Raw genomic sequence first — 57,159 nt, forward strand, 5'->3', positions numbered from 1 at the left:
CTGGCGCGCGAATTCCGTCGTGAATTCGGCAATACCCGCGATTACCGGCACCTTGCCGCCCGCCGCGTCGCGCGCGGCTTCGATCACGGCAATCTTCTCGTGCGTCGCGAGCGACGTGTTCTCGCCGACCGTGCCGCACACCACGAGGCCCGACACGCCGTCCTTGACGAGATTGCTCACCACCCGGTGCGTGGCCTCGATATCGACCGAGAAGTCCGCCTTGAACTGGGTGCTGACTGCGGGAAATACGCCGCTCCACTGGATAGCGCTCACTGTGACTCACTCCTTGAATGCGTACCGGCATGGCCGGATACCGGTTGAATGTGAGTCGAGTATCGCTGTCCAATTCCGGCGAGGCTTGCGAGCTTTCGCGACTCAGAGAGACGAAATCTGCATAGTCGCGCGCGCACCAGGGGAGAACCCTTAATGCGCGGTGCCGGCCGTGCTCGCGGGCGGTTGCAGCAGGGCGCGATATTGACTCGGCGTCATGCCGACGGTGGCCTTGAATTGGCGCGTGAATGCGCTGTGATCGGTATAGCCGCATTGCGTGGCGATATCGGTAATGCTCGAATCGCTGGCGAGCAACACGGAAGCCGCGTCCAGGCGCACTTTCAACAGCATTTGCCGTGGCGTGAGATGAAATATCTTGTGAAAGTAACGTTCGATCTGTGCAACCGACATGTCGATCAGCGTGGCAAGGTCGGTCAGTTTGAGCGGCTGCGCGTAATTGTCCTGAATGTATTTCGCGGCAATGGCGAGACGTTGATAAGCGGGATGCGTGCCCTCGGCGGCTTGCAGGTCGCGTGAAATGCCGGCCACGCCCAATACGCGCTTTTTCGCGTCGTGCAGCGGCACTTTCGACGTGAGACACCAGCCCGGCTGGCGCCCCGGATAAAGATGCAATTCCAATTGATCGATCAGGCTGCTGTCGAGCTGCACGACGGCTTGATCCTGCGCCGTGTAAATCTGGCCGAAGCGAGAGGGAAAGACTTGTTCGGCGGTCTTGCCGTGCAGCGCGCGCTTGTCCTTGAAGCCGCAGCGCGCGGCCAGCGTTGTGTTGGCGATCACGTAGCGCGCCTCGTGATCCTTCACGAAGAACACCACGTCGGGCATGGCGTCGAACAGCGGTTCGAGCAGCGCGAAATGCGCCACCATCTGCGCGAACGTGGCGTTTTCGAAGGCGGGCAGAAGCAGTTCGGGCATCGCGGGCGCACGTAATGATTCGATGGAATGCGTCTCGCGCGCGCCGTCGTGACGACTGCGAAGGTGCGGGAAGGGCGCGCGAGCCGGCAAACCGCTATTGTGCCGGTTCGCGCGGCCGCGCGCATCCGCGATCAAAATCAGCGGGGCGTGTGTGCCGAGTGCAACAATGTGCCGATACGAGCGGGCGAAAACGGCGGCCGTTGGGTGTTTTGCGCCCAGCCGAAGCAGAATGCCGCCGCTTCGCCGCAAATTTTCCCCTGGCACGGTCCCATGCCGCAGCGCGTTTGCAACTTCGCTTCGCGCCAGGACGGGTAGCGTGCAACGTCGCGAAAGGGGACGTCCTCGCATCGGCAAAAAATCGTGTCCGGCTGCGCGAGCGTGCGCAATGCGGGCGAGAGCGCGAATGCCTCGTGCAAGCGCGCGGCGAACCGGCGATAACGCTCCCGCTCGCCGAACAAGGCGCGCGCCGCTTCGTGGTTGCCGAGCGCGGCCCAGGCAGCAACGCGGCCTTCGACCGCGGCGAGTTCCATGCCGCCCACGCCCGTGCATTCGCCGGCCGCGTAGATCGCATCGCACGATGTTTGCTGCCATTCGTTCACCGCCAGCGCCTGCGCGCCCGCGCTGGTTTCCACTTCGCAGCCGAGCGCCGCGCCGATTTGCGTATTAGGCACGAGTCCATAGGCGCATGCGAGCCGATCGCAGTCCACGAGCCTGATCGTGTCGCTGTGTTGAATGCGCACTTGCGTGACGCCGGTTTCGCCAATCGCCTCGGTCACGTAGGCATCGCACCAGTATGGCGTTGCGCGCAAATCGAAACGCATGCGCAGCGCCTGCGCGAGTTTCGCGGGCGTATGCACCAGCCCGGCCGCAAAGCGCCGAACGGCCCGCGCCGGCGCCTGCTCGACAATGGCGACGATCTTCGCGCCATGCGCGCGCGCCGTGATCGCGGCGGCGAACAACAGCGGCCCGCTGCCTGCGATCACGATGCGTTCGCCGCTTACGGGCGTGCCGCTTTTGACGAGCGCCTGAAGCCCGCCCGCGCCCGTCACGCCCGCCAGGGTCCAGCCGGGAAACGGCAGAAAGCGCTCGCGCGCGCCCGAGGCGACGATGAGCTTTTCATAGCCGATGACGAGCGCGCTTTCCGCGCTTTGCGCGAGCAAGCGGCGCTCGGGTAGCGCTTGCACGATGCGCGTGCCGTTGAGCATCGTCACGTTGCGCCGTGTGCCGATTGCGTCGATCAACTCGCGCGCGCGGCCTGTTGCGTGATGCAGCGGCCCTTGACGCCAGATTTGGCCGCCAGGCAGCGCATTATCATCGACGATACCCACGCGCACGCCCGCTTCGGCCGCAACATGCGCGGCATGCAAACCCGCCGGTCCCGCGCCAATAATCAGGACATCGAAATTCATGATGCTGCGTTTCCGGTAATCACGCTCATGCCTTCGGCGCACACCGTCTGACACGCGAGCCGATGCGCCACGCCGTCGATAACGACGCGGCATTCCTGGCAAATGCCCATGCCGCACAACGGCCCGCGCGGCGCACCGCTTACCGAGCGCCGTGCCGTCGCGGCGTGCCGGTTCTCGCGCGCCTGAACGGCGATGGCGGCGGCAACCGACGAGCCCGGCGCCACGCTCACGCGATAGCCGTCCACCGTCAACGTGATGGCGTCAGGCATGAGCGGTGCCTTCATCGGTGAAGCGCGCGGGTAAGTACGGCGTGGCGTCGATGGCGGCAGAGCGGCCGAGCATTTGCGCGGCAATGAGCTTCGCCGTGCCGAGCGCGGTGGTCACGCCAAGGCCCTCGTGTCCCATCGCGAGCCACATCGACGGATGGCCGTGGTCTTGCGCGAAGTGCGCGGCGGGGCCGATCAGCGGCATGCCGTCGAGCGTGGCGGGACGAAAGCCGGTCCACGCGCGAATGGCATTGAGCGCGGGTAATTGCGGCATAAAATGCGCGGCGCGTTGCAGCATGCGCGCGAGAATGGCGGGTTCGACGGCGGGGTCGGTGCTGTCGAGTTGACGCGACGAGCCGATCAACACTTGCCCCGTCGGGCGCGGTTGCACGTTGAACGCGACCGAGGTGCCGCTCGTGTTGTGCGCGCTTTTGATGTAGCCGAGTTCGAGTATTTGATGGCGAATCGTGCCGGGATAACGGTCGGTGATGAGCAAGTGTCCTTTCTTCGCTTGCAGCGGCAAGCGCGGCATCAGCTCGGCCGCCTGCAAGCCGTTCGCCATCAGCACCGCGCCCGTGGCCACGATTTCGCCGCCGGCCAGATGCACGCCCGCGTGATCGACGTGCGTGGCGTGCGTGTTCGTGCGGCATCTTATGGGGCGCTTCATGCGGTCATGCGTGGGTTGCGCGAGCAGCCACGCAGCGACGGTAGGCGCATAGGCAACGGCGTCGTCGTGGACGATCATGCCGCCGACCAGATCGTCGCGCAAGCCGGGCTCCGCTTCGCGCAACTGCCGCGCGTCGAGCATCGAACACGCCACGCCCGCGCCTTGCAGCGCTCTTTGCCGCTCGTGCGCGAGCGTCAGTTCTTCCTCGTCGGCGGCGATCCACAGCGTGCCGCAGCGCACGAACGCGTGACTCGCGTCGAGACGCGGCGCGAGTTCAAGCCAGAGCGAGCGCGACCACGCGCTCAGCGCGAATTCGGCCGGTGTGTCGTCCATCACGACGATATGGCCCATGCCCGCGGCGGTCACGCCGCCGCCCGCGCCCGCGCGCTCGATCACCATGACGTCGAGTCCCTGCGCGGCCAGCTCGTGCGCGCACGCGGCGCCCACGATGCCCGCGCCGATCACCACGACGTCGGGATGCCCAGCGGCTACTTCGCTCACGTGCGAATGCCCCACGCGAACGGATCGCCGTCGGAAAAAATCAATCTGGATTCCGAACTAATATGCGCCGTGCCGCGAATGCTCGGGTGAACCTGGCCCGCGCCGAGCGCGGCGTCGGTTTCATAGCTCGCTTCGAATACGCTGCCGATAATGCTTTCCTGGCGCCAGATGGCGTTCGGCGCGAGATGATCGTCGGCGGCGAGGCAGGCGATTTTCGCGCTCGTGCCCGTGCCGCATGGCGAGCGATCGTAGGCTTTGCCGGGGCACAGCACGAAATTGCGGCTGTCGGCGTCGGTGCGAGGCGAGTCGGCGAACAGTTCGATGTGGTCGATCAGCGCGCCTTGCGCGCCTGTGATGCCGTTCGCTTCGAGCGCGGCGCGCATGGCCCAGGTGGCTTCGGTGAGCGCTTCGACATTGCCGGCTTCGAGCGCGAGGCCGTGGTCGGCGACGAGAAAGAACCAGTTGCCGCCCCACGCGATGTCGCCATGCACGCGTCCGTAGCCGGGCACGTCGAGAGGCACGCGGGTGCGATAGCGATACGCGGGCACGTTGCGCACGGTCACGCTGCCGTCGTCGTGCAGTTGCGCTTCCACATTGCCCACCGGCGTTTCGATGCGATGCACGCCGGGCGCGATGCGGCCCAGATGCGCGAGCGACACGACGAGCCCGATCGTGCCGTGCCCGCACATGCCGAGAAATCCCACGTTGTTGAAGAAGATCACGCCCGCCGAACACGAGGGATCGTGCGGCTCGCAGAGCAATGCGCCGACCATGACGTCCGAGCCGCGCGGCTCGTTGACGATGCCCGCGCGCAAGTCGTCGAAGTCGCGCCGGAAGATCGCAAGCCGCTCGGCGAGCGGACCGTGCCCAAGCTCGGGGCCGCCGGCGATGACGAGACGGGTCGGCTCGCCGCCGGTATGAGAGTCGATGACGGTGACGGTTTTCATGCCGACCATCGTAGGTCGCGACTATTCGACCGTCTTGCTCGATCGGCCCGCGCGCGATGACGATTTCGGCATAGTGCGCGACGCTTGCGGCGGCGCGCTCAGGGTGTTCCCTGGCGTTGGGCAAGCGCCAGGGTTGCCGTCGGCGATCACCGGCGATCAATGACGCCCGCGCCCCTTTTCCAGCGTGATCGTTTCGAACAACTCGTAGTTGCCGGTCGGCGTTTGGTCGGCGCCGGGTGCGTGATAGTAGTTCATCGTGATGGTCGTCTTGCCGCCGCGCGTGCCCGGATCGACGTCGAACACCGCGATGCCGTAACCCGTGCCCGTATCGCGTTGCGCGGACCAGATCGCGTCTTCGAGCGCATCGGCCGCCGGACGCACGAAGGTGCCGGCGGTCGTCCCCGGCACCGGCCGGTTGGGCTTCGTGAATATCTGCGCTTGCGGGTTGCCGTTGCCGGCGTCCACGCCGTACACGTCGAGCGGCGCGCTCGTGCCGCCGCCGCCAAGAATCAAATGGATCGTGCCGTGGCGGGTGTCGAACGTGTTGCCATGACCTTGCGCGTGCGTGACCGGGCGCGGTTGCAAGGTGTCGACGGGCGCGCCCGTTTTCGCATCCACGCCTGCATGATGATTGCAGCCGCGTACCGGGTAGCTGCGCTCGTAATCGTGGTCGTGACCGCACAGGACGAGATCGACGCCGTAGCGGTCGAACAGCGGCAGCCACGCTTCGCGAATGCCCTTGTCCGAGCCGTTGCCCGTTTTCGACGAACTGAGCGCGTCCTGATGCATCTGCACGATGATCCAGTCGATGTCGTCGTCGCTCGCCGCGCCCTGCAAGGTGTGTTCGAGCCAGCGCGTTTGCTCGCCGTTGCTGTAGCCGCGCACGTAGAACGAGGAACCCGGCGCGATGGGCGCATTGCCCGTGCTCGCGGCCGGCACGAGCGGCGCCGGACCGGCCACGAATGCGGCGGCGTCTTGATAGATTACGTCGTCGGCATCGAGCGAAACGAACAATACGTTGCTCACGCGAAAGCGATACCAGCGGCCAGAAAAGCGCGTGCCGTTATCGGGCAGCGTATAACGCGCGAGATACGAATTCAGCCCTTGCGCGCCGTTGTAAAACTCGATTTCGTGATTGCCGGGGCACGGCATCCACGGACGATTCGCCGCCGACACTTGCGCGTTGTTCGCGAAGTCGCGCCACACTTCGGTTTGATGCGCGGGGTTCAGATTCGCGTAGCAGAGGTCGCCGTTGAGCAAATGAAAGAGCGGCTGAAAGCGCTCGACGGCTTCCACGGCGAAGCGGCTTTGCGGCGACGAAAGCACCCAGCCGGTGTTCGGCGTGGCGAGGTCGCCGTAGCTCGTGAAGCGAAACGGTACGCGCCCGCGCGGCGCCGTTGCGAAGGTGGACGCGAACGGGCCGCTGGCCTTGCTGTCGTTATCGGCGGTGACTTCGTAGCGGTACGTCGTGGCCGCATGCAGATTGCGCAGGCGCGCGTGGTACGAAAACACGACCACGCCGGTAAGTCCGTCGGTGTAAGTGCGCTGTATGGCATGCGCCGTTTCGCGCGCGCCGCGATCGGCACTGTAAATCACGCGCGGATTGGACGCCGCCGCGAGCGAGGCCCACGAAACGATCACCTCGCTCGTCGGGTCTTCGCCCCATGTGAGATGGATTTGCTCGGGCGTGCCGTCGGGTGCGGGGGCATCGGCTTTCGCGGTGCCGGAGAATGCGCCGGCCGCGCCCGCAAAACCGGAGGCGCCCGCGAGCTTCAGAAAGCCACGCCGCGATACGCCCGCGGCGGAGTCGGCGGAAAGCGTCTCGGGGATATCTTTTTTCGTCATCGTTTCGTCTCGCGAGAGGAAGGACGAAGCGTGCGCGAGCCGCATTGAATACCGACGCGCGCGGGCGCAAGCATCGCATGGGAGATAGGCGCCACGATGGCGCGCTTGCATGACCCTGCGATGACATTGCAAACGACTGACGTAGCGAAATCGTATCGAATTGAAACGAAAGCGGGCTGCGTCATTTGACGCGACCCGTGACGCGATCGCGCCAATGAACGTTTTGTTCAGGAATCCGATGGAAAGTCGAACCGGTAGCGGGCGGAGCCGGGAATGCGAAAAAGGGCGGCGGCAGAGGCCGTTCAATGAAACGTCGTTTAACTTTTACGACGCCGCAATTTCACGAAAAAGCGGCCGCGTATTGCGGCCGCCATCGACGGAATTACGCCTTACTGGCGCGTGAAAAATTGCTCGCGCTAATCGACGATTTTTTTCGTGACCACCACGCCGATGACAAGGAAAACAATACACAACACCACGAAGATGAAGAACAGCGTCTTGGCGATGGCGGCGGCGCCCGCGGCAATACCGGTGAAGCCGAACAAGGCCGCGACCACGGCGATCACGGCGAACAACAGGGCCATTTTTAGCATGATGAATTTCCTCTTCGCTGGCCGGCGCAAGGCGGCGCCGGCTTTGGGATTGACGTCGAGAGGAAGTAGCAAGCGATGTGCCCGGCATGTGGGCGGGCGGCGCGCGAGCCGCCATAACCGCCGCGCATAAAACAAAAGCGGCCCGGCGCGGAGGAGAGACGCCGGGCCGAACGCGCGCGCCGCACAGGGGAGCGCGGCGCCGCTGAAGCGGTGATCGCGATCGCGTGGGCGATCAGAGGTGGCAAACGCCGTCGATATACGCCTTTCGCCAGCGCACGATCTTCACTTCGGCGAAAAGATCGGCGTGCGTGTATGGGTCTTGCGCGATGAATTGCTCGGCTTCCCCGCGCGTTTCCACATCGACGATATAAACGCCGCCGCCCGCGTTGCTGCCGTCGTCGTTGAGCTTCGCGCCGCAGGCCAGCAGCAGCGCCTTGTGTTGGGCGAGAAACGCGAGATGCACGTCGCGTTCGCGAATGCGCACGTGAGCATGATCGGGTTTGTCGAAGGTTTCGATGAGAAAGGGCATCGCGGTTCCAGTCAGTTTGCGGCAATGGCGGACGGATGCTGCGCCAGCGGCGTCACGCTGATCTTCATGAACGGAAAGAGCGGCAATGCCGAAAGCAGCGCGTGCAATTCATCGTTCGACTCCACATCGAACACGCTGTAATTCGCGTACTCGCCCGCCACGCGCCACAGGTGCCGCCATTTGCCTTCGTGTTGCAGCTTTTGCGAGAACGCCTTTTCCTCGGCTTTCAGCGCGTCGGCGTGGGCGGTGTCGGTGCCGTGAGGAATTTGCACTTGCATGTGTACGAGATACAGCATGAATACGCTCCGTTAAAACGCAATGAGTGAATTTCAGCCCCAGGCGAGAATCGCCACGGAATACACAATGCCGATCCAGAACATCATGATGACCGTGTAGCCCATGATGTCCTTGAGCTTGAGTTTGGAAAGCGCGAGCGCGGGCAGAATCCAGAACGGCTGCACAAGATCGTTCCATGCGTTGCCGAGCATCACGGCCGTGGACGTATGGCCCACGTTTGCGCCAATGGCCTTTGCGGCTTCGATCATGAACGGGCCTTGAATCACCCAGTGGCCGCCGCCCGAAGGCGCGAAGAAGTTGATGACGAACGAGCTGATCAAACCCCAGAACGGCAGCGTGCCCGGCGTGGCGATCTTCGTGAAGGCTTCGGAAAACGTCGTGACCAGACCCGAGGACGCCATGATCGCCATGATGCCCGCATAGAACGGATATTGAAGAATGATGCCGCTGATGGTGCGAATGCCTTCGTTCAATTTCTCGACATAACGAATGGGCGTGCCGAGCAAAAGAATGCCGAGAAACAGAATAAAGAAGTTGATGAGATTCAGGTCGATCGAGCCGCCTTGAACGAAGTGCAAAGCCACATAACCCATGCCGATCAAACCAATCACATAACTGAGAATGCGGCTGTTATTGAGGCGATTCGCGAGCGTATTGCCTTCGTCGAGATCGACATTGAGCGCCGATGCCTTCGGGCGTTCTTCGAAGTTGCGGTCGATTTCCTTTACCGGCTGGCCCGCCTTGGGATGCAGCCACGCATTGAGCAGCGGCAGCGTGACGATCGTCACGAGACTCGTGATCAGCATCGTCGGCGAGAAGATGGTTTCGGAAAGCGGAATCACGCCCATTTGCGCTTCGAGCGGGTGTCCCTTGGTGGAAATCAGCACGGGAATGCTGGCCGAAAGCCCGAGCCCATAGAGCGTGAAGCCGCTATAGGCCGAAGCGATGATCAGCGGGTAATGCACGCCCTTCACGCGCAGTGCAAGCTTGCGCGCGACGATGCCGCCCACCACGAGCCCGAAGCCCCAATTGAGCCAACTGCCCACGCCGCCCACGAGCGTCGCGACGATCACGGCCATGCGCGGGTCGTTGACGCGCGCGACGAGCCGGTCGAGAAAGCGGTCGGTGAGCGGCGCGGTGGCGAGCACGTAACCCATTGCGAGAATCACCGCCATCTGCGTGGTAAAGGCAAGCAGCGCCCAGAAGCCCTTGCCCCAACTCGTGGTGAGCGCGGTAACAGCCTGGCCTTGCACGAACACGGCGAGCACCATCGTGAGCAAGGTGAGGCCGATCGCGAACACGAAGGGATCGGGCAAATACCGGCGCATCAGCTCGGTAAAGAAAGCGGTGACTTTCTGCATGACTGTGTCTCTCTAAATCGTAATCGTAGTAGTTCTAAATAAGGTCTCGGTCGCGCAGGGCGCTATGAGTCGTCGCGGATAAAACGCTTGCGGTGGCGCGCGAGTTGCATGAGTTGGCGGTCGCGCCAGCTCACGCGCGCGTCCCACTGGTCGAGCGGCAAGGCGGTGCGTCGCGCGGCTTCCACCTGTGCGACGAGTTCCGGTGTCCACGGGTCGTGCTGGCCGCGCTCGGCGCCCATGCGTTCGTACGACGGCCCCATTTTTTGCGCATGCGAGCCGATGCCGCCGCGCGTGTTGAGGTCGACGGTTTCGAACGGGCCGATCACGGACCAGCGCGGGCCGAGTCCTTCGCGCATCACCGTGTCGATGTCTTCGACCGTGGCCACGCCGTCGCGCACGAGGCAATACGCTTCGCGCAGCACGGCGCCTTGCAGGCGGTTGAAGATGAAGCCTTCCACTTCATGCTTCACGCGCACCGGTTTGAGGCCCGCTTCGCCATAGAGCGCGATGGCGCGCACGGTGGCCGTTTCGGCCGTGAACGGCGCGGGCACGATCTCGATCACCGGCACGAGATAGGGCGGATTGCCGGGGTGCGCGACCAGGCAGCGCGCGCGGCCGGGCAAGCTTTCGTCGATGAATTTCGATGCCGCGAGAAACGACGAGGCACTTGCGAGAATCGCTTCGCGAGGCGCGAGCCGATCGAGTTGCGCGAACAATTCGCGCTTGAGTTCCGCGCGTTCGGGCGCGCATTCCTGCACGAGATCGGCGTTTGCCGCGGCGGCTTCGAGCGTATCGACGACGGCCACGCGCGCGGCGATCTCGCTCGCGTTTTCGTCGAGCAGGTCGAAGCGCGCGAGATCGGCGAGACGTTGCGCGATTTCGCCAGGCGCGGCCGCACGGCGCGCGCCTTCGGGATCGTAAAGACGCACGCGCCAGCCCGCGCGCGCGAAGCAGATCGCGAATGCGACGCCGATGCTGCCCGAGCCCACAATGCCCGCATGACGTCCGGAATGCGGCAAAGGTGTTGCCATCGTCAGACTCCGGCCACGCCGACGGTCATGCCGCCGCACACATAGAGCACCTGGCCCGTGACGAAGCCGCTGCGCGCGTCGAGCAGATACGAAGCGGCGTGCGCGACATCGTCGGGCGTGCCCACGCGCCGGACCGGCACCGCGTCGATGATGGCCTGCGTGCGCGGCGCGCCCGGCGGATTCGCGCGATCGAACAACTCGGTGCGAATCGGGCCGGGGCCGATGGCGTTGGCGGTCACGCCATACGCGCCCAGTTCGAGCGCCCACACGCGCGTCATGCCGATCAGCGCGGCCTTGGTGGCCGAATAGGCCGTGCGCAGCTCCTTGCCCAGCGCCGCGCGCGACGACATGTTCACGATGCGCCCGAAGCCGGCCGCTTTCATGCCCGGCAACAGCGCCTGCATGCACTGCTGCGCGCAACGCACGTTGAGCGCCCACGCGCGTTCGAGTTCCTCGAGCGTTTGATGCTCGGCGTCGGCGGGCACGACCACGCCCACGTTGTTGACGAGGCGCGTGATGGGGCCGCCTTCGAGCGCGCGCGCGAGCGCCGCCGCCGTTGCTTCGGTATCCGAAAGATCGGCGATGATGCCGTTGCCCACGCGGTCGATGACGACGGCCTCGTAGCCGTCGGCCTCGCAGCGCGCCGCGCATGCCGCGCCGATGCCGGCGGCGCCGCCGGTAATCAGAACTCGTTCTTTAGCCATGTTCAGGAATGCAAATCAAACGAAGGAAAACGGAGCGGCGCCTCAAACGGTGGCGACCGGCGTGACGGGCGAACCCATCGCACCCGGCAACCGCAGCGGCGGCGCGGTGAGCATGAAGCGCGAGCGACCGTGCTCGCGCAGCCACAGCGCGAGATCGCGCAAATACCAAAGCTCGCCGAGCGGCAGGCCGAGCTTGAAAAGACAGTGGTGATGCAGCGGCATGAGCGGGTGTTCGCCCGGTGTGGCGGGCGGGCGCGCCGGATAACGTTCCACCGCGTAATTGTCGGCGGCGAGCGCGGCGATGCCGGAATCGCTGATCCATTGCAACAGCCGTTCGTCGCGGCCGTCGAGCGCGCCGCAATGCGTCGAAAGCACGGTTTCGTCGGGGGCGCGATTCATTTCGAGCACCATTTCGGCGAAGCCGGTGCGCAGCACGAGCATGTCGCCGCGTTCGACTTCCACCTTGTCGGCTTCCATCACGCGCATGAGGTCGTCGTAACCGAGCGTGCGGAATTCGCGGCCGAAATGCGTGGCGAAATCGACGAGCACGCCGCGGCCTTGCATGCCTTTTACCGCGAGGTTTTCGATGCCGAGCACGTTTGCATGGCTATGCTCGCCGCCGCATGCGTGCGGCGCGAAGTTGTCGTCGGCGCCATAGGTCATCGGACCGACGATGTCGTGATTCGCGCGATAGCCGTTGTAGTAGACGCTTTCGGCCGCGCCGTCGCCGTCGGCATCGAAGCGCGCGCCCACGTGCGCCAGCGAGTCCCATTGGGTGGAATATTGCAGCGAGAGCAGCACCTGATCGTCGCTTACGACGTCGGTGGCGCCCGCTTCGTTGCGCGCGAACGGGAAGTTCACATAGGGCAGGCCGTCGCGAAACGTGGGGCGCAGCACGGGAGGATGGCGGCGCACGTTGAGCTTGTTGTCGCCGGGAAAATCGAGCGGCAGCGAGAGCGTGAACGTGAGCCCTGCGCGAATCTCGCTCGCGCCCTTGAGCACCTGTTCCGCGCCGATGAGATTGGGGCGGCCCAATTGATCGTCGGGGCCGAAGTCGCCCCAGTTCGAGCCTTGCGGCCGGTTTTTCCAACGCATGCTGACTGCCTCCACTTCAACCTCCTTTCGCTGCGCGCTGCGGGCGTCCTGCCGTCCTCAGGCGGCGAGCAGCGAAGGCGGAATTTGTGCGTACACGTCGAGCAGCGCCTTGATGGCCTGCTGCTCGTTATTCAGGAGACGCGCCTTGGGCGCGCCGATGACGAGCGCGAACGCCTCGCCGTGAATCAGGAAGCCGCGCGCGAGACCGGCCACGTCCTCGACGCTTTCGCCTTTCGAGCGATGCCAGCCGTCCACCACGCCTTGCTCGACTTCGCGCTCGAATGCCGCGCGGTCGATCGCCGAGCCGTTACTCGTCACGAGTTGCGGCATGCAACTGTCGAGCAGCTTGCGCCGCGCGCCTGGCGCGAGCGCGCCGAGCAGCGCCTTGCCCGCCGCGCTCGCGACCGTCATGAAGCCGCCCGGCTCGTCGCTGTAGCGGATTTTCTGGCGCGACTCCATCACGTCCAGATAGACGACGCGATCGCCCGCGAGCGTGGCGAGCCCGGCCGTTTCGCCAGTGGCGTCGCGCAGCGCGGAAAGCAGCGGCTGGAACGCCAGCGTGAGCGGGTCCTCGCTGCAAATGTCGCGCGCAACGTGCAACAGGCGCTGCGTCGGGTAGTAGCCCGCCTTCACGCCCGGCGCGTACAGATAGCCTTTGGCCACCATCGTCTGCAGCAGCGCGTGGCAGCTCGATAGCGGGATTTCGGTTCGACGCGCGATCTCGCTGTAGATCATCGGTTGCCGCACTTCGGCAAAGAGGTTGATCACGTCGAAGACGCGCACTGCGGTTTTCACATCCATGAGAGCATTATCGGCATACCGATAGTAGCCTGACAATATGGTTACGGGTAAACACCTAACAGGTCGCGATGCCCGCGCCGTTGGGACGTTCGCCGCCTCAAGGGTTATCCCTTGGTTGACGTTGCAAAGCGACGGTTTCATAGTCCGCAGCCCAAGCAATTGTTCGTTAATTGAAAGGTTGTTCGTAGTGAGAACATCGCGACGCGTCGCGAGTTTTCTCGTTTTCCGATTGGAAAGCGCTCGCAAACCGCCGCGTTTCGCAAAGCCAATCCGTAGTTCGCAATCGAAATCTGGAGACGCAACTTGGCCGCATCCTCCCTCGACTCGCAGCATCGTCAGGCCCGCAAGGCGGGTATCGCATCGTTCGTCGGCACGACCATCGAGTGGTACGACTTCTACGCGTACAGCACGGCGGCGGCGCTCGTGCTCGGCAAACTGTTTTTTCCGTCGACCAACGCGCTGGTCGGCACGCTGGCCGCGTTCGCGTCGTTCTGGGTCGGCTTTCTCGCGCGGCCGATTGGCGGGATCGTGTTCGGCCATCTGGGCGACAAGGTGGGCCGCAAGAAAACGCTCATCGTCACGCTGATGCTGATGGGCGGTTGCACGACGCTCATGGGGCTGCTGCCGACCTACGCCCAGGCGGGCGTGCTCGCGCCGCTGCTGCTGATCGTGCTGCGCCTCGTGCAAGGCATCGCCATGGGCGGCGAGTGGGGCGGCGCGGTCGTGCTTTCGTCGGAACATGCGCCCAAGGGCAAGGAAATTCTCTTCTCCGCTTTCGCGCAGCAAGGCTCGCCCGCAGGCAACCTGCTCGCCACGGTCGCGTTTCTCGTCACGTCCATGCTGCCCGATCATCAGTTCATGACGTGGGGCTGGCGCGTGCCGTTCCTCATTTCGGCGGCGCTCGTGGGCGTGGGATTGTTTATCCGCATGAGCGTGGAGGAATCGCCCGCGATGAAGGAGTTGCAGGCGAAGAACAAGGTGTCGAAGCTGCCGATCGGCGAAGTGCTGCGCCATCACAAAGGGCTGGTGGCAATGGGCGTGGGCGCCTGCGTGATCGCGCTTTCGGCCACCTACTTCAAGACTACGTTCGCGCTTTCGTGGGCGGTGACGTCGATCGGTTTCGACCGCACCCAATTCCTTTCCGTGATCACGTTCGCGATTGTCGTGCAGTTGATCGTGCAGCCTTTCGGCGCCGTTCTGGCCACGAGAATGAACTTGCGCAAGGCCATCGTCCTGATGCTCGTGCCCGAGATCGTCGCGCTGCCGCTGATGTTTTCGATGATCGCCACCGGCTCCACGAAGCTCGCGATGATCGGCATGGCGCTCGCCTCGATTCCCCACTCGCTCTATTACGCGGCGATGGCCGGCATGCTCGCGAAAGCGTTTCCCGCTCAGGTGCGCTACACCGGCATCTCGCTCGCTTACCAGATTTGCGGCATGGTGTTCGCGGGCACGACGCCGATTCTCGGCCAATATCTGCTGAGCGCGACGGGCAGCATCGTTTCCGTGGTCGCGCTGGGCGTGGCGCACGTGCTCATCACGCTGGTTTGCGCGTTGATGCTGGCGGCGCGAATCCAGGGCGAGAGCACGTTCGAGACGCAAAACGTGGTGACGGCGCGGACTTGATTCGCTGATGCTCTGATTCGCTGACTCGTGAGAGAGCGGGGCGCGGCGGGATGCGGTCGCGTCTTGTGGCGTTAGCGGGGCTTGCATTGAGCCGCTACGCGCGCCAAGACCTCGTGGAAGCCACGGCCGCAAGAAGATGTGCGCGGCGCTTGGAAAGCTTACGCCCGAGCAACTCGCACGCTGCGGCGTGCGCGACGGCGTGAAGCGCATGACGCTGGAAGAACTCGTGCGCGAACTGCTCGATCACGACCGCACGCATGCGCTCGAACTCGACGAACTCGAAAGCGAGCTGAAATAGCGTGCGGTCGCGGCGGTGCTAACCGCGCGCCTTCTCCGACTCCTGATACAACTCGCGCAGCGCCTGCCCGAAGGTCGCGTCCACGTCGCGCAGCGCGCCGGCGCGCGTGAACATCGCCACCGGCGGCAGGGTCCAGTCGAGCGTGTACGGCACGATCGCCACGCCCGCGAAATGCACGAGTTCCTCGGCGATATCGGCGGGAACGATGGACACGGCGTTGTCGCTCGCCACGATCATCTCGCCGATCAGCCGCGACGTGTAGCTCTCGACGATCGGCACGGGCGGCGCCACGCCCGCTTGCAGGAAGAGATCGGCGATCTGCTCGCGAATCGGCGTATTGGGCGCGCCCAGAATCCAGTCCAGCTCCACGAGCTTTTCCCAATTGAGCCGCGTGCGCGCGAGCCGCGCCGCGAGGCGGCGGCTTGCAATGAGGCGCGGCTTCTGCTGATGCAGCACGTCGAAGCGCAGTTGCGCCACGTCGACGGCCGAGGACGGGCGCCCGATCACGATGTCGAGCGTGTGGTCGCGCAGTTGCGGCAGCAGCGCGTCGCTCGTGCCTTCGTGAATCGTCATGGTGATGCGCTGCGGCAGGCGCGATTGCGTGAGGCGGATCGCCGAGGCGAGCGTGCGGCCCGAAATGAAAGGAATCACGCCCACGTGTACGCGCGTGGCGTGGCCGGCCACCACGGCTTCGATGTCGCGCGCGAGATGATCGAGGTCGTGCAGCATGGCTTGCGCGCGCGCGAGGACCACGTTGCCGAGCGCGGTGGGCGTCATGCCGCGCGAGGAGCGGTCGAACAGCGGCGCGCCGAACATGCTTTCCACTTCGGCGAGCGCATTGGTGACGGCGGGCTGGCTCGTGGCCATGTGCTCGGCCACGCGCGTGAGCGAGCCGTGCTGGCGAATCTGCAAAAGCAGCACGAGATGGCGCATTTTCAGGCGCGTATTCAAGCGCCTCGTCACTTCGTCGGAGCTAAAGGACACGATACCGGGGGCATAACCAAATCATAATGGCCTCATACTAAAGCAAAATGGCCGCGTTATGACGGCGCTCTAGAATCCCCTCATTCCAACGCAACCGGCTGCCCGCGAGGCGCGCCGGGCCGATATCAGAGTGAGGAACATGAACCAGACCGATCGCCAGGCCGCCCTCGAATACCACGAGTTTCCCACCCCGGGCAAGATTTCGGTGACGGCCAGCAAGCCGCTCGTCACGCAGCGCGACCTCGCGCTCGCCTACACGCCGGGCGTGGCCGTGGCCTGCGAGGAGATCGTGACCGATCCGGCCAACTCGTTCCGCTACACGGCGCGCGGCAACCTCGTCGGCGTGATCACGAACGGTTCGGCGGTGCTCGGTCTCGGCAATATCGGCGCGCTCGCGTCCAAGCCGGTCATGGAAGGCAAGGCGGTGCTGTTCAAGAAGTTCGCGGGCATCGACGTGTTCGACATCGAAGTCACGGAAAGCGACCCGGACAAGCTCGTCGAGATCATCGCGAGCCTCGAAGCCACGTTCGGCGGCATCAATCTGGAAGACATCAAGGCGCCGGACTGCTTCACGGTCGAGCGCAAGCTGCGCGAGCGCATGAAGATTCCGGTCTTTCACGACGACCAGCACGGCACCGCGATCACGGTTTCGGCGGCGTTCCTCAACGGCCTGAAGGTCGTGGGCAAGGACATTTCGCAGGTCAAGGTGGTGACGTCGGGCGCGGGCGCGGCGGCGCTGGCGTGTCTGGACCTGATGGTCGATCTCGGTTTGCCGCTCGCGAACATCTGGGTGACCGACATCGACGGCGTGGTTTACCAAGGCCGCAAGACGCTGATGGACCCGGACAAGGAGCGCTTCGCGCAGGACACGTCCGCGCGTTCGCTCAGCGAAGTGATCGAGGGCGCCGACGTGTTCCTCGGTCTTTCGGCGGGCGGCGTGCTCAAGCCCGAAATGGTCGCGAAGATGGCCGCGCAGCCGCTCATCCTGGCGCTCGCCAACCCGACGCCGGAAATCTTCCCGGAACTCGCGCTCGAAGCGCGCCCCGACGCCGTGATTGCCACGGGCCGCTCGGACTTCCCGAACCAGGTCAACAACGTCCTGTGTTTCCCGTACATTTTCCGCGGCGCGCTCGACGTGGGCGCGACGACCATCACGCGCAACATGGAGATCGCGGCCGTTCACGCAATCGCCAAGCTCGCCGAAGAAGAGTTGAACGACTCGGTGGCGGCGGCGTACGGTGCGTATGACTTGCGCTTCGGCCCGAAGTACCTGATCCCGAAGCCGTTCGATTCGCGCCTCATCGTGCGTATCGCGCCGGCGGTGGCGAAGGCCGCGATGGAAGACGGCGTGGCCACGCGCCCCATCGACGATTTCGGCGCTTACACCAACGAGTTGCAGCAATTCGTGTATCACTCGGGCGCGTTCATGAAGCCGATTTTCGCGGCCGCGAAACAGTTCGTGCGTGACGGCGGCAAGTCGCGCATCGTGTTCGCGGAAGGCGAGGAAGAGCGCGTGCTGCGCGCGGTGCAAGTGATCGTCGACGAAAAGCTCGCGCGCCCGATCCTGATCGGCCGCCCCGAAGTGCTGCTCGCGCGCATCGAGAAGTTCGGCCTGCGTTTGAAGCTCGGCGAAGATGTCGAAGTGACGAATCCTGAGTACGACGAACGATTCCATCAATACTGGACCACGTATTGGGAATTGCGTTGCCGCGACGGCATTTCGAAGGAAATGGCGCGCGTGGAAATGCGCCGCCGTCTCACGCTGATCGGCGCGATGATGGTGCGCCTCGGCGACGCCGACGGCATGGTGTGCGGCACGGTGGGCGCGTATCACGATCACCTGCGTTTCGTGGACGAAGCGATCGGCATGAGTCCGAAAGCCAGGACCTACGCGGCAATGAACATTCTGTTGCTCGACAAGCGCACGGTCGCGATCGTCGACACGCACATCAACGACAATCCCACGGCCGAGCAGATCGCCGAATTCACGCTGGCCGCCGCGCGCCAGATGGAATGGCTCAATCTTGCGCCGAAGGTCGCGCTGCTTTCGCGTTCGAACTTCGGGTCGGGCAGTTCGGCTTCGGGCACGAAGATGCGTGAAGTGCTCAAGCTCGTGACGGCGCAGAACCCAGATCTGGAAATCGACGGTGAAATGCACGGCGACGTCGCGCTCGACGAGGCGCTGCGCGAGCGTATCCTGCCGCATTCGAAGCTCAAGGGCGCGGCGAATCTGCTGGTGTGCCCGAACGTGGACTCGGGCAACATCGCCTACAACCTGCTCAAGACGGGCGCGGGCAGCAACGTGGCGGTCGGGCCGTTCCTGCTGGGCGTGAATGCGCCGGTGAACGTGCTGACCTCCAGCTCCACCGTGCGACGCATCATCAACATGGCGGCGTTGACGGTATTGCAGGCGAACCGCGACTAAGCCGGCACGACCCGGTCTATCGAGAAAACGCGACGGCGCCGGGCTGTCGCGTTTTTTTTGCCCGTCTCCGGCAAAACGGCATTTGACCTGTGCGCGGTCGGCCACAAGGGCTTGGCCAAACCTCTTACAATAGGCTCCGTTTTCACCGCCGCCCCAACGAGCCATGAGCCGAGACCCCCGCCAGAATCTGAACGCGCGCCAGCAGGAATTGCTCGAATGGGTACAGCGCGACGGCTTCGTGACGGTCGACGATCTCGCTTCGCACTTCGACGTCACGCCGCAAACCATTCGCCGCGACGTCAACTGGCTCGCCGACATGAATCTGCTGCGCCGCTACCACGGCGGCGCGAGTCTCGCCACGAGTTCGGAAAACGTCTCGTACAGCGCGCGCCAGCAGATGTTTCATGACGAGAAGCGGCGCATCGCGGCGCTCGCCGCGCAGCACATTCCCGACCAGGCTTCGCTGTTCATCAATCTCGGCACCACGACCGAGGAAGTGGCGCGCGCGTTGCATAGTCATCGCGGGCTGCGCGTGGTGACGAACAATCTCAACGTCGCGAGCCTGATGAGCGGCTATCCCGACTGCGAAGTGCTGATCAGCGGCGGCATCGTGCGGCCGTGGGACAAAGGCATCGTGGGCGAGCACACGATCGACTTCATCCGCCAGTTCAAGGTGGATTACGCGATTATCGGCACCTCGGCGATCGAAACCGACGGCACGCTGCGCGACTTCGACACGCGCGAGGTGCGCGTGGCGCAAGCGATCATCGAGCACGCGCGCACGGTGTATCTCGTCGCCGATCACTCCAAAGTGGGCCGCCCCGCGCTCGTGCGGCAAGGGCATCTGAACCAGGTCCATGCCCTTTTCACCGACAAGCCGCTTCCCGACGACATGAGCGAAGCCGTCGTGACGGCCGGCACGCAGGTTCACGTCGCGGCCTGATTCGCGGTTTTTTCCTTTTCGAAACTTCGCGCCACGACGGGCGCGGACGGCGCGTTTCCGTCCGGAAACGAACGCTCTCTGTTCCTCTAATTGATCCCCATTTTCGTTAACGCAAAAGGCGCAGGCTATCGGGCCGATAGTTCGGGCTTTACATTTTCGATAATGTTCGATAAATTTCGAATTTGAACATTTCGATGTTCGCTTTCTTTCGGGGAACCGCAGGGTGAATCAAGAGAACCGGTACGATCTGCTAGTCGTGGGCGGCGGCATCAACGGCGCGGGCATTGCGCGCGACGCCGCCGGGCGCGGCCTTTCGGTGCTGCTTTGCGAGCAGGACGATCTGGCGTCGCACACTTCGTCGGCGAGCACGAAGCTGATTCACGGCGGGCTGCGTTACCTCGAATATCGCGAGTTCGGTCTCGTGCGCAAGGCGCTCCAGGAGCGCGAAACGCTGCTGCGCGCGGCGCCGCACATCATGTGGCCGCTGCGTTTCGTCATGCCGCACATGCCCAATCTGCGCCCCGCGTGGCTCATTCGCATGGGCCTGTTCCTTTACGATCATCTGGCGAAGCGCGAATTGCTGCCGGGCTCGCGCGGCATCGACATGCGCCGTCACGCGGCCGGCGCTCCGCTCGTCGACTCCATCCGGCGCGGCTTCGTCTATTCGGATGGCTGGGTCGACGACGCGCGCCTCGTGGTGCTGAACGCGATGGACGCGCGCGAGCGCGGCGCGTGCATTCTTACGCGCACGAAGCTCGTTTCCGCGCAACGCAAGGACGGCGAGTGGCAAGCGCTGCTGCGCCGCCCCGACGGCAGCACCTTCGACGTGCGCGCGCGCGCCATGGCCAACGCGGCCGGCCCTTGGGTGGGCGACGTGCTGCACGGCGCGCTTGGCCGCGAGGCGCGTCATGGCGTGCGGCTCGTGAAGGGCAGCCATATCGTGACGAAACGCCTGTTCGATCACGATCACGCGTACATTTTCCAGAACCCGGACAAGCGCATCATCTTTGCGATCCCGTACGAGCGCGAGTTCACACTGATCGGCACGACCGACGTGGAATATCGCAACGATCCGGCAAAGGTGTCGATCGACGGCGACGAAACGCGTTATCTCTGCGAGTCGATCAACCGCTATTTCAAGCGACAGATTTCGCCGGCCGACGTGTACTGGACTTACTCGGGCGTGCGTCCGCTGCTCGAGGAAGAAGGCACGGCGAACGCGTCCGCGGTTACGCGCGACTACAAGCTCGAACTCGACGATACGGCCGGCGCGCCGCTGCTTTCCGTGTTCGGCGGCAAGATCACGACGTTCCGCAAGCTCGCGGAAGAAGCCGCCGACGTGCTGTGCCGCGCGCTCGGGCACGAAGCGAATACGTGGACCGCCAATGCTCCGCTGCCTGGCGGCGACATTGCGAACGCGCGCTTCGAGCCGTTCGCGCAGGACTTCGCGAAGCGTCACGCGGGGCTGCCCGCCGCGCTCGCCCGCCGCTATGCGCGTGCGTACGGCACGCGCGCGGAACGCGTGGTGGGCGCCGCGCGGTCGCTCGACGATCTGGGCGCGGAAGTCGCGCCCGGCATTTACGAAGCGGAATTGCGCTACCTGCGCGAAGCCGAATGGGCAACGTGCGCCGAAGACGTGCTGTGGCGGCGTTCGAAGCTCGGCTTGCATGTCGCGCCCGGCACGTTGCCCCAGGTTGGCGCGGCCATCGACGCATGGTTCGCGGCGGCTCGCGCGGGCGAACCCGCTTCACACTGAGTTAGCGTCATTCATTCGCATCCCTAAGCATGGCGCAACGCCAGGCAAAATCACAACGAGTACAAAGGAGATAAGAGACATGCAGGAAAAGTACATTCTCGCGCTTGACCAGGGCACCACGAGTTCGCGCGCCATGTTGTTCGACGGCGAAGGCAATATCGTTTCGATTGCGCAGAAGGAATTCGAACAGATTTATCCGCAGCCGGGCTGGGTCGAGCACAATCCGCAAGAAATCTGGTCGACGCAAGCGGGCGTGGCCGCCGAAGCCGTGACGCGCGTGGGCCTGAACGGCACGAATATCGCCGCGATCGGCATTACGAACCAGCGCGAAACCACCATCGTATGGGACCGCGAAACGGGACAGCCCGTTTATAACGCGATTGTCTGGCAAGACCGCCGCACGGCCGACTTCTGCGATTCGCTCAAGGCGCGCGGGCTCGAGGCGAAAGTGCGCGCGAAAACCGGCCTGCCGATCGACTCTTACTTCTCCGCTACGAAAATCCGCTGGATTCTCGACAACGTGCCGGGCGCGCGTGAGAAAGCGCGCCAGGGCAAGCTCGCATTCGGTACGGTCGATAGCTGGCTCGTGTGGAACTTCACGAAGCACGAACTGCATATCACCGACGTAACGAACGCATCGCGCACGATGCTGTTCAACATCCACACGCGCGAGTGGGACGGCGAGTTGCTCGACGCGCTCGAAATTCCGCGCAGCATGTTGCCGGAAGTGCGTTCCTCGTCGGAAGTGTACGGCCCGACCAAGACCACGGTGTTCGCCTCGAAAATTCCGCTTGCCGGCATCGCGGGCGATCAGCAGGCGGCGCTATTCGGCCAGATGTGTACGAACTCGGGCATGGTGAAAAATACCTATGGCACGGGCTGTTTTCTGATGATGAATACGGGCGCGAAGCCCATTGAGTCGAAGAACAATCTGGTAACGACGATCGCGTGGCAGATCGGCAACGAGGTCAATTACGCGCTCGAAGGCAGCATATTTATCGCGGGGGCGGTGGTGCAGTGGTTGCGTGACGGTCTGGGCATCATCAAGAGCGCGGCGGAAATTGAAGCGCTGGCGGCGAGCGTGCCGCACACCGATGGCGTGTATCTGGTGCCGGCCTTCGCGGGGCTGGGCGCGCCGCACTGGAACGCGCACGCGCGCGGCACGCTGTTCGGCGTGACGCGCGGCACGACCTCGGCGCATCTTGCGCGCGCGGCGCTCGATGCCATTGCGTATCAATCGCTCGACGTGCTGGCGGCCATGGAAGCCGATTCGGGCATCAGCGTAGGCGAATTGCGCGTGGACGGCGGCGCGAGCGCCAACAATCTGCTCATGCAGTTTCAGGCCGATTTGCTGGGCGTGGACGCGGTGCGCCCGAAGATCACCGAAACGACTGCCTTGGGCGCGGCTTACCTCGCGGGCCTGGCAACCGGCTATTGGCAAAACGTGGACGAACTACAGAGCCAATGGAAGCTTGGTGCGCGCTTCTCGCCCGCGATGGAGGCGGCGCGCGTGGACACCTGCCGCGCAGGCTGGCAGCGCGCGGTGCGCGCGGCAAAGGCTTGGGCCGACGACGGTCGCTAAGCATTCATGCCACATTGAAATTATCAAGCATAACGAACTAACCACAACCCGCGAAACGGCTGCTTGCGCTGATTGCGCATGCGCCGTGCGGGCAGAGACACAACACGAGATCCATGTCACCCTATATTGCAGAATTCATCGGCACCGCCATATTGGTGCTGCTCGGCAACGGCGCCGTTGCGAACGTGCTGCTTGCGAAAACCAAAGGCAAAGGCGCGGACCTTATCGTTATCGTGATGGGCTGGGGCATGGCCGTGTTCGTGGCCGTCTACGTGACAGCCTCGTTCAGCGGCGCGCATTTGAATCCCATCGTGACAATCAGCCTCGCGCTGGCGGGTAAGTTCGCCTGGGCGAAGGTGGGCGGCTACGTGGCCGCGCAAATGCTGGGCGGCATGGCGGGCGCGTTTCTCGTCTGGCTCGCGTATCGTCAGCATTTTGCCAACGAGGCCGACCCCGACATCAAGCTCGCCGTGTTCTGCACCGCGCCTGCGATTCGCTGCGTGAAGCACAACGTGCTGACCGAAGCCATCTGCACGTTCGTGCTGATTCTGGGCGTGTTGTATCTGGCTGCGCCGCAAGTGGGTCTGGGCGCACTGGACGCCTTGCCGGTGGGTTTGCTCGTGTTGGGCATCGGCATTTCGCTGGGCGGCCCCACGGGTTACGCAATGAGTCCGGCGCGCGACCTCTCGCCGCGCATCATGCATGCATTGTTGCCCATTCCCGGCAAGCGTGACAGTGACTGGCGCTATGCATGGATTCCAGTATGTGGGCCGCTGGCCGGCGGCGTCGCGGCCGCCGCGCTCTATCACTACCTGCACACGTTGCATTGACAACGACCTCGCGCGCATCCCCGCGCTGCATTGCACAAGCCCGCTCATGCGGGCTTTTTTGTTGGCGAGGAGCGGAGCGCAAGCGGCCGGGCAAAGGGCGCGATCCGGTTTCGCTATCGCCTCATGCGCGTTTCGGATTGTTCGGGTATCGCTGCGCGCCTATAGTGGCTGCACGACGCGCATTCGAATACGCGAATACGCAGACGCGGCATCAAGCGGGGCCGTTGGCGCGCGGTAATGAAATTCAAAAGCCTGGCGTCGCCGATCATGCCGGGCGCATAGGTTCGTCGCACGCAAGAAAGCGTCCCTACGCGAGCGCTCGACATGCGGCTCGAAATCGACGGCCAGCGCCAGCGGCGGGACTTCGTGAACAACGCCGACGCACCGCACCGCGCAGCCGCGCATAAGGAGAACAGTCGCAATGAATCAGATTGATTTGAATGATCGCGTGATGGTGGTGACGGGTGGCGCGCGCGGCATCGGTTATGCGGTGGCGCAGCGCGCATTGCGTTCGGGCGCGGCCGTCGCGCTGTGGGACATCGACGCGGAACGGCTCGAACGTTCGCGCAAGGAATTGTCGGAGTTGGGCAAGGTTTCGGTGGTGCGAGTGGAACTGACCGACGAAGCCTCCGTCGAAGCCGCCGCACAGCAAACCGTACAAGCGCACGGCAACATCCATGCGCTCGTGAATAGCGCGGGCATTACGGGCGGAAACGGGCTGACGTGGGAATTGCCCGTGGACGTATGGCGCCGCGTGATCGACGTAAATTTGATCGGCTCGTATCTGACCTGCCGCGCCGTGATTCCGCGCATGCTGGAAGCGGGTTATGGACGCATCGTGAACATTGCTTCGGTGGCGGGCAAGGAAGGCAACCCGAATGCTTCGCACTACAGCGCCTCGAAAGCGGGATTGATCGGCTTGACCAAATCGCTCGGCAAGGAACTCGCGACGAAGAACATTCTTGTCAACGCCGTGACGCCCGCCGCCGCCAAAACAGAGATTTTCGATTCGATGTCGCAACAGCACATCGACTACATGCTTTCGAAGATTCCCATGAATCGCTTTCTCATGCCCGATGAAGCAGCAGCGATGATCGTGTGGCTTTGTTCCGAAGATTGCGCGTTCAGCACCGGCTCGGTGTTCGATCTTTCAGGCGGGCGCGCGACTTATTGACAACGTCATTCGCAGTACGAATCACAATAACGGCGCGTGCTATCAACGCGAGCGCCGCCATGGGACTGGAGACACCGATGGTAGCCGTCACATCGCCGTTGGCGGAGGCCGCGGGCCGCAAGGCCATGCGCCGCCTCTTGCCGTTCCTGTTATTGATGTACGTGCTCGCGTTTCTGGATCGCGCGAATATCGGCTTCGCACAAAAAGCCTTGCAAGGCGACACCGGGCTCTCCGATGCCGCATTCGCATTCGGCGCCGGGGTGTTCTTTGTCGGCTATGCGCTGTTCGAAGTGCCGAGCAATCTCGCGCTGCATCGCGTGGGCGCGCGTGTCTGGATGTGCCGCATCATGGTCACCTGGGGGCTCGTTTCCGCGGCCATGGCCTGGGTGCAGTCGCCCACGTCGTTCTATGCGTTGCGATTCCTGTTGGGCGTGGCCGAAGCGGGCTTCTTTCCCGGCATCATCTATTACCTCACGCAGTGGTTTCCGCAGTCGGCGCGGGCGCGCGCCATCGGCGTGTTCTATTTCGGCGCGCCGCTCGCATTTATCTTCGGCGGTCCATTGTCGGGATTCCTGATTGATTTGCATGGCACGTTCGGGCTGGCGGGATGGAAGTGGCTTTTCCTCGTTGAAGGCGCGCTCGCATCGTTAGTGGGCGTATGGGCCTGGTGGTATCTCGTCGACAAGCCGGAAGATGCCCGTTGGCTCGATGCCGATGAACGCCGCGCGCTCTGCGCGGCAATCCGGCTCGACGCGCACGAGGCCGCCGTGCGGGGTCCGGGCAACGCATTCGCCGCGCTGCTTGATCGGCGCGTGCTCGCGTATGCCGTGATCTACGCGCTGATTCAAATGAGCGTGTACGGCGTGATTTTCTTTTTGCCGCAACAGGTGGCGTCCATCGTGGGCGCGAAAGTCGGCTTGAAAGTGGGCTTGTTGGCGGCGGTGCCGTGGCTGTGCGCCGTTGCGCTCACCTGGTTCGTGCCGCGCCGCGCCGACCGCGTGGGCAGTCATCGCGCGTGGACAGTGCGTTTGCTCGTGATGTCGGGGCTCGGCATCGTCGTATCGGGCATTGCCGGCAGTGCGGGCGGCACGCCAGGCGGTGTTGTCGCCATGCTTGGCCTGTGCTGCGCCGCGAGCGGGTTTATCGCCGCGCAACCGCTGTTCTGGACGTTTCCGGCGCACGATCTCGCAGGCGTGGCGTCGGCGAGCGGTATCGCACTCATCAATTCGCTCGGCGGATTGGGCGGTTTTTTCGCACCCATGTTGCGCGCCGCCGCCGACCGCGGCTTTGCTTCGCACGCGGCCGGACTCGAACTGCTTGGGCTCGCGAGCCTCGCGGCCGCGCTGCTCGTCGTCATTGTCGTGCCGCGCGATCGCACGCGGGAAGCCGGTTCGTTCGAGCCGCCCGCACCGCGCGTGCGCTAATTCCCTACCCAGGAGCTACGTCACATGGCCATGCCAACCATCAAACACGTGCGTGCGTTCACCGTGCGCGGCGGCGGCGCCGACTATCACGACCAGGCCGACGGTCACTGGATCGACGATCATATTTCCACGCCGATGGCGCGCTACCCCGAGTATCGCCAAAGCCGCCGCTCGTTCGGCATCGACGTGCTCGGCACGCTCGTGGTGGAAGTGGAGGCGAGCGACGGCACCGTGGGTTTCGCGGTCACGACAGGCGGTGAAATTGGCGCGTTTATCGTCGAAAAGCATCTCGCGCGTTTTCTCGAAGGCCAGCGCGTGACCGACATCGAGAAGATGTGGGATCAGATGTATTACTCCACGCTCTATTACGGCCGCAAGGGCGTCGTGCTCAACACGATTTCGGGCGTCGATCTCGCGCTTTGGGACTTGCTCGGCAAGCTTCGCGAGGAGCCTGTTTATCAATTGCTCGGTGGCCCGGTGCGCGACGAGTTGACGTTCTATGCAACGGGCGCGCGCCCCGATCTCGCGAAGGAAATGGGCTTTGTCGGCGGGAAATTGCCGCTGTTGCACGGCCCGGCGGAAGGTGAGGAAGGACTGCGAAAGAATATCGAATTGCTGGCGACGATGCGCGAACGCGTGGGCGACGACTTCTGGCTCATGTACGACTGCTGGATGAGTCTCGACGTGCGATATGCCACGCGGCTCGCGCAGGCCGCGCACGAATTCGATCTCAAGTGGATCGAGGAATGTTTGCCGCCCGACGACTATTGGGGCTATGCGGAACTGCGCCGCAACGTGCCTCGCGGCATGATGGTGTCCACCGGCGAGCACGAAGCCACGCGTTGGGGCTTTCGCATGCTGCTGGAAATGGGCTGTTGCGATCTGATTCAGCCGGATGTGAACTGGTGCGGCGGCATGACCGAACTCATCAAGATTTCGGCGCTCGCCGACGCACACAACACGCTTGTGGTGCCGCACGGCTCGTCGGTATATAGCTATCACTTCGTGGTTACGCGTCATAACTCGCCGTTTGCGGAATTTCTGATGATGGCGCCCAAGGCCGATGAAGTCGTGCCGATGTTCACGCCGTTGCTGCTCGATGAGCCGGTCCCCGTGAAGGGACGATTGAAGGTGCCGGACACGCCGGGATTCGGCGTGCGGCTTAATCCGGACTGCAAACTTTCCCGGCCGTATAACCATTGAGGGTGCGCACCGGATTCACGCACCGAATAACGCCAGCCAGGAGAAGAACGTGCTGCTCAAGGACAAGGTGGTGATCGTCACCGGCGGGTCGCGCGGCATCGGCCGCGCCATTGCTGTTGCCAGTGCGCGCGAGGGTGCCGACGTCGCGATCAATTACTGGGGCGATAACGACGCTTCATACGGCCGGCGTTCCGCCATCGGCGAAGTGCTCGGCGAAATCGAGAGCCTGGGCCGTCGCGCGATTGCCGTGGAAGGCAATGTCGCCGCGCCGCAAACGGGCGTGGATCTCGTGCGTCAGACCGTCGAACGCTTCGGCAAGGTGGACGTGCTGGCGAGCAATGCAGGCATCTGCCCGTTTCACTCGTTCCTCGACATGCCGCCGGCGGTGCTGGAGCGCACGATAGGCGTGAATCTGAATGGCGCGTTCTACGTCACGCAAGCCGTCGCACGGCAAATGAAAGAGCAGGGAACGGGCGGGGCGATTGTCGCAACCAGTTCGATCAGCGCGCTCGTGGGCGGCGGCATGCAAACGCACTACACGCCGACCAAAGCGGGCGTGCATTCGTTGATGCAATCGTGCGCCGTCGCGCTCGGGCCGTATGGCATTCGCTGCAATTCGGTGATGCCCGGCACCATTGCAACCGATCTCAACGCCGAGGATCTGAGCGACGAGAGCAAACGCGAGTACTTCGAAAAGCGCATTCCACTGGGCCGCCTGGGCGCGCCCGAGGACGTGGCGGAATGCGTGGTGTTTCTCGCTTCGGATCGCGCGCGCTATGTGACCGGCGCGGCGTTGCTCGTCGACGGCGGCTTGTTCGTCAATCTTCAGTGATCCTGATGACCGGCCGAAAGGAGGTCTTAGTGGGCAACAAGCGCGGCAGGACGTGCGCCGTCGCGAGCGGCGCCGTCCATCTTGAAGGGTTGCGAAAAACGCCGCAGCAAGCCGACAAAATGTTCGGCGGGCTCGGCAAGCGGTTCGCTTTTGCGCGTGAGCACGCCGTAGCCCGGCAGGCTCTTGCCGATTTCGAGCGGCAGCACGACCAGCAGCTTGCCGCGCACGTGATCGCGCACGACCGACTCGGGCAGCATGGCCACGGCGTCGAAGCTTTCGAGCAATTGCAACGTGGCGAAGATGGACGCCGATTCGGTGAGGTTCGCGGGCGTGCCCAGGCCGGCGCGCGCGAGTTCCCCTTCGAAAAGCTCGCGCGCGGGACTCGTGATCGGTTGCGCAACCCACGGCCAGTCCATCAACTCGGTGAGCGTGACCTGTTCGCGCCTGGCCAGCGGATGACGCGCGCGCACAACGAGCACGAGCGTTTCGCGCGCGAGCGGTTCGAAGCTGAAATCGTTGTGCTGAAGCGGCGTGGTCAGCCGGCCGAGCGCGAGATCCACTTCGCGGCGATGCAGCAATTGCACGACCTGGTCGCTGGTTTCGCCGAGAATGCGCACGTGCAGCAACGGGCGTTCGGTTTTGAGCGTGGCCACGGCTTGCGCGAGCAGATCGGGCGCGGCGCCCATGATCGCGCCCACCGTGAGCTGGCCGTGGCCGCCGCGCCGTTTGACGTCGAGATCTTCGGCGAAGCGCGTGAGTTCGGCGAGCGCGCGGCGCGCATAAGCGAGCGTGACGACGCCGAGCGCCGTGGGTTGCATGCCGCGAGCGTTGCGCTCGAACAGCCGGAAGCCGAACGCTTCTTCGATATCGCTCAACATGCGGCTCGCGCTGGGCTGGGCGACGTTGATGGCGTCGGCGGCCTGGTGTACGTTGCGCGCGTCGTCGAGTGCGACGAGCAAGGCGAGATGCTTGAACCGGAGCCGGTTCACGAGCGCGACTACGGCAGTCTGATGATTCATAGGCATGCGAACCCCGGCGATCCGGTTTATGTATCGCCCGATCCCAACATCGGATTGGTTGGCTATCAATGCGGGAATTATAGTCGGATCACCTTGCCGTAATCCACGCAGAAACGCGCCTCGGGACGCCAGGGCAAACGCCAGGTAGGTATAGCCGGGTAAAGCCGGCTCGACGACGCTGGACGGAGACGAACATGGAGACAATCGCGTTTCGCATGCAGCTCGACCCCGGTAAGCGGGACGAATACGAGCGGCGCCACCGCGAAATCTGGCCTGAACTCGCGAGTGCATTGCGCGAAGCAGGCGTGAGCAATTACCGGATCTTTCTCGACGAAAGCACGCACGCGCTTTTCGCCATACTCGATCGCCGCGACGATCACACCATGAATGCGCTGCCCGATTTGCCCATCATGCGCAAATGGTGGGATTACATGGCCGACATCATGCGAACCGACTCCCATAACGTGCCGTTGCAAGAAGCGCTAGTGCCCGTATTTCATCTGCGCTAACTGGCTTTAAGTCCGCGAGGAAATCAGTCATGCAGGTTGTCGATCCACACGTTCACTTCTGGGATCTCGATACGCATCGTTACCCGTGGCTCGCAAATCCGGGCACGTCTTTCGTGGGCGATGCGCGCGAGTTGAAGCATAACTATCTGCCCGCCGATTTAATCGCGGAGGCGGGCGATATCGAGGTGCTGAAAGTCGTCCATGTCGAAGCGAATCACGATCCCGAAGATCCCGTTGAAGAAACGCGCTGGCTTCAGTCGATTGCGGATAAGGCCGCGCAAGCCGGCGAAACGCCTGCTCTGCCCGATGCGATTGTTGCTGCGTGCGACTTGAGCGCGGAAAGCGCGCCGGCCGTTTTGGAGAAACATGCCGATTTTTCCCGCACGCGCGGCATTCGCCAGATTCTCAACGTACACGCGAACCCACTGTACGACTATGTGGGACGCCACTTTATGCGCGAAGCGAAATGGCAAGCGCATTTCGCGTTGCTGGAGCGTTACGGCTTTTCTTTCGACTTGCAACTTTATCCCTCGCAAATGGAAGAAGCCGCGGCGTTGGCACGCGCGCATCCGGGGATCGAGTTCATCGTCAATCACGCGGGCATGTTCGTGGATCGCAACAGCGCGGCCGGCTGGCGTGCATGGCGCGAAGGATTGCGCGCGTTGTCCTCTTGCCGGAACGTGAGCATCAAGATCAGCGGGCTGGCAATGTTCGATCACGCATGGAGCCGGGAAAGTCTGCGGCCGTACGTGCTGGAAACCATCGACGCGTTCGGTGCGGAGCGCGCGATGTTCGCTTCCAACTTCCCTGTCGATCGCTTGTTCGGCGGGTATGCGAAGCTTTGGCACGCCTATGCGTCGATCATGAGCGACGCGAGCGAAGCCGAGAAGGCGGCGCTGTTTCGCACCAATGCCGAACGCGTTTACCGCATCTGATTGCGAGCGCAACCATAACGACGGAGACAGGCGTGGAAGCAGAAGCAAAGCAGGAAGCCACGGTAACGCCGCGGCTCGAATTGCGTAACGCAAGCAAGTCGTTCGGGCGCGTGCGCGCGCTCGTCGACGGCGGCCTCAGGTTGATGCCCGGCGAAATACACGCGTTGCTGGGCGAGAACGGCGCGGGCAAATCGACGCTCGTGAAGATACTTGCGGGCGTGCATCGTCCCGATGGCGGCGAGATGCGCATCGACGGCGTGGCGTGTCAGTTCACGACGCCCGCCCAGGCGCGCGACGCCGGTATCGCCGTGATTTATCAGGAACCCACGCTGTTCTTCGATCTCTCCATCGCCGAGAACATCTACATGGGGCGGCAGCCCATTGATCGCATTGGCCGCATCGACTACGACACCATGCATCGCGAAGTGGCCGTGCTGCTCGACTCTCTGGGCGTAGACCTGAAACCTGAACGGCTGGTGCGCGGTCTTTCGATTGCGGACCAGCAGGTAATCGAAATTGCGAAGGCGCTCTCGCTCAACGCGAATGTGCTGATCATGGACGAACCCACGGCGGCGCTCTCGATGCCCGAAGTGGAGCGGCTTTTCACGATTGCACGAACGCTGCGCGATCGCGGCGTGGCCATTCTTTTTATCACGCATCGGCTCGAGGAAGTGTTCGCGCTTACGCAGCACGTCACGATCATGCGCGACGGCGCGAAGGTGTCCGATGCGCCCACTTCCACGCTGAAAACGCAGGACATCGTGGCGAAAATGGTGGGCCGCGATCTTGCAACGTTCTATCCGAAAGCCGAAGTCGCGCCCGGTGACATCATGCTGCGCGTGCGCGGACTCACCCGGCGCGGCGTGTTCAAGGACATTTCGTTCGACGTGCGCGCCGGCGAGATCGTCGCGCTCGCCGGACTCGTGGGCGCGGGCCGGAGCGAGGTGGCGCGCGCGATCTTCGGTATCGACTCCTGCGACGCGGGGCAAATTCAGATCGCAGGCAAGCCGCTCGGCTTGGGCATGCCCGCGGCGGCAGTGAAGGCTGGGCTTGCGCTCGTGCCCGAGGACCGCCGTCAACAGGGGCTCGCGCTTGAGCTGAGCATCGCGCGCAATGCGTCGCTCACGGTGCTCGGGCGGCTCGTGCGCTTCGGCATGATTTCGGCGGCGCGTGAAGCTCAACTCGCCGGGCAATGGGGCAAGCGCCTGCAATTGAAGGCGAGCGATTTGAACGCGCCGGTCGGCACGCTTTCGGGCGGCAATCAGCAGAAAGTGGTGCTCGGCAAGTGGCTCGCAACGGGGCCGAAAGTGTTGATCATCGACGAACCCACGCGCGGCATCGACGTGGGAGCGAAGGCGGAAGTCTATGGCGCGCTCACCGAACTCGTTCGCGAAGGCATGGCCGTGTTGATGATTTCCAGCGAACTGCCCGAGGTGCTCGGCATGGCGGACCGCGTGCTGGTCATGCACGAAGGCCGCATTACCGCCGATATCGCCCGCGCCGACGCCAACGAGGAGCGCATCATGAGCGCCGCACTCGGTCAGAGCAACATTCATCTGGGCCACGCCGCATGATTCGCCATTCGACTTCACCTCACTCGCTGCAAGGCGGCGAGCCGCGATCGCGGCGGCGCAACGCGGGATCGTTCGTCGAAGCGTTAGCGAAAAGCCGCGAGACCACGCTTTTCATCGTACTGCTTATTATTATCGGCGGCACCTCGCTCGCGCGGCCGCAGTTTCTCAATCTGCAAAATTTGCGCGACGTATTGCTCAACGTTTCAATCATCAGCTTGCTGACGGCGGGCATGACGATTGTGATCCTGATGCGTCATATTGATCTCTCGGTGGGATCGACGGTCGGCGTTAGCGCCTATGCGGTGGGCAGTTTGTATGTGGCGTTTCCCCATATGCCGGTGATGGTGGCATTGCTCGCGGGGCTGGCGATCGGCCTTGTGGCGGGCGCTATCAATGCGCTGCTTGTGGCGGTTGGGCGCGTGCCCTCGCTGGTCGCGACGCTTTCCACACTCTATATATTTCGGGGTGCAGATTATGCGTGGGTCCACGGCGGCCAGATCAACGCAACGAGCTTGCCCGATGCCTTCTCACGGCTTGCAACCGGGTCGCTGCTCGGCGTGCCTGCGCTTGCGCTGATCGCAGTCGTGGTGCTGATCGCACTTTCGGTCTACCTCAAGCAATTCCGGCCCGGCCGCGAATATTACGCAATCGGCTCGAATCCCGAAGCGGCCCGGCTTGCCGGCATCAACGTGGAGCGGCGGGTGGCAACCGGCTTCATGATTAGCGGCGCAATCGCGGGTTTTGCCGGCGCGCTGTGGCTCGCGCGATTCGGCACGGTCGATGCGAGCACGGCGAAAGGCATCGAGTTGCAGGTGGTGGCCGCCGCGGTGGTAGGCAGCGTGGCGATCACCGGCGGCGTGGGCACGATACTCGGCGCGACGCTGGGTGCGCTCGTGCTGGGCGTAATCAGCATCGCGCTCGTGGTGTTGCATGTCTCGCCGTTCTGGGAGCAGGCAATCGAGGGCGCGCTCATCGTGGCCGCCATCGCCGCCGATACCTTGCTTGCCCGCTCCGTGGCAAAGCGCATGATGAGGAAACGCGACCATGGCTAACAACAAACCCGACACGGCGCTGCTCACCCGCAAGCCAGGCTTGCCGCTTAGCTGGGAGACGCTGCTCGTCGTCATTCTCGTCGTCTCGCTCGGCGTGGGACGCGTGCTGTCGCCGGTATTCCTGAGCGGCGCGAACCTCAGCAACGTGCTTGCCGATCTCACCGAAGTCGCGCTCATGGCGTTGCCGATGACGCTCATTATCGTCGCCGCGGAAATCGACCTTTCCGTGGCTTCGGTGCTGGGTGCGTCGAGCGCCTTGCTCGGCGTGCTTTGGCATATGGGCGTGCCGATGCCGGTCGCGATGGCGCTCGTGCTCGTCGCGGGCGGCCTTGCGGGCCTGTTCAACGGACTCGTGATCGTGAAGCTCAACCTGCCTTCGCTTGCAGTAACGATAGGCACGCTCGCGCTATTTCGCGGCCTCGCCTATGTGCTGCTCGGCGATCAGGCGATTGCGGATTTCCCGCCGCAATATACGCTGTTCGGCATGAACACGCTGGGCAGCACGTTTATTCCGCTGCCGTTTTTGATCGTGGCGGCGTGCGCCGTTCTCTTTACGGTCATGCTGCAAGCCACGGCGTTCGGACGAAGCTTGTACGCGATTGGCGCCAATAGCACGGCGGCGTCGTTCTCCGGCATCGACGTGCCGAAAATCAAGCTACGTCTCTTTGTTTTGTCGGGTGTGATGAGCGCGCTTGCCGGCATTATCTACACGCTTCGCTTTACGAGCGCACGGGGCGACAACGGTGAGGGATTTGAATTGTCGGTGATTGCGGCGGTGCTGTTCGGCGGTGTGAGCATTTTTGGCGGACGCGGCTCGATGTACGGCGTGCTGCTCTCGTTGTTGATCGTAGGAATCCTGAAGAATGCGTTGACGCTCGCGGACGTATCGAGCGAAACGCTCACGATCGTGACCGGCGCGTTGTTGCTCGCCTCCGTGTTGATTCCGAATCTCGCGGCGCGCTGGCGCACCCTGCGTGACCGGCGTGCGCTCGCGCGAGCAACGTGAACGATTAAAAGAGGAAGGGGAAGGATAAAAGAAGGCAGTCAATCAACCGGATGCTTCCGGTATCCATCGAGGAGACAACTCATGAGAAAGCCAGTACGTCACGTTTGCGCGGCTTTAGTGTGCGCAATGCTAATGGGCGGCGGTATTGCGGCGCACGCTGCCGGCATAAAGGAAGGGCTGAAGATCGCCTTCGTGCCCAAGCAGATCAACAACCCTTACGAAGTGATCGCCGATAACGGCGGCATGGACGCAATCAAGGAGTTCAAGGGCGATGGGAAGGTGGTCGGTCCCTCGGACGCCGGCGCGTCCTCGCAGGTTTCGTATATCAATACGCTCACCACGCAGCATCAAGACGCCATCGTGATCGCCGCCAATGATGCGAACGCGGTCGTGCCTTACCTCAAGCGCGCAATGGCGCAGGGAATCAAGGTCGTCACGTTCGATTCGGATACCGCGCCGGAAGGCCGGCAAATTTTCGTGAATCAGGCGAATGCGGAAAGCATTGGGCGCGGCCAGATTCAACTCGTTTCGAAACTGATTGGCGGCGAAGGCGAATTCGCGATTCTCTCGGCAACGCCCAACGCGACGAATCAGAATACGTGGATCAAGTGGATGCAGGAGGAATTGAAAAAGCCCGAGTATTCGAAGATGAAGCTCGTCAAGATTGCCTACGGCAACGACGACGACCAGAAGTCGTTCGTGGAAACGCAGGGCTTGTTGCAGGCGTATCCGAATCTGAAGGCAATCGTAGCGCCGACTTCGGTGGGCATTGCGGCGGCCGCGCGTTACATCTCCAGTTCGTCGAGCAAGGGCAAGGTCGCCGTGACGGGGCTCGGCACGCCGAACCAGATGCGCGCGTTCGTGAAGAACGGCACCGTCAAGGCGTTCCAGTTGTGGGACCCGGGCGCACTCGGCTACCTTGCCGCGTATGCGGCGGCGAATCTCGCTTCGGGCACGATCACGGGGAAGGAAGGCGAATCGTTCGATGCGGGCAAACTCGGCAAGCGCACCATTGGCAAGAGCGGCGAAGTGATTCTCGGACCGCCCACGACGTTCGACGCTTCGAACATCGACAACTTCAATTTCTGACTTGGGAACATGATTCGATATGCGGCTCGGCATTCCGTCGGGCCATTTTCTTGCCACTTTCCCACATAGCGAACAAAAGCATGCATTTCGACCCACGGCGCATGAAAGCTGACGTTCCGTAGGCTGAGTTGAAATTTGGTTGTAAGTGGCCCTTGTTAGAGTCAACGGAAGCCGTGGCCTTTCGTGACAGTCAACACAAGAGCGACTTCTCATGACCCAAGTGCGTACAGGCTGGTTAGTTCTGGCGGTGCTTTTTGGGGCTTTTCTTACTCGCCCCGCATTCGCGTTTCAGACGCGTATTGTTTCCATTCCCAGCGCGGCCATGCACCAGGCATTCGACGCTACGGTCGTATTGCCTGACGACTACGCGCGAGACGGCAAAGCCGCACGTTATCCCGTGATTTACGTGCTTCATGGCTCGGGCGGCAATTACGCCGACTGGACGGCGAACACACAAATAGGCAGACTCGCGGACCGCTATCACGTCATACTCGTGATGCCCGACGGCGGTCACGAGAGCTGGTACATCGACAGTCCGTTCGATCCGCGCAGCCGTTATGAAACCTATGTCGGCAGCGAAGTGGTTTCGTATGTGGATACGCATTTCCGCACGCTGGCCACGCGCGACGCACGCGCCATTACCGGGTTGAGCATGGGCGGATTCGGAGCGCTGCGCATTGCGCTCGACCGGCGCGACACATTTGGCGCGGCGGGCAGTATCAGCGGCGCCGTCGATCCACGCAACTGCGAGGACGAGCCCGGCATTTCCGACGTGTTCGGCGATCCCGCGCGGCACGCTTCGTTCTGGAACAGCAATGCCATTGTCGAAAACGCACGCGCCTTCGAGCACGCGCATATTGCGCTCACTATTGATTGCGGCGTGAGCGACTTCTTCGTGCAGTCGAACCGCATGCTGCACGAAAAGCTGGTCGAACTCGGCGTGCCGCACGACTATGCGGAACGCCCCGGCGGCCACGACTGGAATTACTGGGCGAATTCCATTCGCTACCAGGTGCTGTTTTTCTCCACGGCATTCCAGCGTAACGGCTGGCATCCGCACACTGCCTGATCGCGGAGCAGCTTCACGCCCGCCTCGCTGTCCCGCCGCCGCATTAACCATTCGTCCGTCGATTCCCGCCTACGCGGCACGCGCCTTGCGTTACTGCTCGAAACGCCGTGGCAGGCACGCATCGCCGCTCAGGCATCGCGATTGCTAAAGGTTCACGGCAGGAGTTATCGAACCGTTTATCCGAAACCGACGACTGGAGGACAACCATGCTTCAATATGCAGTTATTTTCTTCATCATCGCGATCATTGCGGCCGTGTTCGGCTTCGGCGGCATTGCGGCAGGCGCCGCTTCCATCGCCAAGATCCTGTTCTTCATTTTCCTCGTGATCTTCCTGGTCACGTTGATCATGGGTGTCGTGCGACGCTGACCGTAAGCGTTGTTTCGTATTGAAAAGGCGCGCGTTGAGTCAACGCGCGCCTTTTCGCTCTCGCTCTCGCTTGAATCTCGCGTTATCGCCTCGTTTCGTCCGCGCCTTCGCGCCAGCCGCTTGTACATCTGAACGCGCTCCTCGCGTCGCCTGATTTTTCAACACTGCGTTTCCAGGGCAGGGGCTTGCGCTTCTTAACGGCGACTCATAGAATCGTAGTTATGCGCCGCATCGACTGCGGCGCCTTGGGAGAATGAGTCATGCCGAAGCGCATTTTGATTATCGGGGCCGGATTTGCCGGCATGTGGAGCGCCTTGAGCGCGGCGCGTCTGATCGACGAAGCCGGCAGGAAGGACGTCGAAGTCACGCTGGTCGCGCCGGACCCGCATTTGCACGTGCGTCCGCGGCTGTACGAGGAGGGCGCGGCGAACATGAAAGCGCCGCTCAACGACATTTTCGATGCGGTGGGCGTGCATTTCGTGCAAGGCGTGGTTGAGCGCATTCATGTCGACCGGCGTGAAGTCGAACTGACGACGGTGGACGGCGCGGCTTCGACAATGCAGTACGACCGGCTCGTGCTGGCTTCGGGCAGCCGTTTGTTTCGCCCGGCCATCGCGGGGGTAGCGCAGCACGCATTCAGCGTCGATCAAACCGACGAGGCCGCCGAACTCGAAGCCCATATTCGCGCGCTCGCCACCGCGCCGGACACGGCCGCGCGCAATACGGTCGTGGTAGCGGGCGGCGGTTTTACCGGCATCGAAACCGCGGCTGAAATGCCGGCCCGGCTGCGTGCAGTGCTCGGCGAGCATGCGAACGTCAACGTCATTATCGTCGAGCGCAACAACGCGATCGGGCCCGACCTGGGACCGGGCCCGCGGCCCGTCATTGAAGAAGCGTTGCGCGAACTGGGTGTGAGTTGGCGTCTCGGCCAGGGGGTAGCGGCTGTCGATAATCATGGCGTGACGATGGAGGACGGCACCCGCATCGAGGCAAGCACGGTCATCTGGACCGGCGGCGTGCGCGCGAGCACGCTCACCGAACAGATTCCCGCGCGACGCGATGCGGCCGGACGCCTCTATGTCAACCGCGCACTCGCGGTGGAAGGTGTGCCAGGCGTGTACGCGACGGGCGACGTGGCGTGCGCGGCCACCGACGACGAAGGCAATCACACGTTGATGTCGTGTCAGCATGCAATGAATCTGGGCCGCTCGGCGGGTCACAACGTTGCAGCCGATTTGCTGGGGCTTGAAGCGATTCCTTATAGCCAACCGAAGTACGTGACGTGTCTCGACCTGGGGCCGTGGGGTGCGGTGTATACGGAAGGATGGGAGCGCGAAGTGAAGCTTCAGGGCAAGGAGGCGAAGCAGCTCAAGCATCGCATCAACACGGAGTGGATTTATCCGCCGCGTGCCGAACGTGAGGAAGTGTTGGCGGCCGCCGACCCGCGCCGCGTCGTGGTCGCCTGATTCGCTTGCAGTTTGATTCGCGATCCTGACTAAAAATCAGCGGTCGCCGCGCCGGTTAGAGGCGCGGTCGCTGAACCATTCCACCACATGGCGCCCGTGCGAAACGGGCGCTTTGGCGTTAACACGCGAGGCGAGGTCGGCGAGCGTGTGCTGCTTGAGTTCTTCGCGCATGGCGCGTTCGGCGGCTTGCATGACGGCATGAATCGAACAAGTGCCGCGCGTGGCCCACGCCGGAGCGGGATCGTCGAACAGCGCGCACTGCGCGCGTACTTCGCGGCAATCGAAAAGCGATTTGTCGCCGTCGATAGCGGCCACCACGTCGTGAACGCTGATCTGATGCGCGGGCCGCGCGAGCGCGAAGCCGCCACGAACGCCTTCTGTCGAGGCAACGAGTCCTGCTTTTGCAAGCCGCGTGAATAGTTTTGCAGCGTAGTCGACCGGTACGCCTTGCATTTCGGCAAGGTCGCGCACGCTCGCTTCGCGCACGCCTGGGGAAGTGCCGGCGAGAAAAAGCAGGCAATGCAAACCGTACTCGACGCCGGTGCTGATGAAAGACGAAGTAGCCATGAAACTATACCGCGACTGAAAGGATCGGAGTTTGAAGCGTACCACGAGCGGCACGCTTGCACATCCTCGCCAGCAACTGCGAAGTCGCGAACGGTCGTGGCGTTTTCGATCCGCATGTGACGGCGCCGGCTCGAAGGCCGGCGCTGTCCGTCACCGCGTATCGGAGCTGGGCGTTATAGCTTCACGCCGCCCGCTTCCGGCGGTTCGCCGGGTTCCTCCAGCGGCAGGCCGCTGCGCGGGGTGCTCCAATAGGGTTCGCGACCATAGTACTGATGCACGGAGCTGGCCCACGTGCGATCGGCCATGGAAGGCCACTGGGTCTTGTCGAAACCCGGTGCATTTTTCACACGCTCGGAAGTGAGATCCACCACGAAGCATTTGCGGCCGGCGTCAAGAGTGAGCGCGTTCCAGGGCACGGCGAGAAACTTGTCGCCGATGCCGAGAAAGCCGCCGCTGGACATCACCACATAGGCAATGCGGCCGTCCTGCACGTCGAGCATGATGTCTTTTACCTTGCCGACTTCTTCGCCGTCCGAGCTGAATACGCGGTCGCCCTCCAGCGTGCTGGCTGCCATGACGGAAGGTCCGGGGCCAGCAGTGTGCGAACGTTCGTCGCCCACGATGCGCGCGCCGTTACTGTCGGTGGTGAGTGAGTTGCTCGGGGTAGGGGTGTAGGCCATGATCTTCTCCTGTTTGCGAATGGGCTTCAGGTGCCGGTTCAGTTGGCCGGGTTCAGAGTTCGGCTTTAGTCGCTGCTACCGCCGCCGTCGATGCCGGCTCCGCGACGCCAAACGTCCTTGCCTTGTTGCGAAAGTTCGCCGCTGCTGTGCTGGGTGTCGGGCGCTGTGCCATGAACCGCCATCTCGCCGCCCGGCGGCTCCTGTGCGCGCTGCTTTTCGCCCTTGCGTTGGGCAATACGCTCGTCGTGCGAGCGGCCTGAGTATTCGCTCATACGATCCTCCGTAGGGAAAGACGCATTACCTTGCGGCAATGCGAGTTAGGGTTCGATCCATATAATGGAGCGGCCTGTTACGGAGTCAAGCGCATGCGACGTGCCGGGCAACTTGATCAGGATGACGAAGCATTTACGCCACATCTGTTCGCTGAGTTGCAACGCGGCGTGTTCTAGGGCGTCGCGACGCGATGCAGAATATCGAGCAACTGCGATACGGCGAACGGTTTGCGAAGAAAGCCTACGACGTTGGCGTCCGGCGGCGGCGTGACCAGCGCGGAAACGAGAACGAGCGGGACGTCCGCAAGCCGGTTGTTGCGGCGCATCTCGCGCATCAATTCGAGGCCGTCCATGCGCGGCATCATGCAGTCGGAGATCACCACGTCGGGCGGATCGTCGAGTGCGCTTTGCAGTGCGTCGGAACCGTCCGCCGCGGTTCTGACCCGGTAGCCTTCCTGGCCCACGAGTTCCTTCAGTGCATCGAGGGCGTTGGTATCGTCGTCCACGAGTAATACAGTAGCCATACGTCGTTCACCTGAGCGGCGTGGCCAATCGTGGCGGCCAGGCCTTTGTTTTTGCGAGCGTTGTCGCGGGCCGAGAACACCCGGCGATCGAACGCCGGTGCGCAATTTTCGTTCCCGTTTGCCGAGTGGCGCTTGAGCGGCGCGTTCAATGAGGCGTGGCATCGGGCGGCGAGGCGTTGGTGCTCATCTGGGAGGCCGCAATCGACGCGGACACTTCGGAGAAACTGCCGAATGCCTCGTCCGGCAGGCCGCGCAAGGCTTCGATGACTTCGCTTCCGGCATTGCTTTGCTGGGCGCAGTCGATCAAGGTGCGAGGATGCGCAGGCCAGGTGACGAGTCGCAGCGCAAGCCGCACGCGATCCGCAAGCGCATTCGCGTGGGCGCGCGACTGCGCGGGTGAGTGGGAACCGGATACGGAAGTCATCGGCATCTCCTTTCAGATTGGATTCGCTAGCGCAGGCCCCATACCTGAGTTGCAATGCAGCGAAGTTAACTTCTGTTCCCGGTTTTTAGCACCGCATTCGCGCGTAATTCCAACTCGCAATCGGCATTATTTTCCGATTACCATTTAGGTACTGAAAAGCACCGGAAATATTGAAGATTTTTGGTGAAGTGCCGTAAACGGACGTATATCCTCAGACCGGTCATTCAATTGGCATCCCGCGCTTATCCTTCTTGTGGTGCGTTCGCCGAACCCGGTACGAACCGTCGTTCATGCTAGATCCGGTCAACATTCTTCTTGTCACGGTGCTATCGAGCATCATGAGCCTGGCCATTCTCGGCTCGCTGCGGCCAGCGCGTATTCCCGGCGTAAGCCGTTGGATCGGCGCTTACGTAATGGCCAGCGTCGCGCTGCTGCTTGCCGGGCTGCAACGGCTCGGCGTGCCGGTTCTCACGGTGTTCGTATCGAATACCTTGCTCGCGCTTGCCATCGTGCGCGTGCTCGAAGGGTGCCGGCAATTTTTCGGCTTGCGTCCGCGCGTGCCGCTCGCCTATGCGGGATGTGCGGCACTCGCGTTCGGCATTGTCTGGTGGTATTGGGTCGAACCCGATCTCGGTGCCCGCATTGCAGTGGTTTCGGCATTCCACGCGGCGATTTATACCTCGATTGGCTGGCTCGCATTGCGTTGCCGCCCGCCCGCGCGGCCCGTCTACAGCTATCGCTTCGTCATGCTGTCCGCGTGGCTGGGCGCATTCGCGCATGCGTTGCGCGGTCTCATGTACGGTAGCGGATTCGTCAAGCAACACGGCTTGCTCGACTTCACTCCGCTCAACGTGGCATGGCTGGCGTTGGGTATTCTCGTGCTGCCTTCGTTGTCGATCGGCATGGTGCTGCTCGCGCACGATCGCATGGCCGAGCGGCTCGAACGGCTCGCCAATCTCGACGAACTGACTGGCGCACTCACACGCCGCGCCTTTCTCTCGCAAGCCGGCACGCTTCTCGAAAGCGCACGCGCTAAAAAGCGGCGCCTTACGTTGGCGATTGTCGATATCGACCACTTCAAGGCCGTGAACGACCGCTTCGGTCATGCAACCGGCGATCGCGTGCTCGCGCAATTCGGGCGCATCGTAAAGAGCGGCGTGCGCGCGTCGGACCTGTTTGGACGTTTGGGCGGAGAAGAATTCGCGGTGCTTTTCGCGGATATAACCCGCGAGGACGCCATGCGCCGGCTCGACGATCTGCGTGCCTCGATATTGGCCGTACGTCGCGATGCCGACGTCAATGCGAGCCAGGAGGAACTGGGCTCCCAGGAAGGTCTCACGTTCAGCGCCGGCGTCGACGAATTGCAACAAGGCGACACGCTCGCCACGTTAATGGCGCGCGCCGATGCCGCGCTTTATCTCGCCAAGACTCGCGGCCGCGATCGCGTGGTTGCTGCCTGAAGGGCACTTTGCAACTCAGTCGTCATGCGTTTTGATTGAGTGAGTTAGATTGCTTGGTGTTCTTCCCCTCTTAGCGCGTGAAATCACCATGCGCAACGCATAGTTGTCCGATACGAAAAGTCATAACGCCGCTGTTTTTAAACGATAATTATCAATGGCGCGACAGACGATGCGTGCAGCCTCTCTTGCTGCATCACGTATTCGGGGTAAAAAACCTGAGTGGCGCGCCACCTTTTTTTGCAGGCGTTACTTCTCTTGTGACCAGTGGCGATCACGCGATGCGCGATTCGTGCGGATATGAAGGCGCCTGCGGGCGGCGCCTGGCGTCCGCATGATTTTTCGAATTTGCGTTGGAGGTTGCCGCTCGACAAAGCGCGATATTGTCGATGCAAACCCGGTGCCGCAAAGCGCACGCGACATCGGCACGACAACCTTTCCAGCAGCGCCGCGAATCTGAAGTGCGCGGTGGCGCGCCGCATTCAAATGCATTCAGGCGTGCTCTGGCGCCGCCGACTGGTCTATCCGCTCGGCGCCGCGACGGACGCGCTCGCCAGTCATTGCATCATCCGCATTCAAACGCCCAAACGGGCCCGACCGCCATGCATTGCCGTGCGCGGCGTTCCGGTATGGGCGAACTACGGGGCGGTTTCCCGGGAGAGTTCTTCGACGAGTCAAGTCGCCTTCGGGTGGCCGCCATCAACCACAAGGAGCCTGAGATGAAAGTTGGCAGCAACTGGCGTAGCGCACACAACAACGACGCGGCATTGCCCGCATTTCTCGCAGCGCGTGTCGATCGGTACTACACCGAACGCGTGCAGGAAAGCTGGGCCGGGGGACACATTATGAAAGGACGCGTTGCCGACGCGCGCGCCCTGCATTTGTCGAGCAACGACTATCTTTCGATTGCGCGGCACCCCGAGATTCTCGATGCTATGTGCATGAGCATTCGATCGGAAGGCAATGGCTTATTGATGTCGGGTGTGTTTCTGCACGGTGACGATTGTCCTCAACTCAAGCTCGAAGACCGCTTTGCGACCTTCATGGGCGCGGAGGCGGGCGTGTTGTGTCAATCCGGATTCGCCGCGAATACCGGGCTCATTCAGTCGATCGCCAATGCGCAAACGCCGGTTTATGTCGACATGATGGCGCACATGTCGCTCTGGGAAGGCATTCGCAGCGCGGGCGCGCGCGCCATCAGTTTCTTTCACAACGATGTCGACCATCTGGAGCAACGCATTCAGCGCTACGGCGCGGGCGTGGTGATCGTCGATTCGGTGTACAGCACGAACGGCAGTGTGGCGCCGCTCGCCGCCATTGCGGACGTATGCGCCGAACATGATTGCGTGCTCGTGGTGGATGAATCTCATTCGCTCGGAACGCATGGTCCACACGGGGCGGGAATGGTGTCGGAACTCGGTCTCCTTGATCGCGTCCACTTTCGCACTGCGAGTCTCGCGAAGGCATTTGCGGGCCGTGCCGGCTTTATCAGTTGTTCGCGCCGGTTTCAGGAATATTTCAAATGCGAGGCGCTTCCCGCGATTTTCAGTTCCACGCTGTTGCCGCACGAAGTCATGGGACTCGCCGCAACGCTCGACGTGATCGAGCGCGACGACTGGCGGCGCACACGTCTCGCGGCGAATGCGCGATACGTGCGCGCGCGTCTGACCGAACTCGGCTACAACCTGAACGGCAGCGAAACGCAGATCGTCGCGCTGGAAGCGGGGGCCGAACCCGACACCATCGTATTGCGCGATGCACTCGAAAAGCGCGGCATCTTCGGGTCGGTATTCTGCGCGCCGGCTACTGCGCAGAATCGTTCGCTGGTGCGTTTGTCGATCAACGCGACGTTGAGCGAGCAGGAACTCGAACGCCTTGTGGACGTGTGCGAAGAGATTCGCGACGAAGTACAAATGAGGAACTGGCCGTCGACGCGCCGCAATGAACGCGCAGGCCGCACGCGGCCGCGCGCGCCGCAGCCGGTAGTGAATATGCCGATGGTTGCCGTGGCGGCTTGATCGAAAGCCGTGAGTGAATTCAGGCGTGGACCCGCATGACTCAATGCGGGTCCCAAGCCGCCTGAATGTCGCGGTCGAGCTGATCGAGATGGCGGTCGTAGGGCATGACGTTGTCGAGCGCGAGACCGGCCGGCTTCTTGACGATCGCATAGACGTAACGCCGGTCGCCTTGGAATACCGATGCAGGGTGCATATAAGGCTGCCATTCCCTGCATTGCGCGGGATAGTAGCCTTCGGTGCGCCAGAAATAGGGCAGACTGCGATGCGAGTTGAGTTCAGTGAGAAAGCTCGCGGGCGCTCCTTGCTCAACGGCAATTTCACGCACTCCGCGCAGCGATTCTTCGGTGTGGATGATGAGAAGGTAGGCGGTGCCTTCGCCGTCGAACATCAACAGGCCGTGCGGCTGATAAGAAAGATAGTGCTCGACAATGCCGAGTGAATCGCAAATGCCCTTGACGTGCGCCGCAAGCGAATTGTCTTTCAGGAAGGCATATTCGGAGACGGAAAGTGCATCCAGTACCGTGCGGCAACAACGGTCGAAATAAGCGCCCTGCATGTCGCGAATGGCTTGATTGAGCGTTTCCACCGCATCCATTTCATGTTTGCGAATGAAACGGTCGATCAGCCCTTCGTTGAAGCTTTTTACCGCGACGTGCTCGTCGGCTTTACCCGTAAGTACGATCTTCTTGATGGAGGGGTCCGTGATGCGCCGGCAGAATTCCATGCCATTCAACTCCGGCATGTCGTAGTCGACCACCACAACCGAAACCGAGTTGAAGCGCGAGGGATTGTGCACAAGGCTGCGAATGGCATCCACTCGCATGGCGATAACCTGATGCGCATCGTTTTCCTCGGTGCGATCGAGGTAAGCGCTGAAAATGGGTTCCGGCATGGGGTCGGGCAGCATATGCCCGTTGAGGTATTTCAGCCCCTCGGTAGGCGAGCTGAAGAGGCGAAACGCCAGGTCGGGTTCGAGTTGCAGGCTCAGGTTCGAGAGGAACGCGGCGCTGTCGTCGACGAACGCGACGGTGGTCGGATACGAGAAGGGTTGGATGGCTTTCGTCATGGCGCTGGGAATGTCAAAACGAACTCTGTGTATTCGCCTTTTACGGAGGAGCAGGTGATTGCTCCGCCCATCGCTTGCATGACATCGCGGCAGAATGCCAGCCCGATTCCAGCTCCGAGCGTTACGTCATCAGTGGCGGTTGTGGAAGTATAAAAGCGCGTGAAGATGTGCGGCAAGACTTCAGAAGAAATACCGGTGCCCGTGTCGCTAAAAATCAGTCGATTGCTGCGCTGCCCTGATTCAAGACGAATGGAAATTTGCGCGCCTTCAATGCTGCCCATATGACGAAACGCATTTTTCATCAGATTGAAGAGGACATGCACGGTGAGCATTTCGGAGCCGCGAAACTGGAAATCGGGGCGCAGATTGCAGATCACGCGGCGGCGGTCGCCTTCGCGAAAGGGAAAACGCGCAAGCGCCGTTTCCACGCAATGCGCAATCGAGCACGTTGTTGCGTTTTGCATGTTGCCGCCCGTAAAGCGAGCGGTGGCGAGCAGCATGTCGATAATGGCGTTCGAGTGGAGCGCTTCCTGCTCGATGCGGCTCACCACGCCTTGCATCGAATGAAGATGCGCCACGCGTATTCTCGGCACCGTGAGGCGATTACGTTGCGCGAGTAGATAGGTGTCGAGCAATGCCGGCAAATAGCGCATCAGGCCCGCCGCGCCCACGCGAATCGCCACGAGCGGCGTTCGCAATTCATGCGCGACGCTGCCGGCGGTGGCCAACATCGCGCGTTCCTGTTCGATTTGAATGCGGTCCTGATCGTAATTGGCCACGGCGCCGATCGCCACCGCGAACGAGAAGATCGCGAGATGCGTGAGGTAATTCGGCCCGAGCACGATAGGGTCGGTGGTCAGGCAATAGGCAATGACCGCGAGACTGATGCCCGCGAAAAATTGCAGAACCAGCATGAGCCAGTCGAGCAACAGCACCATGACAAATGCGGCAATGAGCGCGCTTTCCACCCACACTTCATTGCCGTTGTTTTTCAGCAGCATAAAGGTGAAAAAGAACGGCAGCGCATAGAGCGTTGCGCAATACCAGTACCACGGCAGTAATTTCTTGAGCGGTTGCGGCCAGTGAGCGAATGCCAGGATGGGCAAGAACAGGAGCGAGCCGATCAATCGCAGCGTGAGATTTTCATAGGGCTGCGGAAAAAGGTCTTTCCAGACGTAGTAATACAGCGGGAAACCCACGCTCGCGACCACGGCGAGCGGCCGCATACGGCGCTGTACGTATTGCAGGTTGCGGAGCGCAGGCGCGAACGCGCGCACGAAACGCGGACGCATCGACGCCCACGCTCGCCGGAATCGCTGCGAGTTTCTCGAAACATTCATCGGAATGGAGTCGCTCATTGTTCTGGCCCGTGCGGCCCGGCGGCTTTCTTTACGTCTCGCGACGCGCCCGCTTGCATCCAGGGGATTTCCCGTAGCCGGTCGATCGAATGAAAAGCCGGTGCCGTTTCGGCAACGCTAATCGGCAACAATATCATCAAAGGATTGCGGCGATGCGGCCGTTTCGGCCCACGAAGCGAATTCGTCGTCAGGTATTTCGAATTACGATGCGAAATGCATCAATTCGCGCATGGCGAAGGACTGAGCGGGATGGAAGAGATTTTGCGCACGCGGGCGGTGCGCAATGAGCGGTGTTTTTTTAACTGGCTTAACCGGCGGACTGGCGCTGCGAAACTACGAACTGTTCGATGACGTTGTCGAGCAATTCGGGCGCGTCGCGATGAGGCGAGTGGCCGCCGCGATCGAGTGCGTTCACTTGCGCATGCGGAACGGCCGTGCCGATCGCCTCGACCTGCGCCATGGTGCCGTAGTGATCGTCGTGCGCCTGAACGGCCAGAAGCGGTGCGCGTATCGTGCGAAGCGCATCGACGATATTCCACGACCGGAACGCGGGCGCGAGCCAGATATCGTTCCAGCCGTAGAACGCGGAATCGACATCGTCGTGATAGCGCATCAGCTTGTCGCGCAACGAAGTCGTTTCGTATGCCACTTTCGCGGCGGCAATGCTTTCGACGGAGATGTCCTCGACGAATACATGAGGCGCAATGGCAATCGCGCCCGCGAGTGAGTCGGGAAAGGAGGCCGCATAAAGCAGCGTGATGGAAGCGCCGTCGCTATGGCCGACGAGCCACATGCGTGCGCGTTCGTCGCCGCCAACGCCCAGCACGTCCAGCAATGCCGGCAAGATGTCGCGCGCCTGGTGCGTCATGAAATCGACGGGCCATCTCTCGTGATGCGCGCGCGGCGTGGAGCGTCCATAGCCCGGCCGCGAATAGACGAGTCCACGCATGCCGAGCCGCTCGCATAGCGCGGCGGGCCAGTCTTTCCACATCGCAATCGAGCCGAGTCCTTCGTGCAGGAACACGGCAAGCGGCGCGTCTTTCGGCGCCGCGCCGATCCATCGGTATTCGATGCGCAATGCCTCGCGTGCCGAAGTGGCCGGAAGCAGGGCAAATTCGCTTTGAGTCATGGTGACGATCAAGGTTGAAGCTGCTGACGCAAACGGAAACGTTGAATTTTACCCGTTGCCGTTTTCGGCAGATCGTCCACGAAAAGAATATCGCGCGGATATTTGTGCGGTGCGAGCCGTGACTTCACGAACGCCTTCAATTCGTCGACAAGCGTTTCGGGCGGCACTTCTTGCGCTTCGCGTTTTAGCACGACGAACGCGCAGGTTTTGACGAGTCCGGCCTGATCCACGCCTATCACGGCCGCTTCGAGTACGGCTGCGTGCTGCATCAAAACCATTTCCACTTCGATCGGCGAAACATACTGACCGCTCACCTTGAGCATGTCGTCGCTGCGGCCCGCATAGAGATAGGCGCCGCTCGGCAAGCGCCGGTATTTATCGCCGCTTCGTACCCAGTCGCCCAGAAACGTTGCACGCGATTTCTCGCGATTGCTCCAATACATGACGGCCGCGCTCGGCCCGCGAATATAGAGGTCGCCGATCTCGCCGTCGGGCACGAGCTGGCCTGTTTCGTCGCGCAATTCGATTTCATAGCCCGGCACGGGGCGGCCCGTGGTGCCATATTCGACTTCGCCGGGGCGATTCGAGAGAAAGATGTGCAGCATTTCCGTCGAACCAATGCCGTCGAGTATTTCACTGCCGAAATGGTGGTTGAAGCGCTCGCCGATTTCACGCGGCAGCGCTTCTCCCGCCGACGTGCATACGCGCAATGCAACGTCGGCGCGCGCGGGCAAATTCGGCGACGCCATCATGCTTGCGTAAAGCGTGGGCACGCCGTAGAACACGGTCGGCTTATGTTGGACGAGACGCGCAAATATCGCCTCCGCCGTGGGACGTTCGGCCATCAGCACGGTCGTGGCGCCAACGGAAAGCGGGAACGTCAGTCCGTTGCCCAACCCGTAGGCAAAAAACAATTTAGCCGCTGAAAAAACGACGTCGCTTTCGCGAATGCCGAGTATGGGCTTCGCATAGGTTTCGACGGTCCAGTAAAGATTGGCGTGCGTATGCACCGTGCCTTTGGGTTTGCCCGTCGAGCCCGAGGAGTAAAGCCAGAACGCGATGTCGTCGCAACCGGTTGGCGCTGCGCGCAGTGCGGGTTCGGCGTTGGCGATCAGATCGGCAAGCACGCGCGTGTTTCGGCTGGGGGCATTCGCTTCGTTCGGAACGGGCTGTGAAACGATGAGTTCGCAATCTTCGCACGCGGCCTGATCGAGCGCCGCGCTCACCGTGTGCAACACTGCGCCAGAGGCGATCACGATGCGCGCGCGGCTATGCGTGAGCATGTAGAGATAGTCGTCGGCTTTGAGCAGCGTATTGACCACCACGGGCACGATGCCCGCGTAAAGTGCGCCGAGAAAGGCAATGGGCAATTCGACCGTGTCGAGCATCACGAGCAGGATGCGCTCTTCGGGGTGAACGCCCAAGGCGCGCAATGCGCTTGCGCAGCGCTTCGCCAAGGCTTCGAGTTCCGAATAGCTGACGGTGCCGTTATCGTCGATATACGCGGGTTTTTGGGCGCGTGCGGCATTCAGCGCGAAAAGATGGCTGGCGAAATTGAATTGCGCGGGCGGCGGTTCCGCGGCTTGAACAGGGAGCACCGCCGAAGCGGCGGCTTGTTCCAGCGACGCTGTTTGGGTTTCCACGATAATGTCTCCGTTGTGTCCTGCCTCGATCGCATGGCGCCGGCGCTGCGTGATGCGTGCCTCGTGCTGTTTTCCGCTTGCCGCTTGCCGCTCGTCGTCGAGTTTATGTTGAGTCGTGTTCGTGCTATGTCGATCAGGAATGCTGATTATCTTGTGGCGCTTGAAGTCCCGCATCGGCGAGCAGATCGAGCGCGGCGCTCGAACCTTGAATTGCCGCGCGCCGGTGGTAGAAGCCCAATGCGCGCACGCCGCCCAGTTCTTCGCCGCCGCCTGCGCGCCCGGGGCCGCCGTGCAGCGACATCGGCATGACGTTGCCATGTCCTGTCTGCGTTTGCCGCACGGCGGGCGAAAGCGCGTGTACGCGTCCATGCGTGTCGGCGAGTTCGAGCGCAACGCGAGCCAGATGCGTATCGGCATTCGCGTAGATCGAAGCAACGAGCGATCCCTGGCCGCGACGCGCGAGTTCTATCGCATGGGCTTCCGGCAGCGCGCCGTCGCGCACTGTGTACGGTGCGAGCGTGGCGACCGGACCGAATACCTCGACGTCGTGAAGCCGCCTGGCATTGTCAGGATTCCTCATGATGAGCAAATGCGGCGCGATGCAGGCAGCGACTTGGGGATCAACGTCTATGAGCGCCGCGGCGGAGCCGTCGAACGCGAGTTCCGCTTCCTCGCGCAGGGCCGCAATGCCTTCGCGCACGTGGTCGAGTTGCTCCCGGCTCACGAGCGAGCCCATGCGAACGCCGTCGTTGCGCGGATTGCCCACGCGCACGTTCGCGAGCTTCGCGGTGAGGGCGGCAACGGCCGCGTCGAGATACGCCTCGGGAACGAAAGCCCGCCGGATTGCCGTGCATTTTTGCCCGGATTTCACCGTCATTTCGCGCACGACTTCGCTCACGAACATCTCGAAGGCCTCAGTGCCCGGCGCGGCATCGGCGCATAGGATCGCACTGTTGAGACTGTCCGCTTCCACGTTGAGGCGTGCGCCCCGCTCGACGAACGCCGCGTGTTTGCGCAATGTGGCCGCCGTCTTTGCCGATCCCGTGAACGACACAACGTCGAACGGCGCGACCTGATCGAGCAAGCCCGCCGCGCTGCCGCAAACGATGGAAAGCGCGCCTTCGGGCAGAATGCCGGCCTCGACGACATCCGCGACCATTCGATGCGTGAGCCACGCCGTGGCGGTGGCGGGCTTGACGATCACCGGCACGCCGGAGAGCAGCGCGGGCGCGGCCTTTTCCCAGAGGCCCCACGAAGGAAAGTTGAACGCGTTGATAAAAAGCGCGACGCCGCGCGTGGGCACGAGCACGTGCTGCACGTTGAAGCTCCGGTCCTTGCTGAGCGAGGCGAGTTCGCCGTCACGCAGCGCGCGAGCGTCGCCGAGCGAAGCGCCCAGTTTGGCGTAATGCGAGAGCGTGAAAATGCCGCCGTCGATATCCACGGCCGAATCGTTGCGCGTGGTGCCGGAGTTCGCGAGCGCGATGTCGTAATAGCGGTCGCGGTTCGCCTGGAGCACCGTGACGATTTCTCCCAACCTGGCAGCGCGCTGCGCGTAGCTGAGCGCGCGCATTGCTGCGCCGCCCGTCGTGCGTGCGAAATCGAACGCCGCCGCGAGATCGAGGCCGCCGCTCGATACGCCGACAAGCGTTTCGCCCGTGACGGGATCGGTGAGCGCGGTGGCGGGGCCGCTGCCGGTGATCCAGCGGCCAGTAACGTAATTGGGAAGCAGGGAAGTCATGCGTGGGCCTCGTCGGCGATACGAAAAGCAAGTCAGGAAGCAAAATGCACCGGCAGTGGCGCGCGAGAGTGCAGGTTATGCATCGCGGCATAGTCAGTGCCGATTGCACCAGTCATGCAAAACAGTTCATGCCGCCTTGCTGAACTCGATTGCACCCTGCGGCAGCAGGTAAAGCACCAGTGCCTCGCCGTTCGCGACGGTCGGCCGGTGCGCAGTGCCTGGGCCATAGACGCACCATCCCGCGGACCTTCCGTCGAACGTCGCGCCGGCCGTGACCGGCATGATCAGGTCGATTTCACCATTCGGATGGACGTGATGAGGACCGGCAATATCTTTCATGTTCACGACGTCGACGGAAAAGCCATGTGTCGCGGGCAGTGCCTTGAAGATGCGGCCGTAGCGCAGGCCGCCGGCCTCGCGGTTGCAGAGCCAACCGTCGGTCACGCCGGCGCGGCAGGCTTCGGCAAGTGCTTCGAAAGTGGGACTGCCATCCGGCCAGGTGGCGTTGAGCCATGCGTCCAGTGCATCATCGAGCGGTCGATCGGCGATTTGCGCGGTCACGCCTGCAATCAGGCGCTCGAAGTCTTGAGGCGACATGCGTGTCTCCGGTCGATCCGTCGCCGGCGTTCGGCGCGGTGTTCAGTCAGGCAAGCTGAGATCGCGCAGGCATGAATCAAACTGCCTGTGCGGTTGTGGGGCGCCGCCAACTGCCGCCCATCGCGATCGCTGCGGCGGCGTGAACAAATTGATATTTGTCGTGGACTGCGCTTTTGGCCGAAAATTAGCCGTTCGGAAAGTGCATGTCAAGCACTATAGTACATAAAATCGCGATGAGAGGTCTTGAAAGATGAAGCAAACTTACGTTGCCGAGCCGCCCGTCGATGCTGACGACGAAGCCGCACGCGGCGAGCGAGCAGAACGCGATCCTTTTCTGACTGCAATGGGCGAGCGCGTGCGATTGCTGCGGGCGCGGCGCGGCATGACGCGCAAGGCGCTGGCGGCGGAAACCGGACTTTCTGAGCGGCATCTGGCGAATCTCGAATCCGGCGTGGGCAATGCGTCGGTGCTCGTGCTGCGCCAGATCGCGGCCACGCTGAACTGCTCGCTTGCCGAGGTGATCGGCGACGTGACGACCTCGTCGGCCGACTGGCTGTTGATTCGCGAACTCCTGCAAGGGCGCGATCCCGCAACCTTGCAGCGCGCGCGCGTCGCGCTTTCGGAGATGTTTTCGCAAGCGCCCGCCGACCCGCATCGCAACGACCGCATCGCGCTGGTCGGCCTGCGCGGCGCGGGCAAATCCACGCTCGGCCGCATGCTCGCGCAGGAGCGGAAAGTGCCGTTCGTGGAGCTGACCCGCGTGATCGAGCAACTGGCCGGTTGCCCGCCATCGGAAATTCATTCGCTTTACGGCGCGAGCGCCTACCGCCGCTACGAGCAGCGCGCGTTGGAAGCGGTGATCGCCGAGCATCCGCGCGCCGTGATCGCCTCGCCCGGCGGCCTCGTTTCCGAACCGGCCACCTTCAACGCGTTGCTCGCGCACTGCTTCACGGTCTGGCTCCAGGCGACGCCGGAGGAGCACATGCGCCGAGTCGTGGCGCAGGGGGATTTGCGGCCGATGTCCGGGAACAGCGAGGCGATGGACGACCTCAAGCGCATTCTGGCCGGTCGCGCCGAGTTGTATGGGCGCGCCGACATGACGTTCGACACGAGCGAAAGAACGCTCGCCGACACCTATCTGCAATTGCGCGACCGTCTGGCGGCCCGGCTGGGCGCGGAAGCGCCGCGTATCGACTGAAGTACCGCAACAGCGTTTTACTGCATCTACGTTTACCCGCGACCGGAAGTAAAATGCATTAAAGTGCTTTACATGAGTTTGATGTTGCACTATCGTTCATTTAACGAATGCACATCAGGAGACGCTCATGGCCGCAGATACCGTCGCCCCTCAACGGGTCGTCCCTCAACAGGCCGTCCCTCAACAGGCCGTTGCCCAACGGGTCGATTACCGCACCGATCCCTCGCAATACCGGCACTGGAAACTCACGTTCGACGGCGCCGTTGCGACGCTGGGCATCGACATTGCCGAGGACGGCGGCATCCGCGACGGCTATAAGCTGAAGCTCAATTCCTACGATCTGGGTGTCGATATCGAACTGCACGACGCCGTCCAGCGCATCCGTTTCGAACACCCGGAAGTGCGCACGGTCGTGCTGACGAGCCTCAAGGAACGCGTGTTCTGCTCAGGCGCCAATATTTTCATGCTCGGACTTTCCACGCACGCGTGGAAGGTCAACTTCTGCAAGTTCACCAACGAAACGCGTAACGGCCTCGAGGACTCGTCGCGCCATTCGGGCCTGAAATTTATTGCAGCCGTGAACGGTGCATGTGCGGGTGGCGGATATGAACTGGCACTCGCCTGCGATGAAATCATGCTGGTGGACGACCGATCTTCGTCGGTGGCGCTGCCCGAAGTGCCGCTGCTTGGCGTGCTGCCCGGCACCGGCGGTCTGACTCGCCTGACCGACAAGCGCAAGGTGCGCCACGATCGCGCCGACATTTTCTGCACCGTGGTGGAAGGCATTCGCGGCGAGCGCGCCAAGGCATGGCGTCTTGTCGATCACGTGGTGAAGCCGAATCAGTTCGGCCAGGCCGTACAGGCACGCGCGCTCGAACTGGCGCAGACAAGCGATCGTCCCGCCGACGCGAAAGGCATCGCGCTCCCGCGCCTGGAGCGCGTCGAACACGACAACGGCCTGAGCTACGCGAACGTCGATGTCACCATTGACCGCATCAAGCGCATTGCGACCATCACGGCGAAAGCCCCCGCGACGGCGCCGGCATCCGATATCGAATCCATCCTTGATGCGGGCGCTTCGTGGTGGCCGCTGCAATTCGCGCGCGAACTCGACGACGCAATTCTTTGCCTGCGCACGAACGAACTCGACATCGGCACCTGGGTTCTCAAGACCGAAGGCGACGCGCGAAACGTGCTTGCCGCCGACGCCGCACTTCTCGCGCACCGCGGTCACTGGTTCGTGCGCGAGACGATCGGCATGCTGCGCCGCACGCTTGCGCGCATCGACGTTTCGTCGCGTTCGCTGTTCGCGCTGATCGAGCCGGGTTCGTGTTTCGCGGGCACGTTCGCCGAATTCGCTTTCGCCGCGGACCGCGCCTATATCGCCGCGCTGCCGGCGAACGAGGACGAGGAACCGGCCATCACGCTTTCCGAGGCGAACTTCGGCCTCTATCCGATGGTGAGCCGCCAGTCGCGGCTTGAGCGAAGATTCTATGAGGAATCCGAACCGTTGGAGGCCGTGCGCGAGAAAATCGGTCAACCGGTGAAGGCGGTCGAAGCGGAGCGCCTTGGTCTCGTGACGGCATCGCCCGACGATATTGATTGGCCCGACGAAATCCGCCTTGCGCTCGAAGAACGCGCGGCCATGTCGCCCGATGCGCTTACGGGGCTCGAAGCGAATCTGCGTTTCAACGGTCCCGAGACGATGGAGACGCGCATTTTCGGCCGGCTCTCCGCGTGGCAGAACTGGATCTTCAACCGCCCCAACGCCGTGGGCGAAAAGGGCGCGCTCAAGGTGTACGGCAAGGGCAGCAAGGCGCAGTTCGACGTCGCGCGCGTTTGATTCATATCGCGCGCGCCACGCATACGTCCCATCGAATTTCATCGACACGCCGCCTTCGACGCGGCGCTGGAACCTGCCGCAAGGAACCGAAATGTCCACTATCAATTACAGCGAAAAGATTCCCAACAACGTCAATCTCGCCGACGATCGCACGCTGCAACGCGCGCTCGAACAATGGCAGCCCAACTTTCTCTCGTGGTGGGGCGATATGGGACCGGACGGCTCGCACGGCTACGACGTGTATCTGCGCACGGCCGTGAGCGTGGACGCGGGCGGTTGGGCGCACTTCGATCACGTGAAGATGCCGGATTACCGCTGGGGCATTTTTCTCACGCCGGGCGAAGCGGATCGCAAGATTCATTTCGGCGCTCACAAGGGCGAAGCGGCGTGGCAGGACGTGCCCGGCGAGCATCGCGCGAACCTGCGCCGCATCATCGTCACGCAAGGCGACACGGAGCCCGCTTCGGTCGAGCAGCAGCGGCATCTCGGGCTTACCGCGCCTTCGATGTACGACTTGCGCAACCTCTTCCAGGTGAACGTGGAAGAAGGCCGCCACCTGTGGGCCATGGTGTACTTGCTGCATCGCTACTTCGGCCGCGATGGTCGTGAGGAGGCCGAAGCATTGCTCGAACGACGCTCGGGCGACGACGACAATCCCCGTATTCTCGGCGCATTCAACGAGAGAACGCCGGACTGGCTCGCCTTTTTCATGTTCACCTATTTCACCGATCGCGACGGCAAATTCCAGCTTTCCGCGCTTTCGGAATCGGGCTTCGACCCGCTCGCGCGCACCACGAAATTCATGCTGACTGAAGAGGCGCATCATATGTTCGTCGGCGAATCGGGCATATCGCGCGTCGTGCAACGTACCGCACAGGCCATGAACGAACTCAGGACCGACGACGTGAACAAGCTGCGCGCCGCGGGCGTGATCGACCTCGAAACGGTTCAGCGCTACCTCAATTTCCATTACTCGGTGACGATCGACCTTTTCGGCGCCGACCACTCGTCGAACGCGGCCACGTTCTATAGCGCCGGACTCAAGGGCCGCTACGAGGAGACGAAGCGCGACGACGATCATCAACTCGAAGGCCGGCAATATCGCCTGCTCGACGTGCAGGACGGCAAGCTGGTCGAGCGCGAAGTGCCCATGCTCAACGCAATGAACGAAGTGCTGCGCGACGACTACATCAAGGATTCGGTTGCGGGCGTGAACCGCTGGAACAAGGTGCTCGAAAAGGCGGGCATCGACTTTCGCCTGAGCGTGCCGCATAAGGCGTTCAATCGGCAGATCGGCACGTTCGCGGGTGTGCGCGTGTCGCCGGACGGCCGCGTGCTGGGCGAAAGCGAATGGGCCGCGAACGAGGCGAAATGGCTGCCCACGCCGGAAGATCGCGCATACGTTGCTTCGCTGATGGGGCGCGTGATCGAACCGGGCAAGTTCGCCAACTGGATCGCGCCGCCGGCCATGGGCATCAATCGGCAGCCGGTGGATTTTGAATATGTTCGCTTTAACTGAAATATTGCGGTGGCGTTAAGGCGAGTGAGTCGAGGCAATGGCGACCGCAGCGGAGACATAGCATGAACGGTCCGGTTCCCGTGGAAATTCTCAGGCAACACCTGATCGACCCTGAAATCTGCATACGCTGCAATACGTGCGAGGAAACGTGTCCGATCGACGCAATCACGCACGACAGCAATAACTATGTGGTGAAGGCCGATATTTGCAACGGCTGCATGGCGTGCGTGCCGCCATGCCCGACGGGCGCGATCGACAACTGGCGCAACGTGCTCAAGGCCGATGCGTACAGCGTCGACGAACAGTTGACGTGGGATGAATTGCCGGCGCAAAGCGCCTCCGTCAATGCGCCGGGGGAAGCGCTGACTGCGGAAAACGCCGCATCCGAAGCGACTGCGGGAGCGGCGGAATCCGCCGTTGCGGGCTCCGATCTCGTGCGCGGTTCGACAGTGCCGCCGTGGTCGGCGGCGCGCCCTTATGTGAATCTCTACACGCACAAGGCGCCCACCACCGCCACCGTGGTCGGCAACTATCGGCTCACGGACGACGCAACGCAGAGCGATATCCATCACATTGTGCTCGATTTCGGCGCGACACCGTTCCCTGTGCTCGAGGGTCAGTCGATCGGCATTTTGCCGCCGGGATCGACGGCGGCAGGCCGGGCGCACCCTGCGCGCCAGTATTCGATCGCGAGTCCGCGCGACGGCGAACGG

Annotated in this window: 54 protein-coding genes and 1 pseudogene (2 of these 55 cut by a window edge); 27 read left to right on the forward strand and 28 right to left on the reverse strand. The window is 62.7% G+C overall.

The window, feature by feature from the left end; all coding sequences use genetic code 11:
* The 6 genes from U5805_RS06780 to U5805_RS06805 form a co-directional block, all read right to left on the reverse strand.
* Positions 1–273, reverse strand: partial view of a dihydrodipicolinate synthase family protein gene (locus tag U5805_RS06780; protein WP_322102684.1) — the beginning only. 642 nt of this gene lie to the left of the window's left edge; only the first 273 of its 915 coding nucleotides appear in the window; its start codon is at positions 271–273; the stop codon falls past the left edge of the window.
* 150 nt (positions 274–423) lie between these two features.
* Positions 424–1,203: an AraC family transcriptional regulator gene (locus tag U5805_RS06785; protein ID WP_322102685.1), complete on the reverse strand. Its 780-nt coding sequence runs from the start codon at positions 1,201–1,203 to the stop codon at positions 424–426.
* A gap of 137 nt (positions 1,204–1,340) precedes the next feature.
* On the reverse strand, positions 1,341–2,612 hold the full coding sequence (locus tag U5805_RS06790) for an FAD-dependent oxidoreductase (RefSeq protein WP_322102686.1): 1,272 nt from the start codon (positions 2,610–2,612) through the stop codon (positions 1,341–1,343).
* The gene (locus U5805_RS06795; RefSeq protein WP_322102687.1) at positions 2,609–2,881 is read right to left on the reverse strand and encodes a (2Fe-2S)-binding protein; all 273 of its coding nucleotides are present in this window, start codon (positions 2,879–2,881) and stop codon (positions 2,609–2,611) included. Before U5805_RS06795 ends, U5805_RS06790 begins: the two co-directional genes overlap by 4 nt.
* Complete coding sequence (locus U5805_RS06800) at positions 2,874–4,046, reverse strand: FAD-dependent oxidoreductase (protein WP_322102688.1); 1,173 nt, start codon at positions 4,044–4,046, stop codon at positions 2,874–2,876. Before U5805_RS06800 ends, U5805_RS06795 begins: the two co-directional genes overlap by 8 nt.
* The gene (locus U5805_RS06805) at positions 4,043–5,002 is read right to left on the reverse strand and encodes a 4-hydroxyproline epimerase (protein ID WP_322102689.1); all 960 of its coding nucleotides are present in this window, start codon (positions 5,000–5,002) and stop codon (positions 4,043–4,045) included. Before U5805_RS06805 ends, U5805_RS06800 begins: the two co-directional genes overlap by 4 nt.
* Here U5805_RS06805 and U5805_RS06810 point away from each other — a divergent pair.
* Positions 4,992–5,156 (forward strand): hypothetical protein, encoded by a 165-nt coding sequence (locus tag U5805_RS06810; RefSeq protein ID WP_322102690.1) that lies wholly within the window; start codon positions 4,992–4,994, stop codon positions 5,154–5,156. The two genes, U5805_RS06805 and U5805_RS06810, sit on opposite strands and share 11 nt — an antisense overlap.
* Here U5805_RS06810 and U5805_RS06815 read toward each other — a convergent pair.
* The 9 genes from U5805_RS06815 to U5805_RS06855 all read right to left on the reverse strand — a co-directional run bounded on the left by U5805_RS06815 (position 5,150) and on the right by U5805_RS06855 (position 13,249).
* Entirely contained in the window at positions 5,150–6,838 is a 1,689-nt protein-coding gene (locus U5805_RS06815) for a metallophosphoesterase family protein (protein ID WP_322102691.1), read from the reverse strand. The two genes, U5805_RS06810 and U5805_RS06815, sit on opposite strands and share 7 nt — an antisense overlap.
* A 416-nt stretch (positions 6,839–7,254) precedes the next feature.
* Positions 7,255–7,431 carry a DUF1328 domain-containing protein gene (locus U5805_RS06820; protein WP_158952561.1) on the reverse strand — a complete coding sequence of 59 codons (177 nt, stop codon included), beginning with the start codon at positions 7,429–7,431 and terminating at the stop codon, positions 7,255–7,257.
* Positions 7,432–7,663: 232 nt separating this feature from the next.
* Complete coding sequence (locus tag U5805_RS06825) at positions 7,664–7,960, reverse strand: YciI family protein (RefSeq protein ID WP_322102692.1); 297 nt, start codon at positions 7,958–7,960, stop codon at positions 7,664–7,666.
* Between the two features lie 11 nt (positions 7,961–7,971).
* The gene (catC, locus tag U5805_RS06830; RefSeq protein WP_322102693.1) at positions 7,972–8,256 is read right to left on the reverse strand and encodes a muconolactone Delta-isomerase; all 285 of its coding nucleotides are present in this window, start codon (positions 8,254–8,256) and stop codon (positions 7,972–7,974) included.
* 33 nt (positions 8,257–8,289) lie between these two features.
* Positions 8,290–9,618, reverse strand: coding sequence for a short-chain fatty acid transporter (locus tag U5805_RS06835; protein ID WP_322102694.1), 1,329 nt, complete (start codon positions 9,616–9,618; stop codon positions 8,290–8,292).
* Between the two features lie 62 nt (positions 9,619–9,680).
* Complete coding sequence (locus U5805_RS06840) at positions 9,681–10,649, reverse strand: 3-hydroxyacyl-CoA dehydrogenase (protein ID WP_322102695.1); 969 nt, start codon at positions 10,647–10,649, stop codon at positions 9,681–9,683.
* A gap of 2 nt (positions 10,650–10,651) precedes the next feature.
* A complete protein-coding gene (locus U5805_RS06845) occupies positions 10,652–11,353 on the reverse strand; it encodes an SDR family oxidoreductase (RefSeq protein WP_322102696.1) in 702 nt (233 codons plus the stop codon).
* 42 nt (positions 11,354–11,395) lie between these two features.
* On the reverse strand, positions 11,396–12,448 hold the full coding sequence (locus U5805_RS06850) for a cyclase family protein (RefSeq protein ID WP_322102697.1): 1,053 nt from the start codon (positions 12,446–12,448) through the stop codon (positions 11,396–11,398).
* A 57-nt stretch (positions 12,449–12,505) separates the two neighbouring features.
* Positions 12,506–13,249: an IclR family transcriptional regulator gene (locus U5805_RS06855; RefSeq protein WP_322102698.1), complete on the reverse strand. Its 744-nt coding sequence runs from the start codon at positions 13,247–13,249 to the stop codon at positions 12,506–12,508.
* Positions 13,250–13,552: 303 nt separating this feature from the next.
* Between U5805_RS06855 and U5805_RS06860 the strand changes: the two genes are divergently transcribed.
* Both U5805_RS06860 and U5805_RS06865 read left to right on the forward strand, forming a co-directional pair.
* Positions 13,553–14,875: an MFS transporter gene (locus U5805_RS06860; protein WP_322102699.1), complete on the forward strand. Its 1,323-nt coding sequence runs from the start codon at positions 13,553–13,555 to the stop codon at positions 14,873–14,875.
* A gap of 127 nt (positions 14,876–15,002) precedes the next feature.
* A pseudogene (locus tag U5805_RS06865) lies at positions 15,003–15,173 on the forward strand (DinB family protein); the annotation flags it as partial.
* Positions 15,174–15,191: 18 nt separating this feature from the next.
* On the opposite strand, the gene U5805_RS06870 reads toward U5805_RS06865, so the two are convergent.
* A complete protein-coding gene (locus U5805_RS06870; RefSeq protein ID WP_415914554.1) occupies positions 15,192–16,106 on the reverse strand; it encodes a LysR family transcriptional regulator in 915 nt (304 codons plus the stop codon).
* Between the two features lie 190 nt (positions 16,107–16,296).
* On the opposite strand from U5805_RS06870, the gene U5805_RS06875 reads away from it, so the two are divergent.
* The 9 genes from U5805_RS06875 (at position 16,297) to U5805_RS06915 (ending at position 28,326) form a co-directional block, all read left to right on the forward strand.
* The gene (locus U5805_RS06875; protein WP_322102701.1) at positions 16,297–18,582 is read left to right on the forward strand and encodes an NADP-dependent malic enzyme; all 2,286 of its coding nucleotides are present in this window, start codon (positions 16,297–16,299) and stop codon (positions 18,580–18,582) included.
* Between the two features lie 163 nt (positions 18,583–18,745).
* Entirely contained in the window at positions 18,746–19,525 is a 780-nt protein-coding gene (locus U5805_RS06880) for a DeoR/GlpR family DNA-binding transcription regulator (RefSeq protein ID WP_322102702.1), read from the forward strand.
* 223 nt (positions 19,526–19,748) lie between these two features.
* Complete coding sequence (gene glpD, locus U5805_RS06885; protein WP_322102703.1) at positions 19,749–21,281, forward strand: glycerol-3-phosphate dehydrogenase; 1,533 nt, start codon at positions 19,749–19,751, stop codon at positions 21,279–21,281.
* Positions 21,282–21,360: 79 nt separating this feature from the next.
* The gene (glpK, locus tag U5805_RS06890; protein WP_322102704.1) at positions 21,361–22,863 is read left to right on the forward strand and encodes a glycerol kinase GlpK; all 1,503 of its coding nucleotides are present in this window, start codon (positions 21,361–21,363) and stop codon (positions 22,861–22,863) included.
* Between the two features lie 113 nt (positions 22,864–22,976).
* Complete coding sequence (locus U5805_RS06895) at positions 22,977–23,693, forward strand: MIP/aquaporin family protein (RefSeq protein WP_322102705.1); 717 nt, start codon at positions 22,977–22,979, stop codon at positions 23,691–23,693.
* A gap of 421 nt (positions 23,694–24,114) precedes the next feature.
* Positions 24,115–24,867, forward strand: a complete 753-nt coding sequence (locus tag U5805_RS06900) for an SDR family NAD(P)-dependent oxidoreductase (protein ID WP_322102706.1) — start codon at positions 24,115–24,117, stop codon at positions 24,865–24,867.
* A 77-nt stretch (positions 24,868–24,944) separates the two neighbouring features.
* Positions 24,945–26,291, forward strand: a complete 1,347-nt coding sequence (locus tag U5805_RS06905) for an MFS transporter (protein WP_322102707.1) — start codon at positions 24,945–24,947, stop codon at positions 26,289–26,291.
* Between the two features lie 24 nt (positions 26,292–26,315).
* Positions 26,316–27,494 carry an L-rhamnonate dehydratase gene (gene rhmD, locus U5805_RS06910; protein WP_322102708.1) on the forward strand — a complete coding sequence of 393 codons (1,179 nt, stop codon included), beginning with the start codon at positions 26,316–26,318 and terminating at the stop codon, positions 27,492–27,494.
* A 49-nt stretch (positions 27,495–27,543) separates the two neighbouring features.
* On the forward strand, positions 27,544–28,326 hold the full coding sequence (locus U5805_RS06915; protein WP_322102709.1) for an SDR family NAD(P)-dependent oxidoreductase: 783 nt from the start codon (positions 27,544–27,546) through the stop codon (positions 28,324–28,326).
* A 26-nt stretch (positions 28,327–28,352) separates the two neighbouring features.
* Here the strand turns inward: U5805_RS06915 and U5805_RS06920 are convergent, their stop codons facing one another.
* The gene (locus tag U5805_RS06920) at positions 28,353–29,345 is read right to left on the reverse strand and encodes a LysR family transcriptional regulator (RefSeq protein ID WP_322102710.1); all 993 of its coding nucleotides are present in this window, start codon (positions 29,343–29,345) and stop codon (positions 28,353–28,355) included.
* A 194-nt stretch (positions 29,346–29,539) separates the two neighbouring features.
* On the opposite strand from U5805_RS06920, the gene rhaM reads away from it, so the two are divergent.
* From rhaM to U5805_RS06965, 9 genes are all read left to right on the forward strand, one after another.
* The gene (gene rhaM / locus U5805_RS06925) at positions 29,540–29,854 is read left to right on the forward strand and encodes an L-rhamnose mutarotase (protein ID WP_322102711.1); all 315 of its coding nucleotides are present in this window, start codon (positions 29,540–29,542) and stop codon (positions 29,852–29,854) included.
* 29 nt (positions 29,855–29,883) lie between these two features.
* Positions 29,884–30,789: an amidohydrolase family protein gene (locus U5805_RS06930; protein ID WP_322102712.1), complete on the forward strand. Its 906-nt coding sequence runs from the start codon at positions 29,884–29,886 to the stop codon at positions 30,787–30,789.
* Positions 30,790–30,821: 32 nt separating this feature from the next.
* Complete coding sequence (locus tag U5805_RS06935) at positions 30,822–32,363, forward strand: sugar ABC transporter ATP-binding protein (protein WP_322102713.1); 1,542 nt, start codon at positions 30,822–30,824, stop codon at positions 32,361–32,363.
* Positions 32,360–33,415, forward strand: a complete 1,056-nt coding sequence (locus tag U5805_RS06940) for an ABC transporter permease (protein WP_322102714.1) — start codon at positions 32,360–32,362, stop codon at positions 33,413–33,415. Before U5805_RS06935 ends, U5805_RS06940 begins: the two co-directional genes overlap by 4 nt.
* Positions 33,408–34,421 (forward strand): ABC transporter permease, encoded by a 1,014-nt coding sequence (locus U5805_RS06945; RefSeq protein WP_322102715.1) that lies wholly within the window; start codon positions 33,408–33,410, stop codon positions 34,419–34,421. Before U5805_RS06940 ends, U5805_RS06945 begins: the two co-directional genes overlap by 8 nt.
* Positions 34,422–34,502: 81 nt before the next feature.
* Complete coding sequence (rhaS, locus tag U5805_RS06950; RefSeq protein WP_322102716.1) at positions 34,503–35,510, forward strand: rhamnose ABC transporter substrate-binding protein; 1,008 nt, start codon at positions 34,503–34,505, stop codon at positions 35,508–35,510.
* A gap of 211 nt (positions 35,511–35,721) precedes the next feature.
* On the forward strand, positions 35,722–36,579 hold the full coding sequence (locus U5805_RS06955; protein WP_322102717.1) for an alpha/beta hydrolase family protein: 858 nt from the start codon (positions 35,722–35,724) through the stop codon (positions 36,577–36,579).
* 206 nt (positions 36,580–36,785) lie between these two features.
* Complete coding sequence (locus tag U5805_RS06960; protein WP_158952528.1) at positions 36,786–36,947, forward strand: DUF1328 family protein; 162 nt, start codon at positions 36,786–36,788, stop codon at positions 36,945–36,947.
* A 260-nt stretch (positions 36,948–37,207) separates the two neighbouring features.
* Entirely contained in the window at positions 37,208–38,413 is a 1,206-nt protein-coding gene (locus U5805_RS06965; RefSeq protein ID WP_322102718.1) for an NAD(P)/FAD-dependent oxidoreductase, read from the forward strand.
* Between the two features lie 36 nt (positions 38,414–38,449).
* On the opposite strand, the gene U5805_RS06970 is transcribed toward U5805_RS06965, so the two are convergent.
* The 5 genes from U5805_RS06970 to U5805_RS06990 form a co-directional block, all read right to left on the reverse strand.
* Positions 38,450–38,980, reverse strand: a complete 531-nt coding sequence (locus U5805_RS06970) for an Rrf2 family transcriptional regulator (protein WP_322102720.1) — start codon at positions 38,978–38,980, stop codon at positions 38,450–38,452.
* A gap of 173 nt (positions 38,981–39,153) precedes the next feature.
* On the reverse strand, positions 39,154–39,660 hold the full coding sequence (locus U5805_RS06975; RefSeq protein ID WP_322102721.1) for a PRC-barrel domain-containing protein: 507 nt from the start codon (positions 39,658–39,660) through the stop codon (positions 39,154–39,156).
* Between the two features lie 65 nt (positions 39,661–39,725).
* A complete protein-coding gene (locus U5805_RS06980) occupies positions 39,726–39,932 on the reverse strand; it encodes a hypothetical protein (protein ID WP_322102722.1) in 207 nt (68 codons plus the stop codon).
* A 173-nt stretch (positions 39,933–40,105) separates the two neighbouring features.
* A complete protein-coding gene (locus U5805_RS06985) occupies positions 40,106–40,456 on the reverse strand; it encodes a response regulator (protein ID WP_322102723.1) in 351 nt (116 codons plus the stop codon).
* A 145-nt stretch (positions 40,457–40,601) separates the two neighbouring features.
* Positions 40,602–40,880 (reverse strand): DUF2795 domain-containing protein, encoded by a 279-nt coding sequence (locus tag U5805_RS06990; protein ID WP_322102724.1) that lies wholly within the window; start codon positions 40,878–40,880, stop codon positions 40,602–40,604.
* A gap of 290 nt (positions 40,881–41,170) precedes the next feature.
* On the opposite strand from U5805_RS06990, the gene U5805_RS06995 reads away from it, so the two are divergent.
* Positions 41,171–42,340 (forward strand): GGDEF domain-containing protein, encoded by a 1,170-nt coding sequence (locus U5805_RS06995; RefSeq protein WP_322102725.1) that lies wholly within the window; start codon positions 41,171–41,173, stop codon positions 42,338–42,340.
* Between the two features lie 350 nt (positions 42,341–42,690).
* Entirely contained in the window at positions 42,691–44,355 is a 1,665-nt protein-coding gene (gene cqsA, locus U5805_RS07000; RefSeq protein WP_322102726.1) for an alpha-hydroxyketone-type quorum-sensing autoinducer synthase, read from the forward strand.
* Between the two features lie 40 nt (positions 44,356–44,395).
* Here cqsA and U5805_RS07005 read toward each other — a convergent pair whose 3' ends face one another.
* From U5805_RS07005 to U5805_RS07030, 6 genes are all read right to left on the reverse strand, one after another.
* Positions 44,396–45,421, reverse strand: coding sequence for a response regulator (locus U5805_RS07005; RefSeq protein ID WP_322102727.1), 1,026 nt, complete (start codon positions 45,419–45,421; stop codon positions 44,396–44,398).
* Positions 45,418–46,713, reverse strand: coding sequence for a HAMP domain-containing sensor histidine kinase (locus U5805_RS07010; protein ID WP_322102728.1), 1,296 nt, complete (start codon positions 46,711–46,713; stop codon positions 45,418–45,420). The genes U5805_RS07005 and U5805_RS07010 overlap by 4 nt, the downstream gene beginning before the upstream one ends.
* A gap of 373 nt (positions 46,714–47,086) precedes the next feature.
* On the reverse strand, positions 47,087–47,908 hold the full coding sequence (locus U5805_RS07015; protein WP_322102729.1) for an alpha/beta hydrolase: 822 nt from the start codon (positions 47,906–47,908) through the stop codon (positions 47,087–47,089).
* 8 nt (positions 47,909–47,916) lie between these two features.
* Complete coding sequence (locus U5805_RS07020; RefSeq protein WP_415914548.1) at positions 47,917–49,551, reverse strand: benzoate-CoA ligase family protein; 1,635 nt, start codon at positions 49,549–49,551, stop codon at positions 47,917–47,919.
* Positions 49,552–49,684: 133 nt separating this feature from the next.
* Complete coding sequence (locus U5805_RS07025) at positions 49,685–51,289, reverse strand: 3,4-dehydroadipyl-CoA semialdehyde dehydrogenase (protein WP_322102730.1); 1,605 nt, start codon at positions 51,287–51,289, stop codon at positions 49,685–49,687.
* 126 nt (positions 51,290–51,415) lie between these two features.
* A complete protein-coding gene (locus U5805_RS07030) occupies positions 51,416–51,886 on the reverse strand; it encodes a DUF4863 family protein (protein ID WP_322102731.1) in 471 nt (156 codons plus the stop codon).
* A gap of 250 nt (positions 51,887–52,136) precedes the next feature.
* On the opposite strand from U5805_RS07030, the gene U5805_RS07035 reads away from it, so the two are divergent.
* The 4 genes from U5805_RS07035 to boxA form a co-directional block, all read left to right on the forward strand.
* Positions 52,137–53,084, forward strand: coding sequence for a helix-turn-helix transcriptional regulator (locus U5805_RS07035; protein WP_322102732.1), 948 nt, complete (start codon positions 52,137–52,139; stop codon positions 53,082–53,084).
* A gap of 127 nt (positions 53,085–53,211) precedes the next feature.
* Complete coding sequence (gene boxC, locus U5805_RS07040) at positions 53,212–54,927, forward strand: 2,3-epoxybenzoyl-CoA dihydrolase (RefSeq protein ID WP_322102733.1); 1,716 nt, start codon at positions 53,212–53,214, stop codon at positions 54,925–54,927.
* Positions 54,928–55,018: 91 nt separating this feature from the next.
* Positions 55,019–56,446 carry a benzoyl-CoA 2,3-epoxidase subunit BoxB gene (gene boxB / locus U5805_RS07045; RefSeq protein ID WP_322102734.1) on the forward strand — a complete coding sequence of 476 codons (1,428 nt, stop codon included), beginning with the start codon at positions 55,019–55,021 and terminating at the stop codon, positions 56,444–56,446.
* 62 nt (positions 56,447–56,508) lie between these two features.
* Positions 56,509–57,159, forward strand: partial view of a benzoyl-CoA 2,3-epoxidase subunit BoxA gene (gene boxA, locus U5805_RS07050; RefSeq protein WP_322102735.1) — the 5' portion only. The gene runs 603 nt beyond the window's last position; 651 of the gene's 1,254 nt are visible here — the first part of the coding sequence; its start codon is at positions 56,509–56,511; the stop codon falls past the right edge of the window.

The sequence above is a fragment of the Paraburkholderia sp. J41 genome (genome assembly GCF_905220235.1).
Classification (GTDB): domain Bacteria; phylum Pseudomonadota; class Gammaproteobacteria; order Burkholderiales; family Burkholderiaceae; genus Paraburkholderia.

Coding starts and splice junctions, on each gene's coding strand:
- U5805_RS06980 (WP_322102722.1), bottom strand. CDS start 39,932: ATGAGCGAATACTCAGGCCGCTCGCACGACGAGCGTATTGCCCAACGC.
- U5805_RS06880 (WP_322102702.1), top strand. CDS start 18,746: ATGAGCCGAGACCCCCGCCAGAATCTGAACGCGCGCCAGCAGGAATTG.
- U5805_RS06985 (WP_322102723.1), bottom strand. CDS start 40,456: ATGGCTACTGTATTACTCGTGGACGACGATACCAACGCCCTCGATGCA.
- U5805_RS06820 (WP_158952561.1), bottom strand. CDS start 7,431: ATGCTAAAAATGGCCCTGTTGTTCGCCGTGATCGCCGTGGTCGCGGCC.
- boxB (WP_322102734.1), top strand. CDS start 55,019: ATGTCCACTATCAATTACAGCGAAAAGATTCCCAACAACGTCAATCTC.
- U5805_RS07010 (WP_322102728.1), bottom strand. CDS start 46,713: ATGCGTCCGCGTTTCGTGCGCGCGTTCGCGCCTGCGCTCCGCAACCTG.
- U5805_RS06825 (WP_322102692.1), bottom strand. CDS start 7,960: ATGCCCTTTCTCATCGAAACCTTCGACAAACCCGATCATGCTCACGTG.
- U5805_RS06870 (WP_415914554.1), bottom strand. CDS start 16,106: ATGCGCCATCTCGTGCTGCTTTTGCAGATTCGCCAGCACGGCTCGCTC.
- U5805_RS06965 (WP_322102718.1), top strand. CDS start 37,208: ATGCCGAAGCGCATTTTGATTATCGGGGCCGGATTTGCCGGCATGTGG.
- U5805_RS06920 (WP_322102710.1), bottom strand. CDS start 29,345: ATGAATCATCAGACTGCCGTAGTCGCGCTCGTGAACCGGCTCCGGTTC.
- U5805_RS06835 (WP_322102694.1), bottom strand. CDS start 9,618: ATGCAGAAAGTCACCGCTTTCTTTACCGAGCTGATGCGCCGGTATTTG.
- U5805_RS06785 (WP_322102685.1), bottom strand. CDS start 1,203: ATGCCCGAACTGCTTCTGCCCGCCTTCGAAAACGCCACGTTCGCGCAG.
- U5805_RS06840 (WP_322102695.1), bottom strand. CDS start 10,649: ATGGCAACACCTTTGCCGCATTCCGGACGTCATGCGGGCATTGTGGGC.
- U5805_RS06940 (WP_322102714.1), top strand. CDS start 32,360: ATGATTCGCCATTCGACTTCACCTCACTCGCTGCAAGGCGGCGAGCCG.
- U5805_RS06930 (WP_322102712.1), top strand. CDS start 29,884: ATGCAGGTTGTCGATCCACACGTTCACTTCTGGGATCTCGATACGCAT.
- U5805_RS06905 (WP_322102707.1), top strand. CDS start 24,945: ATGGTAGCCGTCACATCGCCGTTGGCGGAGGCCGCGGGCCGCAAGGCC.
- U5805_RS06815 (WP_322102691.1), bottom strand. CDS start 6,838: ATGACGAAAAAAGATATCCCCGAGACGCTTTCCGCCGACTCCGCCGCG.
- U5805_RS07015 (WP_322102729.1), bottom strand. CDS start 47,908: ATGACTCAAAGCGAATTTGCCCTGCTTCCGGCCACTTCGGCACGCGAG.
- U5805_RS06995 (WP_322102725.1), top strand. CDS start 41,171: ATGCTAGATCCGGTCAACATTCTTCTTGTCACGGTGCTATCGAGCATC.
- catC (WP_322102693.1), bottom strand. CDS start 8,256: ATGCTGTATCTCGTACACATGCAAGTGCAAATTCCTCACGGCACCGAC.
- U5805_RS06955 (WP_322102717.1), top strand. CDS start 35,722: ATGACCCAAGTGCGTACAGGCTGGTTAGTTCTGGCGGTGCTTTTTGGG.
- rhaS (WP_322102716.1), top strand. CDS start 34,503: ATGAGAAAGCCAGTACGTCACGTTTGCGCGGCTTTAGTGTGCGCAATG.
- U5805_RS06900 (WP_322102706.1), top strand. CDS start 24,115: ATGAATCAGATTGATTTGAATGATCGCGTGATGGTGGTGACGGGTGGC.
- U5805_RS06855 (WP_322102698.1), bottom strand. CDS start 13,249: ATGGATGTGAAAACCGCAGTGCGCGTCTTCGACGTGATCAACCTCTTT.
- U5805_RS07030 (WP_322102731.1), bottom strand. CDS start 51,886: ATGTCGCCTCAAGACTTCGAGCGCCTGATTGCAGGCGTGACCGCGCAA.
- U5805_RS06805 (WP_322102689.1), bottom strand. CDS start 5,002: ATGGTCGGCATGAAAACCGTCACCGTCATCGACTCTCATACCGGCGGC.
- U5805_RS07005 (WP_322102727.1), bottom strand. CDS start 45,421: ATGACGAAAGCCATCCAACCCTTCTCGTATCCGACCACCGTCGCGTTC.
- U5805_RS07035 (WP_322102732.1), top strand. CDS start 52,137: ATGAAGCAAACTTACGTTGCCGAGCCGCCCGTCGATGCTGACGACGAA.
- U5805_RS06810 (WP_322102690.1), top strand. CDS start 4,992: ATGCCGACCATCGTAGGTCGCGACTATTCGACCGTCTTGCTCGATCGG.
- U5805_RS06790 (WP_322102686.1), bottom strand. CDS start 2,612: ATGAATTTCGATGTCCTGATTATTGGCGCGGGACCGGCGGGTTTGCAT.
- U5805_RS07025 (WP_322102730.1), bottom strand. CDS start 51,289: ATGACTTCCCTGCTTCCCAATTACGTTACTGGCCGCTGGATCACCGGC.
- U5805_RS06990 (WP_322102724.1), bottom strand. CDS start 40,880: ATGACTTCCGTATCCGGTTCCCACTCACCCGCGCAGTCGCGCGCCCAC.
- U5805_RS06945 (WP_322102715.1), top strand. CDS start 33,408: ATGGCTAACAACAAACCCGACACGGCGCTGCTCACCCGCAAGCCAGGC.
- U5805_RS06895 (WP_322102705.1), top strand. CDS start 22,977: ATGTCACCCTATATTGCAGAATTCATCGGCACCGCCATATTGGTGCTG.
- U5805_RS06975 (WP_322102721.1), bottom strand. CDS start 39,660: ATGGCCTACACCCCTACCCCGAGCAACTCACTCACCACCGACAGTAAC.
- glpK (WP_322102704.1), top strand. CDS start 21,361: ATGCAGGAAAAGTACATTCTCGCGCTTGACCAGGGCACCACGAGTTCG.
- rhmD (WP_322102708.1), top strand. CDS start 26,316: ATGGCCATGCCAACCATCAAACACGTGCGTGCGTTCACCGTGCGCGGC.
- U5805_RS06960 (WP_158952528.1), top strand. CDS start 36,786: ATGCTTCAATATGCAGTTATTTTCTTCATCATCGCGATCATTGCGGCC.
- U5805_RS06795 (WP_322102687.1), bottom strand. CDS start 2,881: ATGCCTGACGCCATCACGTTGACGGTGGACGGCTATCGCGTGAGCGTG.
- U5805_RS06970 (WP_322102720.1), bottom strand. CDS start 38,980: ATGGCTACTTCGTCTTTCATCAGCACCGGCGTCGAGTACGGTTTGCAT.
- rhaM (WP_322102711.1), top strand. CDS start 29,540: ATGGAGACAATCGCGTTTCGCATGCAGCTCGACCCCGGTAAGCGGGAC.
- U5805_RS06875 (WP_322102701.1), top strand. CDS start 16,297: ATGAACCAGACCGATCGCCAGGCCGCCCTCGAATACCACGAGTTTCCC.
- boxC (WP_322102733.1), top strand. CDS start 53,212: ATGGCCGCAGATACCGTCGCCCCTCAACGGGTCGTCCCTCAACAGGCC.
- U5805_RS06845 (WP_322102696.1), bottom strand. CDS start 11,353: ATGGCTAAAGAACGAGTTCTGATTACCGGCGGCGCCGCCGGCATCGGC.
- U5805_RS06850 (WP_322102697.1), bottom strand. CDS start 12,448: ATGCGTTGGAAAAACCGGCCGCAAGGCTCGAACTGGGGCGACTTCGGC.